The organism is Herbaspirillum sp. RV1423, from assembly GCF_000577615.1.
Classification (GTDB): domain Bacteria; phylum Pseudomonadota; class Gammaproteobacteria; order Burkholderiales; family Burkholderiaceae_D; genus Herbaspirillum.
Genome location: NZ_CBXX010000031.1, coordinates 1 through 56,388, shown reverse-complemented (window position 1 = coordinate 56,388; position 56,388 = coordinate 1). Strand labels below are relative to the sequence as shown.

Here is a 56,388-nt window from a genome sequence, read left to right as displayed (position 1 = left end):
TGCGGCGGTTGAGATAGCTGCGCCACGAGATGGAGGATTGGGTCATAGATGAAGATTGGGCAATGCAAGAAACTGAACTCCGCTCACCGGCGCGCCAGAGCGAAGGCGTCTGCGGAGTATAAGGACTTTGCCCGAACCAGTCTGCTTTTCCGACACGAGCGCCCTGTTTTTAATACTTCCTTGACTACTTCTTTTTCAACCGGAATACAGCCAGACTGCCGCGCCAGTTTGGCAGGAAAGTCACCGGCTTGCCCTCATGCAAGGCCACGCATTCCAGGACGTCCAGCCCGACGTCGTTGGCCAGCGCCTCGAAGTCCTTGATGGTCGCGCAGCGCAGATTGGGCGTGTCGTACCATTCGTACGGCAGCGACTTCGATACCGGCATCCGACCGCGCAGCAGCGCGACGCGGTGCGACCAGTAGGCGAAATTGGGAAACGACACGGTGGCTTCGCGGCCGACCCGCGCAATTTCGCGCAGGATGCCTTCCACGTCCTTCACCATTTGCAAAGCAGACAGGCACAGCACGGTATCGAAAGCATTGTCTTCGAACATGGCGAGACCGCCCTCCAGGTCCTGCTGGATCACCGACACATTGCGCGCCACACATTCGGGAATACGTGCGTCGTCGATCTCGATGCCGTAGCCGCTGCAGGCTTTGTCGGTTTGCAGGTAGTCGAGCATCACGCCGTCGCCGCAGCCGACGTCCAGTACTTGCGAACCGGCACGGATCCAATGCGCGATAAATGCCAGGTCGGGGCGCAATACGCTCAGTTCAGGGAAATTCATGCGCTCTCCTCCATGGCGATTTCCGCCCAGACGCGTTGATAGTATTCGCGCAGCAGTTTCATGTAGCGCGGATCGTCCAGCAGGAAGGCGTCATGCCCGTGCGGCGCATCGATCTCGGCATAACTGACGCGGCGCCTGTTGCTGACCAGCGCCTTCACGATCTCGCGGCTGCGCTCCGGCGAAAAGCGCCAGTCGGTCGTAAACGACGCCAGCAGGAATTGCGCCCTGGTGCAGGCCAGCGCCTTGGCCAGGTCGCCGCCGAAGTCGCGCGCCGGATCAAAGTAGTCGAGCGCCTTGGTGATCAGCAGATAGGTGTTGGCGTCGAAATAGGAGGAGAACTTGTCGCCCTGATAACGCAGATAGGATTCGATCTCGAAGTCGATGCCGTAGCCGAACTGGTATTCGCCGGTACGCAGGTCGCGGCCAAATTTTTCCGCCATGTCGTCATCCGACAGATAGGTGATATGGCCGACCATGCGCGCCACGCGCAGGCCGTTTTTCGGCACCACGCCATACGCATAGAAATCGCCGCCATGAAAATCCGGATCGGTCAGGATAGCCTGGCGGGCGACGTCGTTGAATGCGATGTTCTGCGCCGACAGCCTGGGCGTCGACGCGATCACCACGCAATGGCGCAGGCGGTCCGGGTACATCGTGCTCCACGCCAGCGCCTGCATCCCGCCCAGCGAACCGCCCATCACCGCGGCAAACTGCGCAATGCCCAACTGATCCGCCAATCGCGCCTGGGCGCTGACCCAATCTTCCACCGTCACGACCGGAAAACTCGCACCGAAAGGCTTGCCAGTGGCCGGATTGGTGTGCATCGGGCCGGTCGAACCGAAACAGGAACCGAGATTATTGATGCCGATGACGAAGAACTTGTCGGTATCCAGCGGCTTGCCAGGGCCGACCATGTTGTCCCACCAACCGACGTTGTCGGGATCGTCCTTGTAAAAACCGGCGACGTGATGCGAGGCATTGAGCGCATGGCATACCAGTACGGCGTTGGACTTGTCGGCATTGAGCGTGCCGTAGGTTTCATACATCAGCACGTAGTCGGCCAGCGCCGTCCCGTTCTTGAGCGGCAGCGGCTCGGGGAAATGCATGATTTGAGGCGATACGATTCCGATCGACATGGATTCTCTTTGTTATCTTGCAGTTAAACCATCTATGCGCAGATTTATCGCCCGAAAACAAAAAAGCCCGGAAGCTTGCGCTCGCGGGCTAAATTCTGGGCTTGTTTTGCACTGCTCCAAGCTCGCTTTAGCCGTATTTATATGGAACCTGGGTTCCGGCGCCCGCAAGCTGAGGTTTGGATAAACCATTCAAATCGGCGCAGTGGTGTAAGAATAACCAAGTCAGGGCATGGCGTCAAACCACCTTTGACGGCATGCCCGTTGAATGCATCAGCGGCGCCGCACAGCGGCCGCCTTGACCTCCTGCTCGCTGTTGATGGCGCGCAGTTGCGCCATCGCCGCCTCGATCGCCGACGGCTCGGTCGCTTTAAGCACCTTCTTGACCTGCGGCTCCAGCAACGTCAGGTCGCTGTTGAGGATTTCCTGCTTGACCGACAGCAGTTGCGAGGGATGCATGGAAAACTCCAGCAGGCCCATGCCGAGCAACAGGCGCGTCCACTTCACGTCGCCGGCCATCTCGCCGCAGACCGCGACCGGGATATCCGCCTTGCGCGCCATTGAAATCACGCTCGACAGCAGAAACAGGACCGCCGGATGCAGCGGATCGTACAGATGCGCCACTTCGTGATCGACGCGGTCGATCGCCAGCGTGTACTGGATCAGGTCGTTGGTGCCGATCGACAGGAAATCGAGGCGCTTGATAAAGATCGGCAACGCCAGCGCGGCCGCCGGGATTTCGATCATGGCGCCGATCTCGATATCCTCGTCGAATTTCTGCTTGCGCTGACGCAATTGTTCCTTGGCCTGCTCAATCAGCGCCAACGCCTGATCGACCTCGAAAGCGTGCGCCATCATCGGGATCAGCAGCTTGACCGAGCCGAAGGCTGAGGCGCGCAGAATCGCGCGCAACTGCGTCAGGAACATTTGCGGCTCGCTCAGGCAATAGCGAATCGCGCGCAGGCCCAGCGCCGGGTTCAACGCGGTCTGCTCATCTTCGTCGAGCGGCTTGTCGGCGCCGACGTCGAGCGTGCGAATGGTGACCGGGCGCCCCTTCATCGCCACCACGGCCTGACGGTAAGACTCGAGTTGTTCGTCTTCGGACGGGAATTTTTCCAGATGGCCGGCGCGGCCCATGAACAGGAATTCGGAGCGGAACAGACCGACGCCGTTAGCGCCGGCTTCCAGCGCCGGACCGCTGTCGCTCGGCAATTCGATGTTGGCCAGCAAGGTAATTTCAGTGCCATCTTGGGTGATTGCCGGCGTCTTCCTGAGCCGGCCGAGTTTCTTGCGATCACGCAGCATGCGTTCCTGACGCGCACGATATTGGGCAAGAACCAGCGGCGACGGATTGACGATGGCGACACCGGCGTCGCCGTCGATGATCAGCACGTCGTCCTGCTTGACCAACACCGAAGCGTTGTTCATGCCGACGGCAGCCGGGATGTCCAGACTGCGGGCGACGATCGCGGTATGTGAATTCTGTCCGCCGAGATCGGTGACGAAACCGCCGAAGGCACCGTCCCGGAATTGCAGCATGTCGGCCGGAGAAATATCGTGCGCCACGACAATGATGCTGGCCTGCGCGTCCTCGCCGCCATCGGCGGACGGCAAATTGATCGCGCTGCCGGTCAGCACCTTGAGCACGCGGTCGCCGACTTGCTGGATATCGGCTTTGCGTTCGCGCAAGTAGGGATCCTCGATCTCGTCGAACTGCGCCGACAAACCATCGATCTGCGTCACCAGCGCCCATTCGGCGTTGTAATAGCGGTGACGGATGATATTGAGCGGCACTTCGGCCAGCATCGGATCGGACAGGATCAGCGCATGCACGTCGATGAAGGCGCCAAGTTCAGGGGGCGCATCCTTCGGCAATTCGCTGCGGATGGTCTGCAGCTCCTGATGCACAGCGGCAATTGCGCTCTTGAGACGCTGCACTTCGGCCTCGACCTGATCGTCGGGAATCAGGTAATGCTTGACGTCCAGGGCGGCGGGAGCGAGCAGATGCGCGCGGCCTATCGCTATGCCTTTGGAAACCGGAATGCCGTGTAAGGTGAAAGATGCCATCGCGTTTGTCTCCTGCGTTTATTCTGTTATGCCGTCCTGTACTCTCATGATCGCGGTAGCACTCAAAACCTTACCGGACAATGCTGTATTTAGCAATCGTGCGGCAAGACAAGAGGAAAACAAACGAGGAAAATTCGAAGACTTACGACTTAACTGCGTTTACTGCCCTTCGCCGAAACGATCCTGGATCAGGGCCTCCAATGCATTGAAGCAATCCTGTTCGTCGTCCCCCTCGGTTTCCAGCAGCACCATGCTGCCCTTGCCTGCCGCCAGCATCATCACGCCCATGATGGATTTGGCATTGACGCGGCGCTTGTTAAACGTCATCCAGACCTCGCATTTATACTTGGAGGCCAGTTGCGTGAATTTGGCTGAGGCGCGCGCGTGCAGACCGAGCTTGTTGATGATCTCAAGTTCTTTTTGAATCATTGGAGTACTTTCTTTGTGCTTTTATTGAGACGAGACGCGAATGCGATTATCCACCCTGACGGCGCCGCTCTGGCCGCCGGCCAATGCCATTTCCATGACGACGTCAAGCGTGTCGTTGCGGTAGGTCAGTGCGCGCAGCAGCATCGGCAAACTGATGCCGGCGATGACCTCGACATTGTCGATGCCGCACAGGTAACCGGTGCAATTGGAGGGCGTGCCGCCCATGACGTCGGTGATCACCAGCACGCCGCTGCCGTCGTCGAGGCGATGCACTGCGTCCACGGCCAGCTTCTGTACTTCTGCGGGATTCTGGTCGGCAATGACGTCGATTGCTTCGATGCGTTCCGGCACACCCCGGAACACATGCGTTGCCGCCGCGATGAATGCCTGACCCAGCGGGGCATGCGTGAGAAGAAGGATACCGACCATGAATTTCTAAATATGTACGTTGCCAGACCGGGCGCAGCGCTAGCTGCCTGCGACGGCTGTTTCCAGCGCGTCAACAAACATGGCGGCTACATCGAAGCCGGTTTGCTGCGTGATTTCCTGGAAACAGGTCGGACTGGTGACATTGATTTCTGTTAAATAATTGCCAATAGCATCCAATCCTACCAGCAATAATCCCCGCTGCGCTAACACCGGTGCGAGCGCTTCGGCAATTTCCCGTTCGCGCGGCGAAATTGCCTGCGCCACGCCGAGACCGCCCGCAGCCAGGTTGCCGCGCACCTCTCCGTCTTGCGGGATACGCGCCAACACCTGTGGCACCACTTTACCGCCAATCAGCAAGATGCGCTTGTCCCCGGCCGAAATTTCCGGAATGAAGCGCTGCGCCATGATGGTGCGATTGCCATTGTCGGTCAATGTTTCGATGACCGATCCCAGATTCATGCCGTCCTGGCCAATGCGGAAAATCCCCATGCCGCCCATGCCGTCAAGCGGCTTGAGGATCATGTCCTTGTGCTCGGCGTGGAAGGCGCGCAAGCGTTTGGCATCCCGTGTGACCAGCGTCGGCGCTGTGTATTGCGGAAATTGCGCAATGGCAAACTTCTCGTTGTGGCTGCGAATCGCTTCCGGCTTGTTGAACACCCGCGCGCCCTGTTTTTCGGCCAACTCAAGCAAATAGGTCGTATAAATGTATTCCATGTCGAACGGCGGATCCTTGCGGATCACAATGGCGTCGAACTCGGACAGGAAAGTGGCGGCTGGCGCATCGGCACGATACCAGTCGTCGGCCTCGCCGGTCAGCGTGATCCTGGCGACGTTGGCGGTCACCAGGCCGCTTTCCAACACGATATCGGTCTGCTTGAAGGCATAGATGACATGGCCGCGCCGGACTGCTTCGCGCATCATGGCGAAGGTCGAGTCCTTGTAGATTTTGAAGGTGTTGAGCGGGTCGGCGAGGAAAGCAATTTTCATGAAATATCCGTCAAGTAAATTAATAGACTTCCGGATTCGGATCGGTCTTTTCCATTTCCAGCGACGCCGCCAGCAGCGCCAGACGCGCCACCACACCATACATATAAAAACGGTTCGGCGCCGCTGTGCCCGGCTTGGCCTGCAGATCGGGCAAAGCGTGTTGCTGTTGAAACGCCAGCGGCACGAAATGCGCGCCTGGCGCGTTCAGGTTTTCGTTGACGTCGCGGTCCGCATGCACACGATAGAAACCGCCGATCACGTAGCGGTCGATCATGTAGACCACCGGCTCGGCCACCGCTTCGTTGATGCGCTCGAAGGAATGCACGCCTTCCTGGATGATGACTTCGCTGACTTCCAGGCCTTCTTTGCCGATCGCCATCTTGTTGCGCTGCTTGCGGTTGAGGTCCTTCACTTCACTGGCGTCCTTGACCGTCATGATACCCATGCCGTAGGTGCCGGCGTTGGCCTTGACGATCACGAAAGGCTGTTCCTTGATGCCGTATTCCTTGTATTTCTTGCGAATCTTGGACAGCAGGCTGCTGACGTTGTCGGCCAGGCAATCCGAGCCGGCGTCCTCCTGGAAATCGATCTCGCCGCACTTGGTGAACAGCGGATTGAGCATCCAGGGATCCACATCGACCAGCTTGGAGAACTTCTTGACCACGTCGTCGTAGGCTGAAAAGTGATTGCTCTTGCGACGCACGGCCCAGCCCGCATGCAACGGCGGCAGCACGTTTTGCTCGTCGAGGTGCTCAAGCACCGACGGAATGCCGATCGACAGGTCGTTATTCAACAGCACCGTACAAGGATCGAAGTTCTTCAAACCCAGGCGGCGGCCGTTCTTGGAGCGCTCCAGCGGTTCCAGCGTGATGGTGCTGCCGTCCGGCAGGTCGATCTGCTTGGGCTTCTTGATGTCTTCCAGCGTGCCGAGACGGACATTGAGGCCGGTCTGGCGGAATATCTGCATCAGTCGCGCGACATTTTGCAGATAAAAGGTATTGCGCGTGTGATTCTCGGGGATCAGCAGCAGGTTCTTGGCGTCCGGACAATATTTCTCGATCGCGGCCATTGCCGCCTGGACGGCCAGCGGCAGCATTTCCGGCGACAGGTTGTTGAAGCCCCCCGGAAACAAGTTGGTGTCCACCGGCGCCAGCTTGAAACCGGCATTGCGCAAGTCGACCGAACAATAAAACGGCGGCGTGTGCTCCTGCCACTCCATGCGGAACCAGCGCTCAATCGCGGGAGTTGCGCCCAGAATCTTCTTTTCCAGGTCCAGAAGCGGGCCGTTGAGGGCGGTGACAAGATGCGGAACCATAAAAGACTTTCTGCGCGTGCAAGTAACGAAAAAGCGACCGGCGATCGATGACAAATCCAACAAGAACCGGCCATTTTAGCGGGATTCCTGCGATTACGTCGTTCGCCATGCGGCAATTTCTGCTGGAGAGGCCTTCTACGTGGTGGCGTTGTCGTTTTTTTAAAGGCCCATGAAAAAAGCGCCCCAACCGGGGTTGGGGCGCTTCTGAAAGGGGGCTTACGCCCCCGGGAAACAAATTACGAGTGGTAAGCCGATTCGCCGTGGCTGGAGATGTCCAGACCTTCGCGCTCTTCTTCTTCCGTCACGCGCAGACCGATCACGATGTCGACCAGCTTGTAAGCGATGAAGGACACCACGCCGGAAACGATCAGGGTGGTCAGCACGCCTTGGAACTGAATCCAGACCTGGCCGCCGATCGAGTAGTCAGGTGCAACGGCATTGGCGACATAGTCGTAAATGCCGGTGCCGCCCAGGCTAGGTGCAGCGAACACGCCGGTCAGAAGCGCACCCAGGATGCCGCCCACGCCGTGCACGCCGAACACGTCCAGCGCGTCGTCCGAACCCAGGATCTTCTTCAGGCCGGTAACACCCCACAGGCACAGCAGACCAGCGATCAAGCCCAGCACGACCGCACCGGCGATGCCGACGAAACCTGCCGCAGGCGTAATTGCCACCAGACCTGCAACCGCACCCGAAGCTGCACCCAACATCGAAGGCTTACCCTTGCCGATCCATTCGCCGAAGCTCCAGGACAACACTGCAGCGGCAGTAGCCAGGATCGTGTTGACGAAGGCCAATGCAGCGCCACCGTTGGCTTCCAGGCCGGAGCCTGCATTGAAACCGAACCAGCCGAACCACAGCAGCGAGGCGCCGACCATGGTCAACGTCAGGCTATGCGGCTTGAAAGCTTCCTTGCCGAAACCGACACGCTTGCCGATGACGAAGGAACCGACCAAGCCTGCCACCGCGGCGTTGATATGCACGACCGTGCCGCCTGCATAGTCCAGAGCGCCCTTTTGGAACAGCCAGCCGGAGATTGCAGTTGCCTTCTCTCCTGCAGCAGCGTCGGTGAATGCATCCGGACCAGGCCAGAACCAGACCATGTGGGCCATCGGCAGATACGAGAAGGTGAACCACAGGATCGAGAACACGATCACCGCGGAGAACTTCACGCGCTCAGCGAACGAACCGATGATCAGCGCCACCGTGATTGCCGCGAACGCGCCCTGGAAGGCCACGAACGACAACTCAGGAATCACGACGCCCTTGCTGAAAGTGCCGGTGGTGGAATCGCCAGTCAGACCGTGCAGGAACAAGCGATCGAAGCCGCCGAAGAATGCCCCGCCTTCGGTGAACGCAATGCTGTAGCCGTAGACGAACCACAGAACATAGATCAGCGAGAAGATCACGAAACATTGCATCAGCACCGACAGCATGTTCTTGCTGCGGACCAGGCCGCCGTAGAACAGGCCCAGGCCCGGCAATGTCATCAGGATCACGAATGCGGTACAAACCAGCATCCATGCGGTGTCGCCCTTGTTAGGAACAGGCGCCGGAGCGGCTGCCGCCGGTGCTGCTGGGGCAGCCGGAGCGGCCGCGGCTGCGGCCGGTGCCGCAGCGGGTGCCTCTGCTTTCGGCGCATCAGCCTTCGGCGCTTCCGCCGCAGGTGCTGCCGCTGCCGCCGCTTCCGGCTTGGGCGCATCCTGCGCCTGCGCCGGAGCGGCAAAACCTACCGCCAACAACAAAGTGCCGATTGCCAGCGCACTTGACAACATTTTTTTGATACTCATTACTATTCCCCCTTAGAGAGCGTCTTTGCCGGTTTCACCGGTACGGATGCGGATGACGTCCAGCAGATCTTGCACGAAGATCTTGCCGTCGCCGATTTTGCCTGTACGTGCGGCAGCCTCGATGGCTTCCAGCGCGCGTTCGACGATCGAGTCGTCAACTGCGGCTTCGATCTTGGTCTTCGGCAGGAAGTCCACGACATATTCCGCACCGCGATACAGCTCGGTGTGACCTTTTTGACGACCGAAACCCTTGACTTCGGTTACGGTGATGCCTTGTACGCCAATCGCCGACAGAGCTTCACGAACCTCGTCGAGTTTGAACGGTTTGATGATCGCTGTAATCAGTTTCATACCGACCTCAATTAGAAAGTTTTGCTAAGGGAAACCACGAAACCACTCTTACCGACATTTTTGAGCCCATCCGATGCCGGTGTAGTTTGTACGCCATCCTTCAAGTTGGTGCCCAGATAAGCGACGCCAAACGTAATACCTGCCAGATCGTCGAAAGTCTTGCTCAGACCCACTTTCCAGTCGGTATAGCTATATTGGTCGTTGGAAACGCCGGCATTGCTGCCCTTGACGTTCTGACGGCCGACATGCAAACCCAGCATCACACCGTAAAAAGTTTCGACGTTGGCGCCAAGATCGAAGTACTGGCTGTACTTGCTGTCGACGTTGCCAAACAGGTTGGTCAGCGATTGCGAATACTTGAAGTACGCAGGACCGTAACCAACCTGACCATAGAGTTCAAAGGTATTGGCGTTCTTGACGCCGCTGTTTGCCAGGGTATTGCCTGGGTAATAATAATACAGGCCGCCGACGTCATAAGTGAAGCCGCCGCCGATGTCGCCGCGCTTGCCGCCGTAGATATCCCATTCGACGTTACCCTTGGTGTCGGTATTGGTAAGCTTGCCTGCATCCTTGATCCATTTGATGTTGGTCAGCCATGTGCCAGCGTACAGGCCTGTCGGATTGTGCGTGTAGTCGGCTCCGACTTGCAAAGCGGGATCAAAGCGTGTTTGTGTCAGGCCGCGATAACGATAATCGCTGACTACGGCAGCGTTGAAGGTGACTTCGTTATCTGGCTTGGGTGCGTCTTCCGCGTGGGCAAAGCTGGCTACAAACGATGCTGCGACTGCTGTTGCAAGAATCAATTTTTTCATGGCGTCCCTCTAGGTTTCTGTTTAACAACAAATTGTTCATTTCTGCATAGCTTGTATAGCAGGAGCCATGCCAACCCTTTTCTAGGGCCTTACATTCATTTTTTTAGTGCAAATCAACATTCCAATTAGGCATTTTTTCTTTTTTTCACAAAAAAAGTGCATTCAAATGAATCCTCACCGTTATCGAACCATAATGGTGCAAAACAATTTATGAATGACATTTTCCCTGTGGAAACAGCATGTTCCTTATGGTGCATGAGGCGCATGACTGGGCGAGAATTTCCCCCCTGTTCAGCATTGAACAAAAATGTCACATAAGCAACACGATGCCGGATAAGGAAATTGTCGTTGCTCAGGCGCCATTTCCGCAAGACAACAAACCGGCTGAACGTTTCCTCACAACGCCATTCAGATAGGGAGCGGCTACAACCAACCCTTTTCTGCAGTTTTTTGTTTTCCTTCCGGGCAATGAAAGCGCTACACTTGCCAGATAGTCATCACCAATAAAGGATTCATCATGGACAAGCCACAATTCTTCGAAGATATTCAATCCAGAATCAATAAGGCCATTGAAAACTCGCCCGCCAAGGACATCGAGAAGAACGTCAAGGCCATGCTGAGCCAGGGGTTTTCCAAACTCGACTTGGTTACCCGCGAAGAGTTCGACATCCAGGCCCAGGTACTGGCCAAGACCCGCGCCAAATTGGAAGAGCTGGAAGCCCGCGTGGCCGAATTGGAAGCGCGTCAGAAAGCTTCCTGACGCTGTCGCCGATGAGTCTGGCCGTATTGAAAAGTCGCGCACTGGCGGGCATGCAGGCGCCGCAGGTGACGGTGGAAGTCCATCTCGCCAACGGCCTGCCTTCTTTCACCATCGTCGGCCTGCCGGAGACCGAGGTCAAGGAATCCAAGGACCGTGTACGCGCCGCGCTGCAAAATGCGCGCTTCGAATTTCCCGCCAAGAGAATCACCGTCAATTTAGCCCCCGCCGATTTGCCCAAGGAATCCGGCCGCTTCGATTTGCCGATTGCGCTCGGCATCCTGGCGGCTTCTGGACAAATGCCCGGCGACGGACTGGACGATTACGAATTCGCCGGCGAGCTCTCGCTGTCCGGCGACCTGCGCCCCATCCGCGGCGCGCTGGCGATGACTTACGCCATGCACAAGTCGAATCACAGCGACGGTCGCCGCCGCACCTTCATCCTGCCGCGCGAGAACGCCGATGAAGCGGCCTTGGTAAGCGACGCCACGATCTTCCCCGCCGAATCGTTGCTGCAGGTATGCGCCCATTTCGCGACGCACGATGCCGATGCAAAACTGTCGCGGCACCGGCCTTCCCCGCAATCCCGCCGGCCCGCCTACCTCGATTTTTCCGACGTCAAAGGTCAGTTGCAAGCCAAACGCGCGCTGGAAGTGGCAGCAGCCGGCGGCCATAGCGTGCTGCTGGTCGGTCCGCCCGGCACCGGCAAGTCGATGCTGGCGGCGCGATTTCCCGGCATATTGCCGCCCATGACCGATGACGAAGCGCTGGAATCGGCCGCCGTGCAATCGCTGACCGGCGGGTTTACCGCGGCACGCTGGAAGACGCGTCCATATCGCTCTCCGCACCATACCGCATCCGGCGTGGCGCTGGTCGGCGGCGGCGGCACGCCGCGTCCCGGTGAAATTTCGCTGGCGCATCGCGGCGTGCTGTTCCTCGACGAATTGCCGGAGTTCGACAGGAAAGTCCTGGAAGTCTTGCGTGAGCCGTTGGAGTCCGGCCACATCACGATTTCGCGCGCGGCGCGGCAGGCGGATTTTCCGGCGCGTTTCCAACTGATTGCCGGATTGAATCCATGTCCATGCGGCTTCCTCGGCGCTGCATATCGCGAGTGCCGTTGCACGCCGGATCAGGTGGCCCGTTATCAGGGCAAGATTTCCGGTCCGCTGCTGGACCGTATCGACATGCAGATCCAGGTCGGCGCGATTGCCCACGACGATCTGATGCAGCAGGCGGCCGGAGAGTCTTCCGCACAGATCGCGGCACGCGTGGCGCAGAGCTTCAGCTTGCAGCAGCAACGCCAGCAAAAAAGCAACCATCTGCTGTCGCCCGCCGAAATCGATATGCATTGCAAACCCGATGCCGCCGGCGAGGACCTGCTGCGTACCGCGATGACACGGCTTAACTGGTCGGCGCGCGCCTATCACCGCGTGTTGAAGGTCGCGCGCACGGTCGCCGATCTGGCGCAAGTCAAGGTTGTCGGCAAGGCGCACATCGCCGAAGCGATCCAGTACCGCCGCGCCTTGCGCGAGCAATAGCCCCGGGTCGTCAGGCGCTTTCAACAGCCTGCGCACAAACCAGACAATTACCGCGCGAAGACGATCAAGGCCGGCCATTGCGCGATCGGCGCAAGACCGGAGGAACAATTCCAGCACGAATGCCTGGAAACGGCGACACTGTCGGCCTGCCTCGCCAGATTCAGCGGCGAGACCTGTTTACTTTTACCGGTTTGATTCATGTTCATCGGAATTCTTTGCGCCCTGTGCGCCGGCCTGATGTGGGGCCTGGTCTTCGTCACCCCGCTGCTGCTGAACGATTATCCCGGCGTAGTGCTGTCGCTGGGACGTTATGTCGCCTTCGGACTGATCGCACTGGTGCCGGCCTGGTTCGACCGCCGACGCATCGGACTGCTGAGCCGGCAAGACTGGAAAACCGCCTTCAAGCTGGCGCTGGTCGGCAACCTGCTCTATTACGCCATGTTAGCCACCGCGATCCAGTTGGCCGACGCACCGCTGCCGACCATGCTGATCGGCACGCTTCCCATCGTGATTTCGGTATGCGCCAACTGGCGTCCCGGCCATGCGTCGGAGTCGGTGGCATGGCGCCGTTTGGCGCCGTCGCTGGTGATCCTGTGCATGGGCCTGATGCTGGTCAACAGCAGCGAACTCGAACATCTCAGGAACGGCATCGGCAGCCTTGGCAACACCCGCCGCACCACCGCCGATTACATCCTCGGCTGCATCATTGCGGTGTTCGCCATCGCCGGCTGGACCTGGTATCCGATCGTCAATTCGCGCTATCTACGCACGCACAGGGATATCAACTCGGTCACGTGGGCAACCGCGCAGGGACTTGCCACGCTGCCGATGGCGCTGGCCGGTTTCGCGCTCTACGGCATCTACGGCTATGCCGCCGGCGACAACTTTGCGTTTCCGCTGGGGCCGCGTCCGGGCATCTTCGTCGCCATGATGCTGACGATCGGTCTGTCGGCATCATGGATGGGCACGCTGCTGTGGAACAAGGCCAGCCAGTTGCTGCCCACTGCGCTGGTGGCGCAACTGATCGTATTCGAAACGCTGGCGGCCTTGCTGTATGCTTTCCTGCTGCGCGGCACGGCGCCCGACATGAAGGTGCTGGCCGGCATCGCACTGTTGTGCGTCGGCGTCGTGTATGGCGTGCAGACGTTTTCGCGGCAAACTTCGATTTCCCATTCTCCCTGAACCTATCATGCGCCAGGTATTCCGATCATTCTTCGTCGCCGCATTCGCCCTCATGCTGGCGGCCTGTTCGCCCAAATACAACTGGCGCGAAACGCATGGCGACAAGCTCCCGTTCACCGTTCTGCTGCCGGCCAAGCCGTCCTCATTCACGCGTCAGATCGACCTGAACGGCATGCCGGTGTCGATGACCATGACCGCCGCCGAAATCGACGGCGTCACCTTTGCCGTCGGCGTCGCCGAACTGGCCGATGCCGCGCAGACGTCCAAGGCACTCGCATCGATGCGCACGGCGCTGCTCAACAACATCGGCGGCTCGCCTTCGCAAACCGCGATCCCGGGCCGGGTTACCGACAGCAACCAGATCATCGACGTTGCCGCCACCGGCGTGGCGCGCGGCCAGACCATGCTGCTGATGGCGCGGCTCACGGCGAAGGACAAGCGGATTTACCAGGTGTTGATCGTCGGCCCCGAAAAAGCGATTTCCACGGAAAATGCCGAGACCTTTTTCACTTCGTTCAAACCCGGTTGAAGTGCATCGGAATGTGACAAAGATGACAAGCGCAGGGCGTCCGAGGTATTCTATAAAGACGCTGTCAGCGTAGTAGGCAACGCCTTATCCGCAACAAAGCAGGCGGATAGGCTCTCATCAACATCGATATCCTGAGGAAATATGCTGGTAACGTTCAAATCAAAAGCGGCTGCAGATGTTGTCATGTATGAATCGCATGCCAAGCCCATCCTCGACATGCTGCACAAAGACCTCAAGCGCGGCGTCATCACCGCTGCCGAGAGCACCGAAGCGATCGCCTTGCTGGAAAAGCAGATCGTCAACAGCAAGGCGCATGAAGCCGCCGAAACTCTGGAACGCGATGTGCTCGCACATCATAATTCCGACGGCGACGACAACGGCCATGAAAAGATCGAACCGGTCACCTTCTCGGCGCGCGCTTACCCGCTGCTGGACATGTTGCGTGAAGCGAAGAAGGGCAATCACGACATCCTGTGGGGCGTCTGAGCCCGGCAGCGCCAGTCCATTACCAATGCAGGAGCCGACGGCTCCTGCATTTACATGGGCGAATTGAATCCGGTGCAGTGCTTTGTCAGCCGCGCTTATTTCGCCTTCCGGCCGAATTCGGTGAGTAGCGCAACAACGCCGGCACTGGAAACGCAGATCCCAGCCGCCATCGCACCGCGCCATCCCCCCTGCGCGTAAATCCCCCAATGCCGAATCCGGCGCGCCGCCGCCCAAAATGGTGGCCATGAACAGGCCGATGTAAATTTTCCCTCATATCGCCGCACTGACTCCATAATGACGCCGGGTTGCACGGCTGGTACACTGGCGCTCCGCGTCGGCCTCGGCGTCAAACCGACCTTTGGCAAGCATCAATGTGACTTATCTTTCCCTGAAAACCGATTCCCTGGCCCATGGCTTGCACGGCGCGGCGCAAGCCATCGCCGAAGTGCGCGCAGGCACTGCCTTGCCGCAGGCGCTGTCGCGCATTTTTGCTGATGCCGACATGACGCCGCAAGCCCGCGGCGCGATCCAGGATTTGTCCTACCTCTCAATGCGCAAGCTGGGCCTGGCCGACGGACTGCTGGCGTTGCTCGCCGACAAACCGCCGCAACCGGCCGTCCTGCATGGCTTGCTGACCTGTGCCCTGAGCCTGCTGCTGGACGAAGACGATCCGGCCTATGACGCATTTACCGTGGTCAACCAGGCGGTCGAGGCCGCTGCGGCCGATGCCGATATGCGCCATGCCAAGGGTGTGGTCAACGCCATCTTGCGGCGCTTCCTGCGCGAACGCGCGACGCTGCTGCCGCAGGTCGAAAAGACCCCACCCGGCGCCTGGAATTACCCGACCTGGTGGATCGACCGCCTCAAGGCTGCATATCCCGCACAATGGCAAGCCATCCTCCAAGCCGGCAACGCCCCGCCGCCCCTGACGCTGCGCGTGAACCGCCGCAAGTCGACGGTGCCGGACTATCTGCATCTGCTGGCCGCGCACGGCATCGGCGCGCGCCAGATCGGTCCCGACGCCGTGCGGCTGGACCAGCCGGCGCCGGTCGCCCAGATACCCGGCTTTGCCGACGGCCTGGTCTCGGTGCAGGACGCCGCCGCGCAACTGGCAGCCCCTCTGCTGGATGTGCGGGACGGCATGCATGTGCTTGACGCCTGCGCCGCGCCGGGCGGCAAGACCGGGCACCTGCTCGAATGCGCCGACCTTGATCTGGTGGCGCTGGACCACGATCCCCGACGGCTGCGCCGCATCGACGACAACCTGCAGCGCCTGCAACTCTCGGCGCAACTGAAAGCCGGCGACGCCCGCAACGGCAAAGATTGGTGGGACGGCAAACCCTTCGACCGTATCCTCGCCGATGTACCATGCACGGCCTCGGGAATTGTGCGCCGCCACCCCGATATTCGCTGGTTGCGCCGCAAAACCGACACGGTGCAACTCGCAACACTTTCCGCTCAAATACTCGACAATCTTTGGCAGATGCTAAAGCCGGGTGGTAAATTGCTACTGGTAACATGCTCGTTGTGGCCGCAGGAATCGGAAGATCAGGCGGCCGCATTCGCCCAACGCAACCACGCCGTCCGGCTATCCGCTCCAGGTCAATTGCTGCCGACCGCCAGCGTAGAATCCGATCATGACGGCCTGTTTTACGCGCTGTTTCAAAAAACTGGACCATGAATTGACGCAATCGGCCCTTATTTCCACTCATCTGCCGTCATTTCGCCCCCGCATGCCGGCGGCGTCGACGCTTCCGCTCTGGTGGCTGCGTCGCGTCGTGTTGGCCTTCTTCCTGCTGTTCTGCCAGACCACGCTCCAAGCCGCTGAAATCGATATCACCCAGGCCACGCTGGAAGCCACCGACGACGGCTACCGGCTGTCCGCGTCGTATTCGTTCGAACTCAACCGCAGCCTGGAAGACGCGCTGGTGCGCGGCGTGCCGCTGTATTTCACCACTGACGTCCAGCTCACGCGGCGGCGCTGGTACTGGTTCGACGAAGTGACCGTCTCGGTATCGCGCACGGTGCGCATTTCCTATAACGTGCTGACCCGGCAATACCATGCCGCCACCACCGGCCAGTTGCAGCAAAGCTTTTCCTCGCTGGAAGATGCCATGTCGCTGATCCGCCGTCCGCCGCGCTGGGTCATCGCCGACAAGAACACGCTCAAGCCGGGCGACGTCTATAACGTCGGATTGCGCATGCGCCTGGATGTAGCGCAATTGCCGAAACCGTTCCAGATCAATGCGCTCAACAACAGCGACTGGCGGCTTTCCTCTGACTGGAAAGAATTCACCTTCAAAGTCGAATGACCCGTACCCTGCGTTATTTGCTGGTAGTCGGTGGCAGCGTCATCAGCATTTTGCTGTTCCTGCTGGCCTCCGCCTCCGAAAACTCCGCCCTGTTCGACCAGCACTATCCCTGGCTGCTTGGCATGAACGCGCTGGCAGCGGTCGCCCTGTTGTGCCTGGTGGTGCTGCTGCTGACGCGGCTGTACAAGCGCTACCGGCGCGGCAAGTTCGGCTCCAAACTGCTGGCGCGGCTGGTGCTGCTGTTTGCGCTGATCGGCATCCTGCCCGGCGCCGTGATCTATCTGGTGTCGGTGCAATTCGTTTCGCGCTCGATCGAGTCGTGGTTCGATGTGCGCATGGAAGCAGCGCTGGAATCCGGCCTCAACCTCGGACGCAATGCGCTCGACTCGTCGTTGACCGACCTGACTGCGCGCGCGCGCTCGATGGCGCAGGAACTGTCCGACATGTCGGAATCGGAACAAGTCACCTATCTGTCACGGCAACGCGATCAGAGCATGGAAATCACCGTGCTCAACGCCAACGGCCAAGTGCTGGCGACCGTTGGCGGCCGCATCGGGGTGCTGACGCCGATCTTGCCGACGACGACGATGCTGCGCCAGGCCAAGCTCACGCGCGGCTTCTCGGTGGTGGAAAGCGACGACTCCCGCCCGCTCAACGGCGAGTCGGATTCGGACGGCAACCTGCGCCTGCACGTGGTCATCTCGATACCGACTTCATCCCGGGCCATGGGTCTGCAAAGCGACAACCGCTTCCTGCAAATCCTCCAGCCGGTGCCGGACTATCTCGCCAGCAATGCGGAAACCTTGCGCCTGGCTTACAGTGAATACCAGCAACGCTCGGTGGCGCGGTCCGGCTTGCGCAAGATTTACATCGTGACGCTGACCCTGACCCTGCTGCTGGCCATCTTCGGCGCTATCGCCAGCGCCTTCCTGATCGCCAGCGACCTGGCAAAACCATTGCTGCTGCTGGCCGAGGGCACCAAGGCGGTGGCCGAAGGCGATTTATCGCCGCGGCCCATCGTCAGCACCTCGGATGAGCTCGGTACGCTGACCCAGTCCTTCAACACCATGACGCGCCAACTGCTGGAAGCGCGGACCTCGGTGGAAAAGAACCGCGCCGAGCTGGAAAATGCCAAAGCCTACCTCGAATCGGTGCTGGCCAACATGTCGGCCGGCGTGATGGTGCTCGACAGTGAATTCCGCATCGTCAGCGTCAACGAGTCGGTGCGCCGCATCCTCGGCTACGACTTCACCGGCAGCATCGGCACGCCGCTGCATACCATCGAAGGACAGCGCCTGTTTGCCGAAGCGATCATCAAGGCCTTCTCTGAGCAGCGCGCCCAGTTGGCCGACGTCGCCGAAGACAGTCTGCACTGGCAACAGCAGATCGAGCTGCCTCACCGCAGCGGCAACGGCGACCATGAAAGCGATGCCGCCAAAAACAGCAAGGACGGCAGCAAAACCACGCTGCTGGCGCGCGGCTCGCATCTGCCGGTGGAAAGCGGCGTCGGCTACGTCGTCGTGTTCGACGACATCAGTAAAGTGATCTCGGCCCAGCGCTCCATCGCCTGGGGCGAAGTGGCGCGGCGCCTGGCGCATGAAATCAAGAATCCGCTGACGCCGATCCAACTGTCGGCCGAGCGCCTGCAGATGCGCCTGGCCGACAAGCTGCTGCCGCAGGACGCCGCCATCCTGAGCAAAAGCACGGCCACCATCGTCAACCAGGTCAGCGCCATGAAGCGCATGGTCGACGACTTCCGCGAATACGCCAAGACGCCGCCGGCCAAACCCTCGGCGCTGGACCTCAACGCCCTGACCGAGGAAATCCTGCATCTCTATCTGGCCGGCGACGACCGTGACATCATCCATGCCCGGCTGGCGCCCAATCTGCCCAAGGTGATGGGTGACGCCACCCAGTTGCGCCAGGTCATCCACAACCTGCTGCAGAACGCCCAGGACGCCGTCGCGGAGAACGGCGGCATCGTCCCGCGCATCGATGTCGTCACCGAACTGGTCAAATACCCCGGTTCGGACGGCGCAGCCCGTAGCGCTGTCCGGCTCTCGATTACCGACAATGGCCCCGGCTTCGAATCGAAAATTTTAGCTAATGCATTCGAACCTTACGTGACATCAAAGCCAAAAGGTACTGGACTTGGCTTGGCAATGGTCAAGAAAATAGTCGACGAACATGGAGGTCGCATTGATATCCAAAATCGCAGCGATGCAAGAGGCGCAAAAATACTGATTTTGCTGTTAAAGTTAGCACCCGATGCATAAGGATTAAGATTTTCCTCATTGCTGCCGTTGATACATAGGTCTATAACAAGTAAGGTTGCGGAATTTTCCTGGCGTTGTTGTGTGTCTGCGTGCCGTACCCAGCGTACCGTCCCCGTTCACACGCCCTGCCAGACTGATTTTGCGGCAGCGCTTGCTGTAAAGAACTCAGCGATTGCATGGGAAATCTCAAAAATATCTAGTGAGGAAAGCAGGCACATGGCTAACATCCTGGTCGTCGATGACGAAATGGGTATCCGCGAGTTGCTCTCGGAAATTTTGGGCGATGAGGGACATGTCGTAGCAACCGCTGAAAACGCTCAGCAAGCGCGTGAGTTGCGATTGGGCAGCGTTCCCGATCTGGTGTTGCTCGACATCTGGATGCCCGACACCGATGGCGTGACGCTGCTCAAGGAATGGCAGCGCGACGGCTTGCTGACCATGCCGGTGATCATGATGTCCGGCCATGCCACCATCGACACCGCCGTCGAGGCTACCCGCATCGGCGCACTCAATTTCCTGGAAAAGCCGATCGCCCTGCAAAAACTGCTTAAGGCGGTCCAGCAGGGCCTGTCGCACAGCCGCGAACCGGCGCGTCCGGTGTCGTATATCCGACCGACCGTGACGGCCGGCGTCGACAGCGCCGATCACCATCCCAGCCCGCCGTCTTCCTACACACCGCCGAGCGTCGCCGATGCCTTGCATCATGGTCACGGCATGGCTGCGGCGCCGGCCTATCCGCCGATCGCCGACAACGCCTCGAACATCTCTTTCGATCTGCCTCTGCGCGAAGCGCGCGACGCCTTTGAACGCGCCTATTTCGAATACCACCTGGTGCGCGAAAACGGCAGCATGACGCGTGTAGCCGAACGCACCGGCCTCGAACGCACCCATTTGTACCGTAAGCTGAAACAACTCGGCGTCGAACCGGGCAAGCTGGCCAAGAAAGGCGGTTGACGAGCGCATGCCGCCCGTTCATGCCGCCTTTCATTTCCTCCTCATTTTCCGCACCATGCTGTAGTTTTACTGCCGACTTGCCGGCTCACGATTGATTTCCGGCAAGCCATGACGGTTTGCGTGCGGAACCTTCTCGCTTTCCCTTCCTCCATTCTTCAGGCCTGGCCGCTAATAAATTCAGCCGGTCCGGTTGTTTTCTCGTGTCATCCCGTCATTCGCACAAAAGTTATCGCTGATTGCGCCGTAAATCACTTAGGGAGCAACAAGAACAGGTTCTAAAGGGCAACACGGCCCCCACCCTTGAAATTCCCTGAGATGACGCCATTTCCTTCACAAAGCTTAGGCATTTGCATAAGGAGCCACTATGAACCTGATCTACAACAGTGAGCAATACAGCGTCGTTGAATTCGGTGCCGACCATGACCACGAAGCCCTGCGCTTCGGCGGTTACGAAATCATGGACAAGTCTGGCCAACGCGAAATCTACATCGGCGGCCCTGCGGCCGAGCTGTTCCGCAAGGACGTACAGGATCTGATCGCGACGGAACCATCGATGGAAGACATCGATAACTTCCTCAGCAAATACGATCTGATGATGCGTCATCCGATGACCCTCCACTGAGCAGACCGTGATGCGGTCCTGCCGGTTCATCCGGCGGGGCCGCGTTGCACCGCCACGCATCCCCTTTCGATTCTCCTCCCGTTATAATTCCAGGCCTGTCGCGACATCCGTCGCTCCTTTTCACTCGGCCTGAATGAACTCCTCGCCCATCGCCAGCAGCCAGACCGGCATCCACGAGCATTTGGCGACACTGGTCGCAAAGCATGCCGCCACGCCGTTCCGCAAACCTGTCGCCGATTACAACCGTCGCGCCTTTGAGCAAAGCGTTGCCGCTTGGTGCAAGGCCGGCTCGGCACCGTTGATCCTGGACACCGGCTGCGGCGTCGGCCTATCGACACTGAATCTGGCGGCGCAGCATCCCGACCATTTCGTCATCGGCATCGACCAGTCCGAAGACCGCCTCACGCGCAACACGCAATGGAACGGACCGGAACCGGACAATCTCTGTTTCATCCGCGCCGACCTCGTCGATTACTGGCGGCTGTTGCTGGACGCGGGAATCTTTCCTGCGCGCCAATATCTGCTGTATCCCAACCCTTGGCCCAAGACTGCCCACCTCGCACGGCGCTGGCATGGCCATGCGGTATTCCCGGCCATCGTCGCGCTCGGCGGCGCCATCGAATGCCGCAGCAACTGGCGCATCTACATCGAAGAATTCGCCAGCGCGCTGACCCAACTGAGCGGACAGCAAACATCCTGCGAGGCCTACGCCACCGATGCACCGATCACGCCGTTCGAACGCAAATACCTCGCCTCCGGACACGCGTTGTGGCGCTGCCGCGTCGCGCTTCTCGCACAACGCGCTTTCGCCGGCTGACGGCGAGTTGACGGCATGCGCAATTGAGGCGGCGTATCATAGGGGGCTTTGCCCCCTATGATTTCGCCTCTTTTTTCATGACTCATCATACCGGATTGCCCGCATGAGCCTCGCCATCGTCGCCCTGGTGCTCTGCGCCGCCCTGTTGCACGCTTCCTGGAATGCCTTATTGAAAAGCAGCGGCGACCGCCTCGCCTCGCTGACCGTCATGACCATCGGCGCCGGCATCGGCGCGATTCCGCTGGTGCTGCTACGGCCGCTGCCGCAAGCCGCCGCCTGGCCCTACATCATTCTGTCGGCGATCCTGCACACCGGCTACAACCTGTTCCTGATCCGCGCCTACCGCATCGGCGACTTCGGCCAGTCCTACCCGATCGCGCGCGGCTCGTCGCCGATGCTGGTCTCGATCGGCGCCGCCATCTTCGTCGGCGAACAAATGAGTACGTATACGTGGCTGGGCGTGGCGCTGGTTTCGATAGGCATCATCAGTCTGGCGCACATCAAGGACCGCCACAACCTCTCCGGCCCGATCGCGGCCTTTACCACCGGCGCCTTCATCGCCGCCTACACCGTGACCGATGGCATCGGCGCGCGCGCCGCCGGCGATGCGCTGGCGTATTCGGGCTGGCTGTTCGTGCTGGACAGTTTTCCGCTGGCGCTGATTTTCATGTGGATGCACCGCCGCTTGCCGATGGCCGGCACACGCAAGGAAAACTGGTTCGGCCTTGCCGGCGGCATGATGTCCTTGCTGGCTTACGGGATTGTGATCTGGGCCGTGATGCTGGCGCCCATGGGAACGGTCTCCGCGCTACGCGAGACCTCGGTGCTGTTCGCCGCCTTGATCGGCGCGATCTTCCTGGGTGAAAAATTGACGATGCGGCGCACCTCCGCCTGCATCGTCATCACGCTCGGCGCCATCGTACTGGGCATGCACCGATAACGCGGACGCGTTTTAATTTAGATTTCCACCTTGGTGCCCAATTCCACTACCCGGTTGGCCGGGATGTGGAAGAAGTCCGACGGCTTGGCGCCGTTCTGGTACATCCATGCAAACAGTTGCTCACGCCACAGCGACATGCCCAGCAACTTGCTCGGCACCACCGTATCGCGCGCCAGGAAGAAAGACGTGTCCATCAGATCGAATTCCATGCCGAATTGCGTCGCGGCCAGGTCCAGCACCTTGTTCACTTCCGGTGCTTCCTTGAAACCGAACGCCGCGCGCAGCAGATAGACGTTGCCGCCCAGCTCCTTGAGCGTCAGACGCTCCTTGTCGGCGACGAACGGCACGTCCCAGATGCTGATCTTCAGGAAGAACACGCGTTCATGCAGGATGCGGTTGTGCTTGAGGTTATGCAGCAGCGCCACCGGCACCGTGTTGATGTTGCCGGTCATGAACACCGCCGTGCCGCCGACGCGATGCGGCGGATGCGCCAGCAGGCCTTCGATGAAAGGTTCAAGCGGAATGCCGTCATCCTTGATGCGCGTGCGCAGCAACATGCGGCCCGAATACCAGGTCATCAGCAGGAAAAAGGCAACACCGCCCAGCAACAGCGGGAACCAGCCGCCATCGGCGATCTTCAGCAAGTTGGCGGCAAAGAACGCCAGGTCTACCGTGAAGAAGGCGCTGATCACCAGCGTCACCAGCACCGGATGCCACTTCCATTCAATGCGCATGACCACCGCCGCCAACATGGTGGTAATCACCATCGTGGTCGTCACGGCCACGCCGTAGGCCGCCGCCAGGTTGTCGGACTTCTTGAACGCCAGCACCACCGCCACCACCAGCACCAGCAGCATCCAGTTGATCAGCGGGATATAGATCTGGCCGCGCTCGTCTTCCGAGGTATGCAGGATGCGCATGCGCGGCACGAAGCCCAGCAGGATGGCCTGGCTGGTCAGTGAGAACGCGCCCGAAATCACCGCCTGCGACGCAATCACCGTGGCGCACGTCGCCAGCACCACCATCGGCACCAGCAGCACCTCCGGCACCATCAGGTAAAACGGATTCTTGATCGCCTCGGGATGGCTCAGCAGGTTTGCGCCCTGGCCGAAGTAATTGATCAGCAGGCAAGGCATCACTGTGTACAGCCACGCAAAGCGGATCGGACGAATGCCGAAGTGCCCCATGTCGGCATACAACGCCTCCGCACCGGTCAGCACCAGCACCACCGAACCGAGCACGATGAAAGCCTGCAGCGCGTGCTCCATCATGAAATGCACCGCGTAATAAGGATTGACCGCCACCAGGATACCAGGCGCCTTGAGGATATGGAGCAAGCCCAGCGCACCCAGAGAGACAAACCACAGGAACATGATCGGCCCAAACAGCTTGCCGACCAGATTGGTGCCGTGGCGCTGGATCAGGAACAGGCCGATCAGGATCGCCAGCGTCAGCGGGATCACGTAACGCGAGGTCCCCGGCGCGGCGATGTCCATCCCTTCCACCGCCGACAACACCGAGATTGCCGGCGTGATCACCACGTCGCCATAGAACATGCAGGCGCCGAACACGCCCAGCATCATCAGCAGCTTGGCGCGCGGCGAACCGCTCACCGCCGTGCGCAGCGACAGCGCCATCAGCGCCAGTACGCCACCCTCGCCGTTGTTGTCGGCACGCATGACGAACAGCACGTACTTGAACGACACCACGATCGTGATCGACCAGAACAGCATGGAAATGATGCCCAGCACGGCATCGGGAGTAAACGCGATACCGTGTTCCGGACTGAAGCATTCCTTGAGCGCATACAGCGGGCTGGTGCCGATGTCGCCGAACACGACGCCCAATGCTGCCAGAGTGATGATGTGGAGTTTTTGCGACCGGAAGGAATAATCTGGCCTGATCTGAGCTGAACTCATTGTTTTCCCGTATTTGATTTGATGCTTGTCATTCGATTGCGTACAGGCATCTGTCGCAATCTGGCATTTCAGCGCCGACTAGCGCGTACTTTATCTCACTATCTCCCCGGCGGGATACTGCGTTGCGCAAAGGCATCTGCACTGCCCGCCACGCTTGACATTGCGGCAACCGCAAGTATTGCCGCCTGATGGCCGGCGACAAATTCCTCGCGCCGGTTCGCCCCAAAACGCAACTCGCAGCAACCACCGCCAAAATGCAGCAAAAACCGCATAAAGATATGCAATAAACGCGTTTTTCATTCTGCGAGCGGCTTTATATACTCCAATCTCATAAAGAACAACGGCTTTCGATGAAGTTTGTTCTTAAGCCCTCATTGCACGAGGTTTGCCGCATCCATACGGAGTATCCATGTTCGCCAAACGTTTTCTCTCAGCCACGCTGAGCTTTAGTCTCTTTAGCGTCGCCCTTGGCCTTGCGGCGCCGTCATTGGCCCGCGCCGAAGGCCAGTTGCGCATCGCCGAACAATTCGGCATCGTCTATCTGCTGCTCAACGTCGCCCAGGATCAGAAACTGATCGAAAAGCACGGCAAGAGCGAAGGCGTCGACATCAAGGTCGAATGGATCAAGCTGTCCGGCGGCTCGGCCGTCAACGACGCGCTGCTGTCGGGCGCGATCGACATCGCCGGCGCCGGCGTCGGTCCGTTGCTGACCATCTGGGACCGCACCCGCGGCCGCCAGAACGTGCGCGGCGTCGCTTCGCTCGGCAACCTGCCCTACTATCTCGTCAGCAACAATCCCAACGTCAGGACCATCGCCGACCTCAGCGACAAGGACCGCATCGCCCTGCCCGCTGTCGGCGTCTCGGTGCAATCGCGCGTGCTGCAACTGGCGTCGGCCAAGCAATGGGGCGACGCCCAGTACAACAGGCTCGACAAGATCAGCGTCGCCGTACCGCACCCTGACGCAGCCGCCGCCATCATCAACGGCGGCACCGAAATCAGCGCCCACTTCGGCAACCCGCCGTTCCAGGAACAGGAACTGGCCGGCAATCCCAAGGCCCACATCGTGCTGAATTCCTACCAGGTGCTGGGCGGGCCGTCGTCGGCCACCGTGCTGTACGCCACCGAGAAATTCCGCAAGGACAATCCCAAGACCTACAAGGCCTTCGTCGGCGCGCTGGATGAAGCCGCCAAATTCGTCGCCGCCAATCCGGAAAAAGCGGCCGATACGTATATCCGCACCAGCAACGCCAAGATCGATCGCGACCTCTTGCTGAAAATCATCAAGAATCCCGAAGTGCAGTTCAAGATCACGCCGCAAAACACTTACCCGCTCGCCGAATTCATGTATCGCGTCGGCGCCATCAAGAACAAGCCGACCTCGGTGAAGGATTACTTCTTCGACGACGCCCACATCGCCGGAGGCAGCTAAGATGCGCCTCACTTCACTCATCGCCGCCACCGCGATCACCGCCGCGCTGGGATTTAGCGCCGACGCCCGCGCCGAAGGCCAGATCCGCATCGCCCAGCAATTCGGCATCGGCTACCTGATCCTCGATGTCGTGCAAGACCAGAAACTGATCGAAAAACACGGCAAGCAGCAAGGCCTCGACATCAAGGTCGAGTGGAACAGCATCTCCGGCGCCACCGCCATGAACGAAGCGCTGCTGGCCGGTGCGCTCGATGTCGTCTCGGCCGGCGTGCCGCCGATGCTGACGCTGTGGGACCGCACGCGCGGCCGCCAGAACGTCAAGGCGATCGCTTCGCTCGGCTCCATGCCCAACTATTTGCTGAGCAACAATCCGAAAGTGAAGACGCTGCAAGACCTCAGCGACAAGGACCGCATCGCCGTGCCCGCCGCCGGCGTCGGCTTCCAGTCGCGCACGCTGCAGATCGAAACCGCGCGCCTGTTCGGCAAGAACGACTACAAACGCTTCGATGCCATTTCGGTGAGCCTGCCGCATCCTGACGCCACCGTCGCGCTGATTGCCGGCGGCTCCGAGATCGATACGCACTTCTCCAGTCCGCCGTTCCAGTATCAGGCGCTGGAGAACAAGAACGTGCACAAGATCATCAGTTCCTACGACATCCTCGGCGGCCCGGCGACGTTTAACGTGCTCTACACCACGCAGAAATTCCACGACGACAATCCGAAGACCTACAAGGCCTTCTACAGCGCGCTGGTTGAAGCCGCGCAATTCATCCGCGCCAACAAGGCCAAGGCCGCCGACACCTTCATCCGCGTGCAGAAGTCGAAACTGGCACCCGAGTTCGTGCGCAAGATCGTCGAAGACCCGGAAATCGACTTCACCGTCTCGCCGCAGCGCAGCTATGTGTATGCCGACAAGCTGCATGACATCGGCGTACTCAAAAACCGCGCAGCGTCGTGGAAGGATTATTTTTTTGAAGAAGCTTATGCCCAGCCCGGTAGTTGATCATGATGCGCCGGTCCTGCGCGCGGTCGGCGAGCACACGCCCTTGCTGCACGTCGACCGCGTCGGCCTGCAGTACCGCAGCGCCACCGCCGTGGTGCAAGCCACGCACGATGTCAGTTTCGACGTCTATCCGGCCGACCGCTTCGTACTGCTCGGCCCTTCCGGCTGCGGCAAGTCGAGCTTGCTCAAAGCCGTGGCAGGCTTTCTTAAACCGGCTACCGGAGAAATCCGCCTCGACGGCGTCGCGATTCATCAGCCGGGACCGGACCGCATCGTCGTGTTCCAGGAATTCGACCAGTTGCCGCCGTGGAAAACCGTGCAGCAGAACGTGATGTTTCCGCTGCTGGCCTCGCGCACGCTGGGCCGGGGCGAAGCGGCCGAACGCGCGCTGCACTACCTCGACAAGGTCGGCCTCGGCAAATTCGCCGATGCCTATCCGCACACGCTCTCAGGCGGCATGAAAGCGCGCGTCGCCATCGCCCGCGCGCTGGCCATGCAACCGAAAATCCTGTTGATGGACGAACCCTTCGCCGCGCTCGATGCGCTGACCCGGCGCAAGATGCAGGAAGAATTGCTGATGTTGTGGGAAGAGGTGCGTTTCACCTTGTTGTTCGTCACCCACTCGATCGAAGAAGCACTGGTGGTCGGCAATCGCATCCTGCTGCTGTCGCCGCACCCGGGCCGCGTGCGCGCCGAAATCAACAGCCATCAATACGACTTGCAAAGCCTGGGCGGCGTCGGCTTCCAGGAAACCGCGCGGCGCATCCATCGCCTGCTGTTCGACGAAGGTCATGCCGAGCCGGCCGCGCAAGTCAACTTCAAGGATGTGCGCTTCTCATATTGAGAGCCGCGCATCTTCACCTTCCTATCGACCCGCCTGCCATGCGCATCTCTATCTCTCCCCCCATCCGCGACGAATATGAAATCGCCCTGACGCCGCTGGACGACGTCCCGCTCGAACGCAGCCTGTCGCTGCGGCAACGCGTCTGGCGGCAAGGTTGGGTGCGCAAGACCGTCATCCTGCTGGTGCTGGCCGCGATCTGGGAAATCGTTGCGCGCATTCAGAACAACGACCTGCTGTTGCCGGGTTTCATACAGACCGCACATGCTTTCGTCGACGGCGTCGTCACCGGCGAACTGATCGGCAAGGTGTGGATTTCGCTCAAGGTGCTGGTCAAAGGCTACCTGATCGGCATCGCGCTGGCATTCGCGCTGACCACGCTGGCGGTATCGACGCAACTGGGACGCGATCTGCTCAGCACGCTGACGTCGATGTTCAACCCACTGCCGGCGATTGCGATGTTGCCGCTGGCCTTACTGTGGTTCGGGCTGGGCGAAAACAGCCTGATTTTTGTGCTCGTGCATTCGGTATTGTGGGCGCTGGCCCTGAACACATATGCCGGCTTTCTGGGCGTGTCGGACACCTTGCGCATGGCAGGGCGCAATTATGGATTGCGCGGCTTGCGGTTTGTGCTCTTCATGCTGGTGCCGGCGGCCTTGCCGTCCATCCTGGCCGGCTTGCGCATCGGCTGGGCGTTTGCGTGGCGCACGCTGATTGCTGCGGAGCTGGTGTTCGGGGCCTCCAGCGGCAAGGGCGGGCTGGGTTGGTATATCTTTCAGAATCGCAATGAGCTGTATACCGACAAGGTGTTTGCGGGGTTGGCGATGGTGATCCTGATCGGCTTGCTGGTGGAGAATCTGGGATTCAATGCGATTGAGCGGTTGACGGTGAAGAAGTGGGGGATGCAGCGCTAGCCTTCCATTTTTATAACTGAGCCTTCGTCCTCTTTCTCTGCCCTCTTTCTGCGCACTTGTCATTCGCCTAGGTCTCGGCCCAAAGCCGCAGGAGATTGTGATAGTGCCCGGCCAGCACCACGGTCTCCTCGCTATCGCCATGCCGCTGACGCAGGGCATGGATGGCTCGGTCGAGGTCGAACAGCATGCCGCGCCGGTGGTCGTCGCGGATCATGCTCTGGGTCCAGAAAAAGGCGCTCACCCGGCTGCCCTGCGTGACCGGCGTGACCTCGTGGCGACTGGTGGAGGGATACAGGATGAGATCGCCCGCCGGTAGCTTGACCTCGTGCGCGCCGTAGGTGTCGTGCACCACCAGCTCACCGCCTTGGTAATCGCCGGGGTCGCTCAGGAACAGCGTCGTCGGCACCAGCGTGCCGACGGGCAAACCCGGATTGCTGGCAGCGGTCGAGACGGCGATGCCGTTGAAGTCGGTCGTGTAGCGATCCAGCCTTATGCCGGCGTTCAATTGGAAAGACGGACTGAGTTCAAGCGTGTCGAACAGATATGCGCCGATGGTGTTGGTCGTGCCTTCGTTGCGGCCGCCGCTCGGACGCACCTGAACGCTCGCGGGCGCATAGGGATCCGGCGCATACAGGTTGGCGGCGGCCAGTGTCGGGCCGGCATAAAGCACCGTCGTCTGCTTTTCGCGAATGAACTCCAGTCCCGTCGTCATGGAGTGCTTGACGGGCCCCGTACGGAATCTGATGATTGCGTTGGTCTGGTTGGTGAAGATCTCGTTTTCCTGATCTCTGGTTTGCAAAAGCCGGCTCACCGTCCAGTTGGCGGGATTGGCATCACTACCATTGATGGTGTACGGACTGCCGATCAGATAGTTCTGCCTGGTCTTGCCGTAGCGCGTGACGTTGCGGATTGTCACGTCGGCGCTGAGATCATGTTCAAAGGTCGCAGTGAACATGTCGCTGGTGCTTTTGTCGTAATCGCCGGCCATGCCGTAATAGTTGCTGCGCGCCACCAGGCGGGCATTCTTGCCGACCGTGGTGGCATTGAAGAAACCCGGCGCGCCGATGGTCGGGATGCCGGCATCCGGCACATTGTCGCGCTCCAGATGCAGATAATTGAACAACACCCGCGTCGGCGTGCCGAGGCCGAACGCCAACGACGGCGCGATGCCCCAGCGGTTATTTTCCACGCGGTCGCGGCCCGGTACGCCGCTGTCCTGCTTGAGCAGGTTGAGACGGAACGCCGCACCGTTGAGACTGTCGATCTGCCGGTTCAGGTCGGCGGTAACGCGCTTCTGGTTACCGGTGCCGTAAGCGACGGTGCCGGAGTAGGCGTTTTCGAGCATCGGCTGCTTGGTGACCATATTGATGTAGCCGGTCGGCGCGCCACGGCCGTTATCGGCGCCGGCCGGTCCCTTGACGACTTCGACCTGCTCGATGTTGAACAGATCGCGCGATACGCCGCCGAGGTCGCGGATATTGTCGACGAAGATACTGTTGGCGGTGCTGAAGCCGCGCATGAAGATGGAATCGCCGGTTGCGGTGCTGCCGTTTTCGCCGGTGTTGAAGGTGCCGACCCCGGCGCTATTCTGCAGCGCTTCAGTCAGCGTCGTCGCAGCAGTTCCTTCTTGATGACGTTGATGGTCTGCGTGCTGTCGACCAGCGGCTGGGTGAATTTGGGCGAGCTGATGCGCTCGGCCTTGTAGGATTCATTGCGCTCCTTGACCTCGACCGACGGCAGATTGCCTTCGCCTTGTTGTGCCGAAGCATTGAGCGGCGCGGCCAGCGCCAGCGTGGAAATGGCGATGGAAGCCTGCAAGTTGAGTAGACGGCCGACAGCGCCGTGTTTCCTGCTCTTGATGTATATAGTCATGAAGTATCCCAGTGATGAGTGACGGTCAGTGCCGATCGCCGAAGGCGCCGAGACTTCGGCGCGCGTTACTGCCCAGGAGGCGGATAACGCAATTCGGCAAGACTGACTGGCTGGGAAACGAGCGGGCTGCTGGATCGAACGGGAATCTTGTTGCTGCGGTCGCATGGCGTTCTGCTACGCGGCCACTTTGGCGATCGGCGCTGGTGAATATAGTTTTGGCGGCGGCTGAATGCAACGCGTTCCGGCGTCATGACGCAGATATCCCGGTTTCCTTGATATCCGCCAGTTCGCTCCTCAAAACTCATCGACTGCGGCAACGATTTGTCTCGGCATTTTTATCGTTCGCTAAAACTTCGGCGGCGTTAGGTTCCGCACCGTGCCGATAGCTTCACGCCGCACTTTTGGCGAGCGTGAAGGCGGGCGTACAATAGAAAAATGAGCGATACCACTATTTCCCTGACGGAACTGGAAGAAGCAATCAACTACTGGCGCATCCAGCGCCCCGCCACCGGCGAGGAATGCGCGCTATCGCCTGAAGTCAACGCGTTGGCCGACGTCTATGCCATGATGATCATCGAACACCTGCACAACGTCGCTGCGGATGCCATCGGCAAGGAACCGCGTCAGTTGTTCGACGCCTGGCGCAAGGCGCGGGCCGGCCAAAGCGCCTGAAGATTTGCCGACAGGCGCCAGCCGCTTATCTCTCATATTGCGCGTCATAATTCTGGCGTATGATTTTGTGTTGCGAGCCGTGGAACGTTCTTCCATGTGCGCAGTCTGCCTGTACTCTCACCGCAAGGATCAAGATGCGACGCAAACCCGCTGCCAGCCCTTCCCCCACACCTTCCCGACCCCGCATCGCCCTGGTGCTGCAAGGCGGCGGCGCACTCGGCGCCTACCAAGCCGGCGTCTACCAGGCCATGCATGAAAACAATCTGACGCCCGACTGGGTGGTCGGCACCTCGATCGGCGCGATCAACGCCGCCATTATTGCCGGCAACCAACGCGACGACCGCATTCCGCGCCTGCGCGAATTCTGGGAAGGCGTCTCCCATCCCGATGCGGTCGACCTGCGGCAGGTTCCCGACGCAACGCGGCAATTGGCGACCTGGATGACCACGCTGGATACTTTCGCGCGCGGCGTGCCAGGCTTTTTCGCGCCGCGCGCCTTCAACCCCTTCGCCATCGGCCTGCCGGTGCCGCCGGAGGAAGCCAGCTTCTATAGCACAGAAGAATTGCGTGCGACACTCGGCAAATTCGTCAATTTCGATTATCTCAACAACAAGGAAGACGGCATTCGCCTGACCGTCAGCGCCGTCAAGGTCACCTGCGGCACACTGGTCACATTCGACTCAGACCAGCAGGATCTCAGCGTCGACCATGTCATGGCCAGCGGCGCCCTGCCGCCCGGCTTTGCGCCGGTGCGTATCGACGGTGACCTGTATTGGGATGGCGGCCTGTATTCCAACACGCCGATGGAAGCCGTACTCAACGACGAACCGCACCAGGACACCCTGTGCATGATGGTCGACCTGTGGCATGCGGACGGTCCCGAACCGCGCACTTACGAAGAAGTGCAGACGCGCCAGAAAGACGTCACCTTCGCCTCACGCTCGCAGCGCCACATCGACGCCTACCTGAAACAGTATCAATTGCGCAAGATGGCGCGCGAGCTGTACGAACGCCTGCCGCCGGATTTGCGCAAGCCCTCCGACCGCAAGCAACTGGCGGAGCTGGGCGCCGACAGCACCATCCATGTCGTGCGCCTGCCCTATGCCGGACGCGATTGGAACATGGCCTCCAAAGACGTCAACTTCTCGCGCGGTTCGATCCAATGGCGTTGGGAACAGGGTTATCAGGATGCATTGCGCGGCATTGAAGTGAGCCATGGCTGCCCATTCCAGGTTTCCGACACGGGCGTGGTGGTGCATGAACTACCGCCGCTGATGGAAGTCGCGACCGGCTGACGGCATTGGAAATTGGTGCTGTGCAATAACCAATTATGTTGTTAAAATTGCAATTCCGATCATTTTTGTGCAACGCACAAAAAGTTCTTGACCTCACCAAACAAGTGCGTAAAATAGTAATTGTTGCGGCGCACAAAAATAGTTTTTCGAGATCGAAGCCGCTAGTCCTCAACTGTTTTTGAAACCAAAGGAGAAGTCCATGTTTTCGTACCAAGATCAATTTTCCGCTGCAACCAAAACCCACTTCCAGGCTCAACTGGACCTGATCAATGCGCTGACCACCAAGACTTTCGAAGGCGTGGAAAAGATCATCGAACTGAACCTGAACGCCGCCAAGGCATCGCTGGAAGAGTCCTCGGCCGCCGCCAAGCAATTCGCCGCCATCAAGGATCCGCAAGAACTGCTGGCCCTGGCGCAATCGCAAGCCCAGCCTACTGCCGAAAAAGCAGCCGCTTACGGCCGTCACCTGGCCAGCATCCTGTCGGCGATGCAAGCAGAACTGACCAAGACTGCTGAAACCCAAGTCGCAGAAACCAGCCGCAAGGTCAGCGCCCTGGTTGACGAAATCGCCAAAAACGCGCCCGCCGGTTCGGAAAACGCCGTTGCCCTGCTGAAGTCGGCCATCGGCAACGCCAACGCCAGCTACGAACAACTGTCCAAGAACACCAAGCAAGCCGTGGAAGCGCTGGAAGGCCACCTGAGCAACGCCGCCAAGCAATTCACGCAAGCTGCCGAAAAGACTACTGCGCGCGCCAAGAAGTAATCCGCGCCAGCTTCGTCCGGTTGAAACGGGCCGCCCAGCACTGCTGGCGGCCCGTTTTTTTACTCTATCAGACGTACACGGTAGACGCGACGCCCCAGGCGATCAAATACCTCGGATAAATTGCCGCGATCGTTTAGGCTGAATACTTTCATATTGGGATTTCTCCCAATTTCCGGATCTTGCGTCGGCGTACAACGCGCGATTGCCTGACGGGTAATGTTGCCCGTTCCAACTCCCCCCGTCCAATAGGAATTAGCCAATCCCTTATCGCCATTGAACAAGGCGGTGACCTCAATACCCCGCTGACGAATACGGTCGCACAAAAGGCCAAGAAGGCCGAGTTCCGCTACGGGAGTGGCCGTCATGCCGCTGGTAAGCAGTAGCACGATTTTTTTGTCGACATCGGGTCCATAGTCATGCGGTACCGCGCCACGCTCCCATATTGAACGCCATTTTGGGGACAAGGCCCGCAAGGCCCAAGCTAAGCCTTGATCCGGTGCGCCGTACGCGATCGTTTGGTACATCGTCAGGCGTTCTGCGAGTTGCTCGGCATTGGTGGATGCCACGAGCATCGGCATCATTGCGCATTGACCGGCTGCGACCGCGCGTTTGAGATTCGTGTCGGCAGCGGGTTTTTGCAATCCAAACGCCTCGGCGGATATGCCGAGATAGCCCCCCGCAAAGCCTGCCCAGCGCGCCAATTCGTTTTCATACTTTCTCCCGTTGAGAATGACCTCCCTCGTTCCATACTGCAAATCAACATGAAAGCCGCTATCTGCCGAAACGGGAGCAGTCTCGATGTCTTGCAATTGTCCGGTATAAGGAAGGCGCTGCGCGCAGACCGCGCGGCGCCTTCCTGCGACGCCGTTGATGGAAAGCATATCTTGATCCTGCCACCAGTTAAATTCGCGCGCCACCGTCTCCAAAACGGGCGGAATACGCCGCGATATCGGCGTAATGAGTTTGTCTTTGTAATCCCAGCCAATATTGACCAGCTCACCATACGACACCAAACTGATCCACGCATCGCGTGCCTGAATCTGATCACGGAACATTTGCCTGACGTAGTTGCTAACCCCCCGTCTCGCTTCTTTGACGAACGTGCTGCCAAAAGCGGCGCCGCCCATCGCGCCCGCTCCCAGTACAACCACGGTTTCCGTCTTGCGGAAAAATCGTTCGGCGCGCACCTGAGACGAGACGCTCAAAAGTTTCTTGCCGGTGTCGTCCGTGTGATTGAACCATGGCGTCATTGGATACCGCACCGTCATTTGCTCGTGATCGGCGTCAACGGATACCAGCGTCGCGTCGCTTATGTTCCCGGTCTTGTCCAATGCGTCCAGATTGACGCGCAAATAGGCCTGCGCCAACGCTTGTAATGCCGCCTCATTGTTATTTTTTCCACCACGGCCCTCTTTCGCCACTGCCAGCACGGCTTGCTGTTGCGCCTGGTGCAACTGTGTCTGCACACCCTCATAGCGCGCCAACGCTGCTATGGAAGTAAACGCGCCCAGCAGCGCTACGATGAGGGCCAGCATAGGTAATGCAATGCCGCCGGTTTGCTTGTATATGGTGCTCATTGAATTCTCCATCCCTGATAATCACGACCACTGGCGACGCAGCGCGACGAAGCGGCTTGTCAATTGTCGCGGCAATAGCCATTGAGGCAGGCTTGGGTGCGGGGATAAAGGCCAGCAGCTTTCCACCAGTATCAATTCGCTGCGCGCAACATTGAGCGGCGTGGCCAGTCCATCCCTGGCCAACTGCGCCAGAGAGGGTTTGTCGGCGGGCGGACAAACCGTACCGCTGGCGTGGCGCTGCACGGCAGGTCCGTTTCTGTCGCTCAATGTCGTGCTGTCCAGATATGTCACGACCAGTCCAGGGGAGAGTTCCCCGGAGTGAAGCGGATCACCATCGCGCAACATGTCGGTAAACAACGGCAGCCAGATGTGCTGTTCGGAAGCCAGTCGTTGTAATAAACGTTGCCCCTGGGGGATCGGCTGATTGGCCAATGTATCGGCCAGCGCGGCAGTGGTGCGATTGAGCCGGGTTTGTTGTTGCATGACGATGAGGATGTTATTGCTCAACCACAATATCAACAACAAGAGGGGCAACATCAGTACAGCCTCGACGGCCACCACGCCGCGCTGTCGACGCAGATGCAATTCTGGGATCATCTTTAGTAATCCGATTCATTCACGCTCAGTAGCGTGAGGGTGAGCTGATGTTCGAGGCGTTCTGTGAAGAGTGCGCCAAACAGACCGAGCTTCGCATGCAAGGTCAGCTTGACGACATCGCCCGGGCGTCCTGCGCCCTTGGCCCCTTGCGCGGGCAGCAGGCCGACCGACGAGGCGCTGGTGGCTTGCACAGTGACATCCGCAGGATTAAAGACATGAAAATTGCCGGCGGCCAAGACACGTCGCGCAATCGCAGGAAAATCCCGGCCGCGCGCAATGCGGGTTTGATAGGAGATGTCATATAGTGCGCGTTCCAGCAAAATTGACGCAACCTGGATGCGCATCGATTCCACGATCAACACCAACACCAGCAAAATGATGGGAATCACCACAGCGAACTCCACCGCAATGCTTCCCGCGTGGCGACGATGCAAGCGGCTGTAATGGCAAACGATCATGGTCGTTGCGCCTGTGCCAGCCATTGCGTGATCGAGGTATCCGGCAACCAATTTTTCAGCAATTCACGCGCACGCGCTGGATCGCCGCTACGTACCAGCGCGGTTGCCATCATCGCATAGAGAGCAGATTGCGCAGTCTGCATGCTGCGCTGGACGAGCGGCTGCAAGACATCGACGGCAGCAGCCGGTTGCCCGCTGGTCAGCAGAGAGCGTCCCAGGTTGTAACGAGCGTCATCGTCGTCGCCTGTTTTCAGCACCATCCGATAGCGGGTCTGTGCGGCGCTCGATTCATCCAGCATGTCCAAGGCAACACCCAACATATTCCCTGCCTCCGGCAGTTGCGGCGTGGCATCGAGCGCCTCTTCCAGCCAGCGCCTGGCCGATGCCGCCTGTCTGTGCGCGAGCGCAATGCGGGCGCGTTCGCGCAACACCGTTGGGCGATGATCATCGCCCAACGGGGCCAGGACATGTGCAGCTTCGTCATGGCGTCCGGCACGCGACCACAGGCGCGCGAGTGTCACGCGTATCTGCCAGCGCTCGGGATGGGAACCGAGCTGTTGTTCCGCAAGTCGGATCGCCAGCCCCCCATTGCCGCTGCGCTCGGCGGCGCGCAATACAGCCTGATCCACGCCAAACGTGTCCGATGTCGCGCCATCATAGTGCTCGGGCAACGCAGCGGAAGCACCGGAAGGCGAAACTGGCAACAAAGTCGTGCAGGCCGATAGCGAGATTATCGTCAGCAGACCGGTCACGTGAAATAACGGCGCCCTTACGTGTTTCATGATGCAGCCTTCGACAAAGTGCGCATTAAATTGACCACCGGCGGCGCAGTCATCAGCACCACCAGCGGAAACAGCACCAGCACGATCAAAGGCACGCCCATGCCGGCGGCCAGCTTGCCGGCTTTTTCTTCCAGCGCGCTGATTTGCCGTACACGGCCATCCGCGGCAATCGAACGCATTGCGTCGGCCAGCGGCGTGCCGAAGCGGGTCGATTGAATCAACACGCTGGACAGATGTTCCAATTCCTGCACATCGGTACGTTCGTCTAAGCGACGCAAGGCATCCACGCGATCCGGCATCACCAGCAATTCAGACGCGGTCTGACGCAACTCCATGGACACCTCCGGCGCACTCGACGCAATCTCTTTCGCCACCCGTCCGAAGGCATCCTCCATGCTCAACCCTGCTTCCGCGCACACCGTGAGCAGATCGATCGCCTGCGGCACGCCGGCACGAATGCGCAGGCGGCGCGTGCTGGCCCGGTCGGTGAGCCACCAATCCGGTAAGCGTACCGAGACATATAGCAGCACCAACAACTTGAAGAGCGCAAACGGGTGTGCCAGCGGATGCGCGATATTGATGTCCAGCCACAGCCAACCCAATAGCAGCGCCAGCATGAAAACCCCCAGCTTTGCCAGTAAGAACAGATCCAGGGCCTGCTTGCCTGACCAACCGGCATTGATCAGCCGTTTCGTCAATCGCTGCCGTTCTTTTGCTCCAGCCAGCGGCGCCGCCAACGCGACAATCCAATCGGCATGCAATGGTCTGTTGCCATGCACGCCCAGCCTGTGCATGCGCGATGTCAGTTGCTGTCGGCGACGCCACAATACGTAGCCATATCCCAATGAAAACAGGGCGACGGGTAAAAAAATCAGACTCTCTTGCCAGGTCACGGTATCTCCTTGTGTCGTTTACAAATGCGTGGCGATTTGTCGATGGATGCTGCTCTCAGGCCAGCGTCGTATTGAATGGATATATCCGACTAAGCGACAAACCGGCTTGCCGCTCGCGTTACAGCCGCGCCATGCGCCAGATCACGGCAAGTCCTGTCACGATGCTGGTCGCGGCGTAAATCAGGATCAGATGGCCAATGGGATCGTTCAGCAAAAAATAAAATTGACGCGGGTTAAGCCAGGCTTGCAATAGCAAGATGATGATCGGCAACGCGCCGAGAATGCGGGCAGCGGCGCGTGATTCGGCTGTGAGGGCGCGCAGGCGACTGGCGGTGGCACGGCGTTCACGCAGGGTTTTGCCGAGCGTCGCGAGAATATGGGCGAGCGGGCCGCCGCTTTCGCGATTGAGGGCCAGCGCGGCACAAAAGAAAGTGACATCGGGAATGTCCAATTCGGCAGATAAATGGTTCAACGCATCGCGGAACGGCACGCCGAGTTCCAGTTCCTGACCGAAGCGGCGAAAACGCCGTCCCAGTTCGGCGTCGAAAGTTTCCCCCAGCGCGGCCAGCGAACGTTCGATGGGAATGCCCGCTTGGATGGCGCGCGTCAGATGATTAACCGCGTCGGGAAAATTCTGGATGAATTGGGAACGCGCTTGTCGCAATCGATGTCGTCTGAACAAGTCATGCGCCATCCAAGCGCCGAAGAGCGCCGCAAGCGGCACGCTCCACCATGGCAGTCCAAACCAGGCGCCAAACAACACGGCACCAAAGCCAACCAGTCCGATCGCATTCGCATCGGGTCCCAGCAAGCGCAACCACCGGCGCCAATGCAGGTCGGGCGCGGTGTGCATGGGTGCGGCGTGGCGATGGCGCAAGGCGTAGATGCGCGCGCGCACGTTTTGCTCCTGGCGACGCTGACGCCACCACACCGAGAAGCTGCCGACTGTCAACATCAGCAGAGGCAAGCTCCATTCAAACCAGTTCATGTTGCAAGGCCTTGTCAAATGGCGCCGCGATGGTATCGGCGGACTCGGGCGCAGCGGGTGTATTGAGCGCGGCATGACAGGCATCATGCAGTCCTGCGACCAGCAATTTTTCCTGGCAGACGAGTTCGCGCCGGACGCAACGATAATGTCCTTGTCCGCTCTGATCGCGTTGGTAAATGAACAGGCTGCGACAAGTCACATCATCCACGCCGGCGATAATCTCGCTGATATTGGTAATGCGTCGCACGCCATCGGCGCAGCGCTCGATCTGCACCAGCAAATCGAGCGCGCTGGCGATCTGGCGTCGAATCAGCGAAGACGACATGCTGACTGCGCCGATGTTCAACATGTTCTCCAGTCGCAGCAGCGCATCGTCAGGACTATTGGCGTGCAAGGTGGACAGCGAACCGTCGTGCCCCGTATTCATGGCCTGCAGCATGTCAAAGGCTTCGATGCCGCGCACCTCGCCGAGCAAGATCCGGTCGGGCCGCATGCGCAAGGCATTCTTCAGCAGCTCGCGCTGTGTCACCTCGCCGCGTCCCTCCAGACTGGGCGGGCGTGTTTCCAGGCGGATGACATGCGGTTGTTGCAGCCGCAATTCAGCGGCATCTTCGATCGTCACGATGCGTTCGTCCGGGCTGATATGGTGCGACAAGGCGTTGAGCAGCGTGGTTTTGCCGGCGCCGGTGCCGCCCGAGATCAACATGTTGAGCCGCGCACGCGCCGCCACTTTCAGAAACGCCACCATTGCGGCAGACAGACTGCCATAGTCAGCCAATCCGTCCAGATCCGGTGCCTGTCGTGCGAACTTGCGAATGGAGATGCAGGCGCCGTCCAGGGCCAGCGGCGGAGCGATGATGTTGACGCGGCTGCCATCCGGCAGTCGCGCATCCACCATCGGCGAGGCTTCGTCTATGCGGCGGCCGACTGCGCTGGCGATGCGTTGCGCCAGATTCATCAAATGCTCGGCATCGCGAAAGTGATGATCGGTGCGCTCCAGTTTGCCGCGTCGTTCGACATAGATACAATTGGGGCCGTTGACCATAATGTCGTTCACGCTGGGATCGTCCATGAGCGGTTGCAACGGTCCCAGTCGCACCATGTCGTCAACGATTTCCCGCGTGAGCGCACGTTGTTCAGTCCGGTTGAGATAGAGTCGCTGTTCGCGCACGCCTTGTTCGACCACTTGACCGACGCTGACTTCCAACGTCGGCAAGTCCATGCCAAGCGCGGATTCTGCATCGATATGGGACAGGATTTGCGTGCGCAATGCCAGATAGGCATGGGCGCGGGCACTGGTGGTGAGGATCATCGTGCGGCTCCTTGTCTAGAAAACCTGGTTCTTGCTGGCATCTTCGATCGCCAACATGGCTTGTGCTGCCGCAGGCAATATGCCCGTCACGTCGCTGCTTGCCGCATACGAATATGTCAGGCCGCTATTCGGAGCAGCCGTTTCATAGCGGTGTAGATGGAGCTTGAGCGCAACGTCCGATATCGAACGCATCCTCCGGATATGAGTACGTTCCGCTTCGATTACGATGTCTGTTTGCGTGGAATCTGCGAATGGCATTTTCTCTTGCGGCAGCGTATCGCCTGACACGAAATCAGATTGAAGACGACTATTGCGCTTGATGAAGTCGGTCACCACTTGATCAATTCTGATGAAATCCTTGTTATTGGCGAGGGCGATGGGTTTTTGAGTGTAATAGCGAAACTGCAGATCACCCTCTACGCGACGGTCAAACGTGTTAATGGGACTGCGGTCGTCGTCCTCGCCCCTGACCAGTTCTCCATCGGCGGCACGGAACACATAGCTGATTTCTCCCGGCCTTCTGCGATAGACCTGATAGGGACCTTTCTGACCGGCGAGATAACACAAACCCGGCTTGTTTGGATCGAAGCGATGGCGATCTTTCGCCGTCTCCACAAAATACTCGGGCGTGCTTTGTCCATCATTCAATCTCATTACAATCCCGATCTGATCGTCCCGAGGTACTTCTTCATCGCGAATGGTTTGCATCCCTGGATACAGCACATCGAAAATGATATAGAGGTGCTCTTTGCTAAAAGACCCGATGTAGTAACCCAGCGGCATGACAAACACCTTGTCGACATTGCTGACTTTAAACGGCATTTCGATTCCGCATCTCATGTACATGAACTGATCCACTGGGATATTCAATGTCGCGGCTTGCTTCTCTGACGTTCATTCCATCCCCCCTTGCCACCAGCGTCGCGTCGATACCGGGGGCAGCTTGAGTAAATCCACGGCCAGTTGCGCCAATGCGCGATGAAGCACATGACTGGGCCGGTTGAATGGCAGGTTGTCGATCGCTTGTTCGCCAAGACGTCGCTGATAGGCAAAACGATGCGGGATGGACTGCCCGATGCTGTGGGCAAACTGATCTGCGCTCAACGGCATATGCGGTCGAGTCTGATTGAATACGAGCGTGGTGTTCAACAGCGGCCGGCATTGTCTGATCCAAGGCAATAAGGCGAGTGCGGCCCGCAGCGATGGAAAACTGCCGTCGGCAACCAGTACGCACAGGTCTGCGTCGAGCAGAACGGTGCGCGCGGCGGGACCGGGCGGCGTGCGCCATACCTGGCAGGAATGACGCTCCGCCAACAGTTGACTCAGGCCGCGAAGGGCCGTGCTGTTCGGCACGGTGTTGCCCTCACCGTCGTCCTCATGGTCAAGGTTCCCGTCATAGACATTCAACTGTGGAAACGGTGATTGCACAATCTGGTCGAGCAAAGCCTGATCAAGGCGCTGCACATCCTGTAGCAAGGCATTGAGGCGCCCCGGTTGATCGCAACCCAGCCAACTGCCGACGGCTGGCGAGGAGAAATTCAGATCCACCGCCGCGCAGTTGCGGCCATGCTGTTGCGAGATAACGGTAACCAGCCCCGCGGTAATCAGACTGGCGCCCACACCGCCGCGCAGACCGTGTACGGCAATCAGCCGTCCGTTGCGCGTGGTGTTGGCGCTGTCGAGCTGTAGCAGACGACGTGCAGTCAGGATCAGTTCATTGGGTTCAATCGGATGCGCGAAATATTCGCTGGCCCCCAGTTGACGCAACTGTCTGGCGTAGGCAAGGTCGTTGAGTTCACCCAACACCAGCACGGGCACGTTGGGCGCAGTGAATTCGCGCAGCTCGCGCAGGCTGGCAGTGGGCGCCGGGTCGCCCGCCAGATCGATGACGATCAGACCGGCCTCACGCAAGTGTGTCGCGTGCTCAGCCACACTCTGGATGACATTCTGGGTGACGAGATTGACGGTGACGCCGCCGGACTCGAACCGGTTGCGCCAGGTGGCGCTGGTTTGTTGATCGCGCATGAGCAGCGCCGTTGGGGGTGCATCTTGACGGGTCCTTGTCTGGAAATGCATGCGGGTCTCCTGCGTTATTTTTTCTGGCCGCCGCCGGGCACCAAAACCTGGTCCTTCAACGGTGCCGCTTCCCCGCGCTGATAAGCTTCCACGGCGCCAATCGTGGTGACCGGATTGGGAGCCGCCAATCGTTCAGGCTGTACGAGGTCCCTGGGGTTGACGATTTGCGCGGCCAGATTGGCATTGACACTGCAGCCGAATGTGCGGGTATGCGTTTGCCCGGTGAACCAACGCCCATCGCTCCAGGTTGATGACGCGGGACAGCCTTGCGCGACGGCCCCTGTCTGGCGGAATTCCGCTTCAAATTGATGCTCGCCCCCAATGCGCCAGCGAATGGCTTCGTCGGCAATGCCGAGCTCCCGCAGTTGCTGCACCAACTCTGTCCGCTGCGCTCTTGTCACACCGGGACCGGCATAGAGATCAACTTGCAGATTGGTGTTGCCGAGACGGTTTACTGCGGCGGCGAGCGCCCTGTTTCTGCCGATCGGGTCCCCCCCTTCCAACGATACGGCTTCTTTGCGTTCGGCCAGGATGACAGGGTGCGGCAGGTTGCTGTGTTCCGGGCCGGAGGAAATCGGTGAAGTACAGGCACACAGCAGCAACGACAACATCAGGCATGCATGCGCAATGAGCAGTTGCGTGCCAGACGGTCGGTTGTTGCGGCAAGGAAGAGAGGCATCGCTCATCGGCATGGCTCCTGGTTAATTGTGGAAATCAATAGCGAAAATCGAGCGACGGCATGTCCGTGGCAGGCGCAGACGGTGCAACCGTGACGTCGTCAGGCCGCGGGTTGGGACGACTATCCAGCAACAGGCGTTCCAAGGCATTTCCCAGTCCCGCCTGGGCATTGGGGATTGCCAGGGGACTATCGCTGGGCTGGACGATGTAGGCGGTGGCGATGATGACCAGCTCCGTTTCGCCGCGTTCGAATTCCTTGGAGCGCGCCAATGCGCCGAACAGCGGGATGTCGCCTAAGCCGGGCAGCTTGGAGACCGTGTCCACTACTTCGCTTTTCAGTAAACCGGCTAAAGCGAAACTTTGCCCGGATGCGAGTTCCACTGTGGTTTCGGCACGTCGCACGGCCAGGCCGGGTAGACGCTGCCCATTGATGGTAATGCCGATGTTGTGATCAGGTTGACTGACTTCAGGGCGCACCTTCAGACTGATTCGCTGCGCAGACAAGATGGTGGGAGTGATTCCCAGCAATACGCCAAAATCGCGGAATTCAATTCCTACGTTTTTGTCCTGCAAGACCGGAAACGGAATTTGTCCGCCGGACAAGAAGCTGGCGGTTTCACCGGATACCACGGATAAATTCGGTTCCGCCAGGATGGAGATAAGCTTTTCTTCCGCCAAGGCATCCAGTAGACCGGCGACATCTCCTCCAAAGCTGGACGCCAACTGGGTATGTGTGCCGACGTTGTTGGCAAAACTGACGGGGCTTTCGGTCAGGCCCAGGCGTCCGCCCCGGGCCTGCCATTTGAAACCGAGCTTGTCGCGCAACTTACGATTGACTTCCGCGACCCTCACGCGAATGTTGACTTGGTTGGGCATGTCGATGGTGAGACGGTTGATGACATGGCCCTGACGCGCGCCGGTGGTGCCTTTACCGCGACCAGCACCTTTCTCCTTGCTGCTGCTATCGCTGCTACTGCCGCCCTCGGACGATGCAGATTGCGCCGCGTCGGCCGGGTCGGTACGGATAAACCCATCGAGCAGTGCAATGACTTGGGTGCCTATTTGCGCATTGGGTACTTTGCCGCTCACCGAGACCCCGTCCAATGTCGGAGTCAGCGCGAGGGCGAGCTCGGGAAAATCTTTTTTGAGCGCCTCCTCCATTGCCTGGGTGTCGAGCTCGACTTTGATTTCGGCACTGTAGATCACATCGCCCGCTGCATTCATCGCATACAGACTGGTGGCGCCCGCCTTGCGACCGAATATCAGCAGGCGGTTGATGTTAGGAACCTGATAGCTGGCGATATCGGGTTGCGCCACGAATACGGTGCGAGCGGCTTGCCCCAGATTGACCATGATGCCTTTGCCCACATGAAGGGGAAGTACTTGTCGCGGACTGTCGACGTTGGCATTGACGTTCACGCGTGCGGAAAGCGCCGGCACGGATAAAATCGTCAGGCAAAACGCTGATATGCAGAGAGGCATTCTGCGCATGGACTATCACTCCCTTTGTTTATCAAGATAACGTGCGGACCGTCTTGTGACGCAAGCAGCAACACGCTGCCCGAGCGACTATAGCGACGGTGAAGACTGGTACGCCGGACTATTGCCGCCGCCATTGTTAGTGCTGGGACGTCGTTCGGTGCCGAGCATCTGCACCACCTCGCTCATATCGTTTCGTGGCGGCGCAGGTACGCTTTCCGGCCCAAATCCGGAGACGATGTCGCGGGCTGATATTTGAGCGTTTTGCGTATCGCCTGCGTTGTCGGTGTCGTCGGACAACAGACTGCGCAGACTGAGCGACAAGTCTCCTACGCCGCGGGCCAGCGCCAGTAGTTCTGCTTGCTTGGGCGTGACTTCGAGCGTGGCGGTACCGCGATCGGGATTGTCGTTGACATAGAAATCTTTTCCGTGAGTACTTGTGCTGCCAACGTCAGGCCGTATCGTGGCGAGATTTTCGACATGTTGATCGATCGCGATGACACGGACGTTGGTCAACAAGGTCCGCGCCATGCCGTCTTTTTTACGGCTGCCTTCATCCAGCAGACGGCCGGAGAGAATCACGTCAACCCGATTACCCGGTCGGATGAGGCCGGCGCTCCCGCTGATTCTGTCCAAAGGAATCGACACTGCGCGTTTGCCCGGCTTGAGTACCGCGGCCAGAAAAGCAGCTTCCCCTAAACGTACCGACGACGTGACGTCGATGAAGTCGCCTTGCTTGAGCGGCACGCGCAATACGGATCCGACCAAATCCTCCGGCTTGGCGATGCCTTTGACGAAATAGCGCGACAGCACCGACTCATCCGCCTGACCAGGCCAGGTAAGCCAGACCAGATCGCGCGCCTCGATGAACGCCCCTACGTCCAGATTGTTAGCCAATGCCAAAAACATGGGCTTGCTGCGCTCAGGAACTTTCGCAACAGCGGGGCGTGTGGCCTGAATCCACCATCCAGACAACAAGGTGAGAACCAACACGACACCTAGATAGAGGTAGAACTTTATTTTCATAATCTTCCTGATTTCAAGACGCGAAAATTTCAACCAATGCTGCTGCCACAATCGCGACCCCGTATGGCAGATTCGGATCGCTACGCTTTTTGCAGACAGCCAAGGCGCTATAGACCAGCGCCAGACATCCCCCTGACAAAGCAGCGCCAAGCAACAGGTCAAGCCCTTTTCCCGGAAAGAAAAGGGACGTCGCCGCCAACAACTTGACGTCTCCCGCTCCACACACCTTCAACGCAAACAACAACGAACCCGCGCCGAGTATTGCCAACGCAACTGGCCAGCCGGGCGCCACTCCCGAAAGGCAGCCGTTCGTGACCGCCAACAGCGCCAACAACCCGACCAAAGCGTTGGGAATGTGTCGCCGGGACCAGTCGCACCAGGCAATCCAGCCAAGCAGCGTGATGCTGGCCACGGTGACCACGGTGACCATTGCGACGGCCGATGCCATGAACGGCTTTATTTGGCGTTGCCTTGCGGCAGATTGCTGACAATGTTTTTGAATATCTCCGTAATCGCCTTGGAGAACGCACCGTCGGTCGACACCAGCGTGCCAATCACCACGGCGAGGCCCGCTGCCAAGATGCCGTATTCGATGGCGGTCACGCCACGTTGATCGCACAGAAACCGGCGCAAGAAGAGAATGAGCTGCATGGACCACTCCTTAAAAATTACCCACCAAGAAATGCAAGCACAAGAAATGTGAGGGCTTGAACCACATGTTCATTCCGTTGCGCCTTGGCATTTTATTATAGAAATGATAATTATTATCATTACTGCAACTATGGGTAAATGTATTGCCCGATTCCTGACGCACGAAATGTCTTTCGCCAGTGAAGTTGCCAGTCTGGTCGTTTTCATGGCAGGTGGCCTGCTCGCCACTCCGGCGCACGCAGCCGGCGAGATTGACCAAATCATGAAGCGCGACGAACTACGCATCGGCTAAGCGAGCGCACCGCCAGACAGAAGAAACAGAGGGCCTTGATCATGCCGACTTTGTCTGGCGCTCCATGCAGAGATTGATCGCGTAGGCAAGATTCCCGGCAGAGTGCCCGTGGATGATGGGCCGGTTCCGCATTGACTCGTTTATACTCAAATTCCCGAATTACGAGAATTTGATTTCCAAATATGAGAAAAATGAGGAATCATCCCCCCATGAACTCGCCGTCCCCTTCACACTTCGCGCAGGAACCCGCCGTCGCCACCAGCGAACGCTCGCTGCTGGTGTTGTCGGTGATCGCCCGGCACGGCAAGCCGATTGCCGTGCGCAAGCTGAAGGAACTGACCGGCTTGCCGCAGAGCACCTTGTATCGTCATCTGCAGCCGCTGAAGAAATGGGGCCTGGTGCAGGAACAGGACAACTTTTACGCGCCTGGTCCGCTGAGCGTGCAACTGGCCTGGGGCTTCGACCATACCTCTTACCTGGTCAGCAATGCCCAGCCCGAGATGCTGCAACTGGCCAAGAAATGCGGCGAGAGCGTCGGCCTGATGGTGGCGGTCAACGATCAGGTGACCTGCCTGGACATGGTCGACAGCGAGCAATCGCTACGCTGCTCGTTCTCCAAGGGCCGCTCGCATCCGTTGTTGCGCGGCGCCTCGGCCAAGGCGGTGCTGGCGCATCTGCCGCCGGCCATGGCCGACAACATCGTGCAACGCCAGTTACAGGGCCGGGATGAAGAAATCGCCCGCCTGCAACAGGAACTCGCCGCCATCCGCACGCAAGGCTATGCGGTCAGCGAAGGCGAAGTCGACTGGGGCGTGTGGGGCGTCAGCGCCCCGGTGTTTTACAAACCCGGCCAGGCGGCCGGCGCGATTACCTTGATGGCGCCCGCGATCCGGGCCGAAGAGCGGCAGCGCGAGCTGATTGCCGCCACGGTCCAGGCCGCCGCCGCCATCAGCGAACGTCTTGCGTTGTTTTAATCAGTCCAACTTCAGGGAGAAACCATGATTCACCGCCGCCGCTTCATCAGCATGCTCGCTGCCGTCAGTTTCATCGCCGGTCTTGCCGTTGTTCCGACACTGTCTTCGGCGCAGACCGTCGACGTCATCCGCGTCGCCACCGACGCCACCTTCCCGCCGTTCGAATTCTTCAAGGACGGCAAGCGCACCGGTTTCGACATCGAACTCATCGAGTTGCTGGCCAAGACCATGGGCAAGAAAGTCGAATGGACCGACATCGACTTCAAGGGTCTGATTCCCGGCCTGGTGTCGCGTCGCTTCGACGTCGCGTCCTCGGCCATCTACATCACCGAAGAGCGCCGCCGCGTTGTCAACTTCACCGATCCTTACTATCCGGGTGGCCTGGTGGTCCTGACCAAGGCCAGCAACACCTCGATCAAGCAACCCTCCGATCTGGCCGGCAAGAAGGTCTCGGTGCAGGTCGGCACCAAGTCGGCCAATTACCTCAAGGAGTATTACCCGCAAGCCGAGCGCATCGAAGTCGAAAAGAACCAGGAAATGTTCAACCTGGTTGAAATCGGCCGCGCCGACGCCGCCGTCACCGGCAAGCCGGCCGCCATCGAATACGCCAAGACCCGTCCCGGCATGAAGGTGCTGGACAAGCAGGTCAGCGTCGAGCTGTACGGCTACGCGGTGCGCAAGGACCTGCCGCAACTGACCGAGGAAATGAACGTCGCGTTGAAGAAGGTCAAACTCGACGGCAGCTACGACAAGCTGGTGCAGAAGTGGTTGTCGTCGTCAGCCAAGTAACCCGGCAAGCGACATTGATCGAACAGAGGACGTAAGGAGAACAGATGAGCCTAGATTTTTTGCCGGTGCTTGAAGGCTGGCCGGACCTGTTGCACGGTGCGATCGTGACGGTGGAAATCACCGCCACTTCGCTGGTGCTGGGATGCATCCTCGGCCTGCTGGTCGGCCTGGGACGGCTCGACCGCAGCAAGCGCCTGCGCTACGGCATCTGCACTGTTTACGTCACCTTCATCCGCGGCACGCCGCTGCTGGTGCAACTGTTCCTGCTGTTTTTCGGTTTGCCGCAATTCGACATCCTGCTGCCGGCTTTCCTGTGCGGCGTGCTCGGCCTCGGCATCTATTCCGGCGCCTACGTGTCGGAAATCGTGCGCGGCGCCATCCAGTCGATCGACAAGGGCCAAATGGAAGCGGCGCGTTCGCTCGGCATGTCGGCGGGCAAGGCGATGCGCACCATCATCCTGCCGCAGGCGGTCGTGCGCATGATTCCGCCGCTGGGCAACGAATTCATCGCGCTGATCAAGAATTCGGCGCTGGTGTCGCTGCTGACCATCGCCGACCTGATGCACGAAGGCCAGAAGATCATCAGCGTGTCTTATCGTTCGCTGGAAGTCTACCTGGCGGTGGCGCTGGTCTATCTGGTGCTGACCAGCCTCACCAGCATGGCCTTGCAAAAAGTTGAAAAACGCCTGCGCGCAGGAGGTGCCGCTTGATGTCTACCCCCGTGTCCACGCCCATGATCAATATCACGAAACTCGGCAAATCGTTCTCCGGCCACCGCATCCTGCACGGCATCGACCTTGAGGTCGACGCCTCGCAAGTGATCGTCATCATCGGCCCCAGCGGTTCCGGCAAAAGCACGCTGCTGCGCTGCTGCAACGGCCTCGAAGTCGCCGAAGAAGGCAGCATCACCATCTGCGGCCAGGACCTGCTGGTCGACGGCAAGATGATCGCCGACCATGCGCTGAACGATTTGCGCACGCAAGTCGGCATGGTGTTCCAGTCGTTCAACCTGTTCCCGCATCTGTCGGTGCTGGAAAACGTCACGGTCGGTCCGCGCAAGATTCGCGGCACGCCGAAAGACGAGGCCGAGGCGCTGGCGCGCAACCTGCTCGCCAAAGTCGGACTGGCCGCCAAGGCCGACGCCATGCCCGCCACCTTGTCCGGCGGCCAGAAACAGCGCGTGGCGATCGCCCGCGCGCTGGCCATGCAGCCCAAGGTCATGCTGTTCGACGAGCCGACCTCGGCGCTCGATCCGGAACTGGTCGGAGAAGTCCTGCAAGTGATGAAAGCGCTCGCCAACGAAGGCATGACCATGATCGTCGTCACGCATGAAATGGGCTTCGCGCGCGAAGTCGCCGATGTCGTGGTGGTGATGGACCAGGGCCGCATCGTCGAGGCCGGCAAACCCGACCAGATCTTCGTCAACCCGACCCAGGAGCGCACGCGCAGTTTCTTGCAGGCGGTGCTGACGCGCAACAACACAGAAGCACCGCAAACGGCATAGGAATACCTCAGCATGGATCACTCACTCTGGAACGGCCGGCTCGACCACGACAGCGCCGGCGATACGCGCCGCCTGCATCAGTTGGTCAAGCCGTTCGACTGCAGCATCAAGGGCGGCGGCGCGCTGATCGGCTTCGCCTGCGACGAAGGCGTGCGGCGCAACCACGGCCGCGTCGGCGCCGCGCAAGGCCCAGACGCGATCCGGCGCATGCTGGCCAACCTGCCGGCGCATCGCATCGAACAGCTCGCCGATGCCGGCAACATCGATTGTCACGACGGCGAGCTGGAACAAGCGCAGCAGCGCCTGGCCGCCAAGATCGCCGACGTCAAGGCGCAAGGCGTGTTTCCGCTGGTGCTGGGCGGCGGCCATGAAGTGGCCTACGGCAGCTTCCTCGGCATCATGCGGCACATCGGCAGAGCCATGCCGCAACGCAAGCTGCTGATCGTCAACTTCGACGCGCACTTCGATCTGCGCGAAGCCGAGCGTTCGACCTCGGGCACGCCGTTCAGGCAAATGGCCGAATGGTGCGAATGGGCCGACCTGGAATTCCATTACCTGTGCTACGGCATCAGCCAGCTCGGCAATACGCCGGCGCTGTTCAAGCGCGCGCAGCAACTGAACGTGGAATATGTGATGGACACCGACGTCGCCTACCGCAACCTGGCCGAGCTCGATGTCCAACTGCGCAGGCGGCTGCAAGACGTCACCGATGTCTATCTGACCATCGACCTCGACGTGCTGCCCGGCGAAAAAGCGCCCGGCGTATCGGCGCCGGCCGCGTTCGGCATGGCGCTGGAGAAGGTCGAAAAGCTGGTCGCGACCATCAAGGCCAGCGGCAAGCTGATCGCCGCCGACATCGCCGAATGCAATCCAGTCTACGACCGCGACGGCCTGACCGCCAAAGTGGCGGCGCGTCTGGCGCACCTGATCCTGCAGCCGGACTGATCCTTTCCTGCCCGCACGATGCCGCTGCTCATCCCGCAATCCCGACAACGCCTGATGCGCTGGAAAAACGGCGGTGGCATGACTTGCGAGATCATGCGCTTTCCGCAAGACAGTTCGCTCGAATCCTTCGACTGGCGCGTGAGCGTCGCCACCGTGCAGCAAGGCGGCGCGTTTTCTTTGTTCCCGGGAATCGATCGATCGCTGGCGATCCTTGAAGGCAAGGGCATTGCGCTGGACATCGGCGGCGCCTTGCAACAACTCACGCCGCGCGATCCGGTGCTGCGTTTCGACGGCGCCGCCGATGTCCATTCGACGCTGGTCGACGGCGACATCGTCGACTTCAATGTGATGACGCGACGTACGGCGTACACGCATACGCTGGAACGCCTGGCCGTCACCGGGCAGACTGCGCTGCCGTGCGACGCCCTGACGCTGCTTTATGTCATCAATGGAAGTTGCAGCCTGTCCGGCGCGGACAAACTGCGGGCGGGCGACGCCGTGCTGTTCGATGAAGCCGACTCACCACGCGTGCTGCATTCAAACGCGGCGAAAGTGATGCTGGTGCGGTTGCGCCGCCAGGATCAGGAGCCGACAATCGCCAACGCCACCGCTTCGGCCACCCGGATGCCGTCGATCGACGCCGACATGATGCCGCCGGCATAACCGGCGCCCTCGCCGGCCGGATACAAACCTTTGGTATTGAGACTTTGCAGCGTGTCGTCGTTGCGGCGGATGCGCACCGGCGACGACGTGCGCGTCTCGACGCCGGTCAGCACGGCGTCGTGCATCGTATAGCCGCGGATCTGCTTGTCGAAGAACGGCAATGCTTCGCGGATGGCGTCGATGGCGTAGTCCGGCAAGGAAGTGCTGAGGTCGCCCAGCAGCACGCCCGGCTTGTACGAGGGAATCACGCTGCCAAGCTGGGTCGAAGGACGCTTGGCCAGGAAATCGCCGACCAGTTGGCCCGGCGCATCGTAGTTGCGGCCGCCGAGTTCATAGGCGCGCGATTCCCACTGGCGCTGGAAGGCGATGCCGGCCAATGGATGGCCCGGATAATCGGCCGGCGAAATGCCGACCACGATGCCGCTGTTGGCGTTGCGCTCGTTGCGCGAATACTGGCTCATGCCGTTGGTGACCACGCGTTCCGGCTCCGAGGTCGCCGCCACCACCGTGCCGCCCGGGCACATGCAGAAGCTGTAGACCGAGCGGCCGTTGGCGCAGTGATGCACCAGCTTGTAATCGGCGGCGCCGAGGATGGGATGGCCGGCGCTGGGGCCGAAGCGGCACTGATCAATCAGCGATTGCGGGTGTTCGGCGCGAAAGCCGATCGAGAACGGCTTGGCTTCCATGTAGACGCCGCGGTCGTACAGCATCTGGAAGGTATCGCGCGCGCTGTGGCCGATGGCCAGCACCACATGGTCGGCGGCGATGTGTTCGCCGCTGGCCAGCGTGACGCCGCGCACCTGGCCGTCCTCGATGAGGATGTCGTCGACCTTTTGCTCGAAGCGGAATTCACCGCCCAGCGAGACGATCTTTTCGCGCATCAGTTGCACCATCTTCACCAGGCGGAAGGTGCCGATGTGCGGCTTGCTGACGTACAGGATTTCTGCCGGCGCGTCGGCGGCGACGAATTCGGTCAGCACCTTGCGGCCGTAATGCTTGGGGTCCTTGACCTGGCTGTAAAGCTTGCCGTCCGAGAACGTGCCGGCGCCGCCTTCGCCGTATTGCACGTTGGACTCCGGCTTCAGTTCGCGCTGGCGCCACAGGCCCCAGGTGTCCTTGGTGCGTTCGCGCACGGTCTTGCCGCGTTCGAGGATGATCGGGTTGAATCCCATCTCGGCCAGGATCAGGCCGGCAAAGATGCCGCACGGCCCGGTGCCGATGACGACCGGGCGCTTGCTCAGGCCGACCGGCGCCTTGGCGACGAAGTGGTAATTGGTGTCGGGCGTCGGGCCGATGTGCGGTTTGCCCGCATGCCGCTTCAGCACGGCAGCCTCGTCGCGCACCTCGACGTCGACGGTATAGGTCAGGACGACCGCGGATTTCTTGCGTGCATCATAGCTGCGGCGAAACAGGCTCACGCTCAGCAGGTCGGCATCGGCAACGCCCAGGCGCGCCAGGATGGCGGTACGCAGGTCGGCTTCGGGATGGTCGAGGGGGAGGTGTATTTCAGTCAGTCGCAGCATTGCACAATGGTCCGTTGATCAAGCCGCGTCGGGTCTGCAAGCTTGTCTACAGATTTCCGGCGGCAGCCGGCATTTTACTCCAGGCTTGCCGCTGGCGGGCTGGCGGCAAGCCCCGTGCCGCCGTCATCGCCCTCTCCGTTGTCACCACTGGGAGGCATGTTCGTCCTGATACCCCAGCGCCGCCTTGCGCCGCGAGCAACTTTCCCACGCAGCGGTCACGATCAGGATCGCGGTCGTCAGCCCGCCCACCATCAGCAGATCGGTGATCTGTGCAAATACCGAGAGAACAAGCAGCAGCGCCAGACCGACGAGATGCGACAGCGGAAAGCGGCGGTAAACCACCTTCTTGTAGACCGCATTGCCGAACAGATACAGCATCGGCCCGGCGATCAGCGCCAGCAATGAGGTCGGCGCAATGCGCTGATCCGGATGGGCGATCATCAGTTCGGTGCCGACCGCCGACACGATGACGCCGGCGACGATGATCACGTGCACGTAGTGGAAGTAGGCGCCGATACGGCCCGGATCGTCGGAATGCACGATGGCTTCGCTGCCGTCCTTGCTGCTGGTGTCGAAGTACACCCACCACATCGCCAGCGTACCGACGAAAGCGACAGCCAAAGCGACCAGCACCGGCGCTTCCCATTGCGCCGCGTGGGCGACGGTGGCGCCGGTGATCAGCAGCGCTTCGCCGAGCGCGACGATGACGAACAACTGGCAGCGCTCGGCCAAATGGCCGCCTTCGATGGTCCATTCATCGGTGCGGGAACGGCCCAGGCCGGGCAAGGCGAAGCCGGTCATCGGCGAAAAATAGTCGCAGGCGACGGCCACGATCCAGAACGCCAGGCGATGTTCGTGCGACAAACCGCCGGCGATCCAGAACACCGCCGAAATGCACAGCCAGCCCAGCATGCGGCGGAAGTTCGGCGTCAGGGCATGGCGGCCGCCGAGACAGCACAGCACGAACAGGGTGCGTCCCACCTGGATCGTGGCATACGCGGCGGCGAACACCAGCCCGCGCGCGGCAAAGGCGTCCGGGATGGCCGCCGCCATCAGCAGGCCGACCAGCATGATGGCGAACAGCATGATGCGAATCTGCAAAGTTTCGGGATCGAACCAGTTGGTGACCCAGGAAGTGTATTGCCATGCCAGCCAGACGGCGAACCACAGCACCAGGGTTTCGACCGCGCCATTGACGCTGAGGTCGTCGAGCAGGCGATGGGAGAGCTGAGTGACCGCGAACACGTAAATCAGGTCGAAGAACAATTCCACGAACGAGACGCGCGCTTCGTGGCCGTCGCGAACGCGCAGCAGGCCGGTGCGCACATTTTTTGCTGATAACGTCTTCATGTTCCCCTCCCGTGTGACATAGGCGTATCCTCGCACACGCGCTCCATGAAGGACAAGGCAAGACACGTGCAGGTGAAGGCAACAGTTGCTTATTTCTGACAGACCATCGACAGCGAATTTGTTTCCAGCCGTTTCCATTTGCCGCAATCCTGGCGCTTCGGGAAACACAAAATTACAGTTGCCGCGGCCGGGCTGATCTACATTCAAGCTATCGCGACACGTTGTGATTTTCGTCGCTTGACAACGGAGCAAGTACATCATGAATTACAAGAATATCGTCCTCGCCGTCGCGCTTGCCGCCGGTGCAGCTTCATCCGCATTGATGGCGCCCGCCGCGCAGGCCCAGATGCGTACCGATGTGGATATCCGCATCGGCACGCCACCGCCGCCGCCGCGTTATGAACGCATGCCGCCGCCGCGCCGCGGCTATGTCTGGGCGCCCGGCTACTGGGCCTGGAACGGCCATCGCCACGTCTGGGTCGGCGGTCATTGGGAACGCGTACGCCGCGGCTACCGTTACGCGCCGCCGGGCTGGCGCCAGGATCCGGACGGCTGGCGCTTCAACCGCGGCGGCTGGGGGCGCTGATGACACGAGGCCTTCCTGCAACGATTGCCGGCGAGGCCTCATTTCCCGCATAGCGGATCAAGTGCGATGAAACTTGTCGTTTCTCGCCATTCAATCATTGATGGAGTCCCGCATGACATCGCCTGCTTCAAGAAAAATGCTCCGGCTGACCGTGACGCTGGTCGTCATCGGCGTCGTATGCTTTATATCGTCCGGATTGGCAGGAACTGAAATCGACGTGCAAGGCGTACTGCATGAACCCTTCTTTTTCCTGATTCCATTGGGATGGCTTTGCATTTTTTCGGGAGTCGTTTCAGGCGTGATTGCCTATTGCCTGCATCGCATGCAATCCTTCCGAAAGCACGCACCCGAGCCCGAACGCCTTTGAGCGCCTAACCGGCCGGTTTCTCTCTGCGACGCGCCTTCAGGGCGAACCGCGCCGGATCGAGCAAGGCCAGCAAATCCCTGCCCAGCGGCGCCGGTTCGCCTTCCAGTTGGCAAGCCAGTATCTCCGCCGCCAGGGGTGCCCAGATCAGCCCGCGCGAGGCATACGCCAACGCTGCGAACAACTGCGGCCAGCGCGGCAGCTCGCGCAGTTGGACTTCACCCGCGGCCGACAAGGCGGCCGCATCGGGCAAGGCGCCCACCAGCGGCAGGCGGTCCGCCGATACGCAGCGAAAGCCGACGCGTCCGGCCAGCGCGGCCGGATCGATATCCGCGCCCAACTCCGGCAACAGTTGCCGCAGCTTGTCGAGATTGCCGATGTGGCTCTCCAGACGCGGCGCGGCATCGCTGTCCCGGTCGTAACTCGCTCCCATGCTGACCTTGCCGTCGACCGCGCCGGTCAGGTAGCCGTCGCCGCATAACGCAAACGGCAAGTCCGGCAGCAACGCGGCGGGAAGATGGCTGACCTGGCCGCGTATCGCCTGCAGCGGCAAGGATGCCGCCTGCGCGAAACCGACCGACTGCATGCCGTTGGCCAGGATGGCGACCGGCGCTTGCGCAATGACGCCGCCGTCGGCGCCGAGGGCCTGCCATTGGCCGTCGACGCGACGCAAGGCGATCGCCTCGCGCTGAAAGCGCCGCTGCAAACGTTCGCCGCAAGCCTGCAGCATAGCCTCGCACACCGCACCCGGCCGCAGCCAGCCGCCGCGCGGGAAAAACCAGCCGCTGCCGGTCGCCATGCCGAGCCGTGCGCCGGCTTGCTGCGCCGACCACCATTGCGCGTAGTCCTGCGGATAGCGCCAATGGCGCGCCGCCTGCTCGAAGGCCGCGGCTTGCTCGGCGTCGCGCGCAACCTGCAGCACGCCGCAAGCCTTGCCGATATGCCTGTCGCTGTCGAAGACGCCGACGCGCGCCCACACCTGTTGCGCGAACAGGAAGGCGGCGCGGGTGAGGCGCGCGGTCGGATTGTCGTCGCGCGCAATCGCCGGCATGTAGACTCCCGCGAGGTTGCCCGAAGCCTCTTGCGCCGCCTGCGCATGCCGCTCGATCAGCGTCACCTGCCAACCGCGCGCCGTCAGGCTTTCGCAGGCGGCGCTGCCGGCCAGTCCGGCACCGATGACGATGGCGCGGCGGTCGCGCTGACCGGCGGCAGCCTCGACTTTCCAGCGCGGCGCGAAGCGCGCCGACGGCCCGCCGTTTTCTTCGGCGACGAATCCCGCCTGCGCCAGCGCGGACGGCGACAGCCGCCACGCCCCTTGCGTCAGCAGTTGCGCCTCCGGCGCGGCCAGATGACCGAGACGCTTGAGCAACGGCGCGCTCCACCTGGCGCCGTCCTGCTCATCCTGCAGCAGGAAAAAATCGATACGCGCTTCGAGTTGCGCCAGACTCGCGGCAAGCTCGCCGACGATCAGCGTCAACACCACGCGCCCCTGTTGCAGCAAAAGACGGTGATATCCCGGGACCAGCGGCGGCCAGGCGCGGCATAGCTGGTCCGCCAACTGCGGCCAGCGCGACTGCATGCGCCGCAGCCGTTCGCGCGTCGGCGGATGCGGTTCGATCGCCAGATAGTGCAGGCGCTGCGGCGCGCCGGGGTCGTG

General features: G+C 60.2%; 59 protein-coding genes (1 of these 59 only partly in view). 28 read left to right on the top strand and 31 right to left on the bottom strand.

Annotated elements, in window-relative coordinates; translation table 11 throughout:
* The 11 genes from RV1423_RS21500 to RV1423_RS21450 all read right to left on the bottom strand — a co-directional run.
* Positions 1-46, bottom strand: partial view of an AmpG family muropeptide MFS transporter gene (locus RV1423_RS21500; RefSeq protein ID WP_034301182.1) — the 5' portion only. It extends 1,232 nt beyond the left edge of the window; the window shows 46 of its 1,278 coding nt (coding positions 1-46); it begins with the start codon at positions 44-46; its stop codon lies off the left edge, out of view.
* 138 nt (positions 47-184) lie between these two features.
* Positions 185-787 (bottom strand): methionine biosynthesis protein MetW, encoded by a 603-nt coding sequence (gene metW, locus RV1423_RS21495; protein WP_034301180.1) that lies wholly within the window; start codon positions 785-787, stop codon positions 185-187.
* Positions 784-1,923: a homoserine O-acetyltransferase gene (locus tag RV1423_RS21490; protein WP_034301177.1), complete on the bottom strand. Its 1,140-nt coding sequence runs from the start codon at positions 1,921-1,923 to the stop codon at positions 784-786. Before RV1423_RS21490 ends, metW begins: the two co-directional genes overlap by 4 nt.
* A 270-nt stretch (positions 1,924-2,193) precedes the next feature.
* Entirely contained in the window at positions 2,194-3,987 is a 1,794-nt protein-coding gene (gene ptsP, locus RV1423_RS21485) for a phosphoenolpyruvate--protein phosphotransferase (protein WP_034301174.1), read from the bottom strand.
* Between the two features lie 159 nt (positions 3,988-4,146).
* Entirely contained in the window at positions 4,147-4,416 is a 270-nt protein-coding gene (locus tag RV1423_RS21480; RefSeq protein WP_034301171.1) for an HPr family phosphocarrier protein, read from the bottom strand.
* Positions 4,417-4,437: 21 nt separating this feature from the next.
* Positions 4,438-4,845: a PTS sugar transporter subunit IIA gene (locus RV1423_RS21475; protein WP_034301169.1), complete on the bottom strand. Its 408-nt coding sequence runs from the start codon at positions 4,843-4,845 to the stop codon at positions 4,438-4,440.
* A gap of 39 nt (positions 4,846-4,884) precedes the next feature.
* The gene (gshB, locus tag RV1423_RS21470; RefSeq protein WP_034301166.1) at positions 4,885-5,832 is read right to left on the bottom strand and encodes a glutathione synthase; all 948 of its coding nucleotides are present in this window, start codon (positions 5,830-5,832) and stop codon (positions 4,885-4,887) included.
* Between the two features lie 19 nt (positions 5,833-5,851).
* Positions 5,852-7,147: a glutamate--cysteine ligase gene (gene gshA, locus RV1423_RS21465; RefSeq protein WP_034301164.1), complete on the bottom strand. Its 1,296-nt coding sequence runs from the start codon at positions 7,145-7,147 to the stop codon at positions 5,852-5,854.
* A gap of 236 nt (positions 7,148-7,383) precedes the next feature.
* Complete coding sequence (gene amt, locus RV1423_RS21460) at positions 7,384-8,937, bottom strand: ammonium transporter (RefSeq protein WP_034301162.1); 1,554 nt, start codon at positions 8,935-8,937, stop codon at positions 7,384-7,386.
* 12 nt (positions 8,938-8,949) lie between these two features.
* Positions 8,950-9,288 (bottom strand): P-II family nitrogen regulator, encoded by a 339-nt coding sequence (locus RV1423_RS21455; protein WP_007884397.1) that lies wholly within the window; start codon positions 9,286-9,288, stop codon positions 8,950-8,952.
* Between the two features lie 11 nt (positions 9,289-9,299).
* Positions 9,300-10,100 (bottom strand): TorF family putative porin, encoded by an 801-nt coding sequence (locus tag RV1423_RS21450; RefSeq protein ID WP_034301159.1) that lies wholly within the window; start codon positions 10,098-10,100, stop codon positions 9,300-9,302.
* Positions 10,101-10,617: 517 nt separating this feature from the next.
* Here RV1423_RS21450 and RV1423_RS21445 point away from each other — a divergent pair.
* From RV1423_RS21445 to RV1423_RS21390, 12 genes are all read left to right on the top strand, one after another.
* Positions 10,618-10,860 (top strand): accessory factor UbiK family protein, encoded by a 243-nt coding sequence (locus RV1423_RS21445; RefSeq protein ID WP_034301156.1) that lies wholly within the window; start codon positions 10,618-10,620, stop codon positions 10,858-10,860.
* Positions 10,861-10,871: 11 nt separating this feature from the next.
* Positions 10,872-12,395, top strand: coding sequence for a YifB family Mg chelatase-like AAA ATPase (locus RV1423_RS21440; RefSeq protein WP_034301153.1), 1,524 nt, complete (start codon positions 10,872-10,874; stop codon positions 12,393-12,395).
* A 198-nt stretch (positions 12,396-12,593) separates the two neighbouring features.
* Entirely contained in the window at positions 12,594-13,577 is a 984-nt protein-coding gene (locus tag RV1423_RS21435) for a DMT family transporter (protein ID WP_034301151.1), read from the top strand.
* 7 nt (positions 13,578-13,584) lie between these two features.
* Positions 13,585-14,106: a hypothetical protein gene (locus RV1423_RS21430; protein ID WP_034301148.1), complete on the top strand. Its 522-nt coding sequence runs from the start codon at positions 13,585-13,587 to the stop codon at positions 14,104-14,106.
* Between the two features lie 141 nt (positions 14,107-14,247).
* Positions 14,248-14,592 carry a DUF1840 domain-containing protein gene (locus RV1423_RS21425; RefSeq protein WP_034301146.1) on the top strand — a complete coding sequence of 115 codons (345 nt, stop codon included), beginning with the start codon at positions 14,248-14,250 and terminating at the stop codon, positions 14,590-14,592.
* Positions 14,593-14,965: 373 nt separating this feature from the next.
* Complete coding sequence (rsmB, locus tag RV1423_RS21420) at positions 14,966-16,273, top strand: 16S rRNA (cytosine(967)-C(5))-methyltransferase RsmB (RefSeq protein ID WP_197034982.1); 1,308 nt, start codon at positions 14,966-14,968, stop codon at positions 16,271-16,273.
* Positions 16,230-16,904: a DUF4390 domain-containing protein gene (locus RV1423_RS21415; RefSeq protein WP_081768938.1), complete on the top strand. Its 675-nt coding sequence runs from the start codon at positions 16,230-16,232 to the stop codon at positions 16,902-16,904. Before rsmB ends, RV1423_RS21415 begins: the two co-directional genes overlap by 44 nt.
* Positions 16,901-19,180, top strand: a complete 2,280-nt coding sequence (locus RV1423_RS21410; protein WP_034301140.1) for an ATP-binding protein — start codon at positions 16,901-16,903, stop codon at positions 19,178-19,180. Before RV1423_RS21415 ends, RV1423_RS21410 begins: the two co-directional genes overlap by 4 nt.
* Before the next feature lie 216 nt (positions 19,181-19,396).
* Complete coding sequence (locus tag RV1423_RS21405; RefSeq protein WP_034301137.1) at positions 19,397-20,134, top strand: response regulator; 738 nt, start codon at positions 19,397-19,399, stop codon at positions 20,132-20,134.
* A 364-nt stretch (positions 20,135-20,498) separates the two neighbouring features.
* Positions 20,499-20,756: a DUF3567 domain-containing protein gene (locus RV1423_RS21400; RefSeq protein WP_034301136.1), complete on the top strand. Its 258-nt coding sequence runs from the start codon at positions 20,499-20,501 to the stop codon at positions 20,754-20,756.
* 133 nt (positions 20,757-20,889) lie between these two features.
* Entirely contained in the window at positions 20,890-21,573 is a 684-nt protein-coding gene (locus RV1423_RS21395; RefSeq protein WP_034301135.1) for a tRNA (guanosine(46)-N(7))-methyltransferase TrmB, read from the top strand.
* Between the two features lie 103 nt (positions 21,574-21,676).
* The gene (locus RV1423_RS21390; RefSeq protein WP_034301133.1) at positions 21,677-22,513 is read left to right on the top strand and encodes a DMT family transporter; all 837 of its coding nucleotides are present in this window, start codon (positions 21,677-21,679) and stop codon (positions 22,511-22,513) included.
* 17 nt (positions 22,514-22,530) lie between these two features.
* Here the strand turns inward: RV1423_RS21390 and RV1423_RS21385 are convergent, their stop codons facing one another.
* Positions 22,531-24,432: a potassium transporter Kup gene (locus tag RV1423_RS21385; RefSeq protein WP_034301131.1), complete on the bottom strand. Its 1,902-nt coding sequence runs from the start codon at positions 24,430-24,432 to the stop codon at positions 22,531-22,533.
* Between the two features lie 409 nt (positions 24,433-24,841).
* On the opposite strand from RV1423_RS21385, the gene RV1423_RS21380 reads away from it, so the two are divergent.
* From RV1423_RS21380 to RV1423_RS21365, 4 genes are read left to right on the top strand one after another with little or no spacing between them, the layout of a single operon-like run.
* Complete coding sequence (locus tag RV1423_RS21380) at positions 24,842-25,864, top strand: ABC transporter substrate-binding protein (RefSeq protein ID WP_034301129.1); 1,023 nt, start codon at positions 24,842-24,844, stop codon at positions 25,862-25,864.
* 1 nt (position 25,865) lies between these two features.
* Positions 25,866-26,867: an ABC transporter substrate-binding protein gene (locus RV1423_RS21375; RefSeq protein WP_051516842.1), complete on the top strand. Its 1,002-nt coding sequence runs from the start codon at positions 25,866-25,868 to the stop codon at positions 26,865-26,867.
* Positions 26,848-27,711: an ABC transporter ATP-binding protein gene (locus RV1423_RS21370; protein ID WP_034301127.1), complete on the top strand. Its 864-nt coding sequence runs from the start codon at positions 26,848-26,850 to the stop codon at positions 27,709-27,711. Before RV1423_RS21375 ends, RV1423_RS21370 begins: the two co-directional genes overlap by 20 nt.
* Before the next feature lie 44 nt (positions 27,712-27,755).
* Complete coding sequence (locus RV1423_RS21365) at positions 27,756-28,622, top strand: ABC transporter permease (RefSeq protein ID WP_197034983.1); 867 nt, start codon at positions 27,756-27,758, stop codon at positions 28,620-28,622.
* A gap of 67 nt (positions 28,623-28,689) precedes the next feature.
* Here RV1423_RS21365 and RV1423_RS21360 read toward each other — a convergent pair whose 3' ends face one another.
* Together RV1423_RS21360 and RV1423_RS28670 are read right to left on the bottom strand one after the other, a co-directional pair.
* On the bottom strand, positions 28,690-30,216 hold the full coding sequence (locus RV1423_RS21360; RefSeq protein ID WP_231502460.1) for a TonB-dependent receptor domain-containing protein: 1,527 nt from the start codon (positions 30,214-30,216) through the stop codon (positions 28,690-28,692).
* A gap of 8 nt (positions 30,217-30,224) precedes the next feature.
* Positions 30,225-30,494 (bottom strand): hypothetical protein, encoded by a 270-nt coding sequence (locus RV1423_RS28670; RefSeq protein WP_155835206.1) that lies wholly within the window; start codon positions 30,492-30,494, stop codon positions 30,225-30,227.
* Between the two features lie 435 nt (positions 30,495-30,929).
* Here RV1423_RS28670 and RV1423_RS21355 point away from each other — a divergent pair, with 435 nt between their 5' ends.
* The 3 genes from RV1423_RS21355 (at position 30,930) to phaP (ending at position 33,224) form a co-directional block, all read left to right on the top strand.
* Positions 30,930-31,166 (top strand): DUF3717 domain-containing protein, encoded by a 237-nt coding sequence (locus RV1423_RS21355; protein WP_034301123.1) that lies wholly within the window; start codon positions 30,930-30,932, stop codon positions 31,164-31,166.
* Between the two features lie 134 nt (positions 31,167-31,300).
* Complete coding sequence (locus RV1423_RS21350; protein ID WP_034301121.1) at positions 31,301-32,461, top strand: patatin-like phospholipase family protein; 1,161 nt, start codon at positions 31,301-31,303, stop codon at positions 32,459-32,461.
* 199 nt (positions 32,462-32,660) lie between these two features.
* Entirely contained in the window at positions 32,661-33,224 is a 564-nt protein-coding gene (gene phaP, locus RV1423_RS21345; RefSeq protein WP_034301119.1) for a TIGR01841 family phasin, read from the top strand.
* Between the two features lie 59 nt (positions 33,225-33,283).
* Here the strand turns inward: phaP and RV1423_RS21340 are convergent, their stop codons facing one another.
* The 14 genes from RV1423_RS21340 to RV1423_RS21275 all read right to left on the bottom strand — a co-directional run bounded on the left by RV1423_RS21340 (position 33,284) and on the right by RV1423_RS21275 (position 45,741).
* Positions 33,284-34,801 carry a hypothetical protein gene (locus tag RV1423_RS21340; RefSeq protein ID WP_034301117.1) on the bottom strand — a complete coding sequence of 506 codons (1,518 nt, stop codon included), beginning with the start codon at positions 34,799-34,801 and terminating at the stop codon, positions 33,284-33,286.
* Positions 34,802-34,822: 21 nt separating this feature from the next.
* Positions 34,823-35,398, bottom strand: coding sequence for a hypothetical protein (locus tag RV1423_RS21335; RefSeq protein WP_034301114.1), 576 nt, complete (start codon positions 35,396-35,398; stop codon positions 34,823-34,825).
* 2 nt (positions 35,399-35,400) lie between these two features.
* Complete coding sequence (locus tag RV1423_RS21330; protein WP_034301112.1) at positions 35,401-35,856, bottom strand: TadE/TadG family type IV pilus assembly protein; 456 nt, start codon at positions 35,854-35,856, stop codon at positions 35,401-35,403.
* A complete protein-coding gene (locus tag RV1423_RS21325) occupies positions 35,853-36,638 on the bottom strand; it encodes a lipopolysaccharide assembly protein LapB (protein ID WP_155835205.1) in 786 nt (261 codons plus the stop codon). The genes RV1423_RS21330 and RV1423_RS21325 overlap by 4 nt, the downstream gene beginning before the upstream one ends.
* Positions 36,635-37,531 (bottom strand): type II secretion system F family protein, encoded by an 897-nt coding sequence (locus RV1423_RS21320; RefSeq protein WP_051516839.1) that lies wholly within the window; start codon positions 37,529-37,531, stop codon positions 36,635-36,637. Before RV1423_RS21320 ends, RV1423_RS21325 begins: the two co-directional genes overlap by 4 nt.
* Before the next feature lie 118 nt (positions 37,532-37,649).
* Entirely contained in the window at positions 37,650-38,429 is a 780-nt protein-coding gene (locus RV1423_RS21315) for a type II secretion system F family protein (RefSeq protein ID WP_197034981.1), read from the bottom strand.
* Positions 38,430-38,505: 76 nt separating this feature from the next.
* On the bottom strand, positions 38,506-39,831 hold the full coding sequence (locus RV1423_RS21310; RefSeq protein ID WP_081768934.1) for a CpaF family protein: 1,326 nt from the start codon (positions 39,829-39,831) through the stop codon (positions 38,506-38,508).
* A 15-nt stretch (positions 39,832-39,846) separates the two neighbouring features.
* On the bottom strand, positions 39,847-40,653 hold the full coding sequence (locus RV1423_RS21305; protein WP_155835204.1) for a hypothetical protein: 807 nt from the start codon (positions 40,651-40,653) through the stop codon (positions 39,847-39,849).
* 72 nt (positions 40,654-40,725) lie between these two features.
* Positions 40,726-41,856 (bottom strand): MinD/ParA family protein, encoded by a 1,131-nt coding sequence (locus tag RV1423_RS21300; protein WP_034301104.1) that lies wholly within the window; start codon positions 41,854-41,856, stop codon positions 40,726-40,728.
* A gap of 65 nt (positions 41,857-41,921) precedes the next feature.
* Positions 41,922-42,593, bottom strand: coding sequence for a CpaD family pilus assembly lipoprotein (locus tag RV1423_RS21295; protein ID WP_034301102.1), 672 nt, complete (start codon positions 42,591-42,593; stop codon positions 41,922-41,924).
* A gap of 28 nt (positions 42,594-42,621) precedes the next feature.
* Positions 42,622-44,076: a type II and III secretion system protein family protein gene (locus RV1423_RS21290; RefSeq protein WP_155835203.1), complete on the bottom strand. Its 1,455-nt coding sequence runs from the start codon at positions 44,074-44,076 to the stop codon at positions 42,622-42,624.
* 78 nt (positions 44,077-44,154) lie between these two features.
* Complete coding sequence (cpaB, locus tag RV1423_RS21285; protein WP_081768931.1) at positions 44,155-45,090, bottom strand: Flp pilus assembly protein CpaB; 936 nt, start codon at positions 45,088-45,090, stop codon at positions 44,155-44,157.
* Positions 45,091-45,103: 13 nt separating this feature from the next.
* Positions 45,104-45,538 carry a prepilin peptidase gene (locus tag RV1423_RS21280; RefSeq protein WP_034301098.1) on the bottom strand — a complete coding sequence of 145 codons (435 nt, stop codon included), beginning with the start codon at positions 45,536-45,538 and terminating at the stop codon, positions 45,104-45,106.
* Positions 45,539-45,546: 8 nt separating this feature from the next.
* Complete coding sequence (locus RV1423_RS21275) at positions 45,547-45,741, bottom strand: Flp family type IVb pilin (RefSeq protein ID WP_034301096.1); 195 nt, start codon at positions 45,739-45,741, stop codon at positions 45,547-45,549.
* Between the two features lie 166 nt (positions 45,742-45,907).
* Here RV1423_RS21275 and RV1423_RS30850 point away from each other — a divergent pair, with 166 nt between their 5' ends.
* The 7 genes from RV1423_RS30850 (at position 45,908) to RV1423_RS21240 (ending at position 50,908) form a co-directional block, all read left to right on the top strand.
* Entirely contained in the window at positions 45,908-46,033 is a 126-nt protein-coding gene (locus tag RV1423_RS30850; protein WP_255344230.1) for a hypothetical protein, read from the top strand.
* 209 nt (positions 46,034-46,242) lie between these two features.
* Positions 46,243-47,007 carry an IclR family transcriptional regulator gene (locus RV1423_RS21265; RefSeq protein WP_034301092.1) on the top strand — a complete coding sequence of 255 codons (765 nt, stop codon included), beginning with the start codon at positions 46,243-46,245 and terminating at the stop codon, positions 47,005-47,007.
* 24 nt (positions 47,008-47,031) lie between these two features.
* Positions 47,032-47,796, top strand: a complete 765-nt coding sequence (locus tag RV1423_RS21260) for a transporter substrate-binding domain-containing protein (protein WP_034301089.1) — start codon at positions 47,032-47,034, stop codon at positions 47,794-47,796.
* 44 nt (positions 47,797-47,840) lie between these two features.
* Positions 47,841-48,506 carry an amino acid ABC transporter permease gene (locus tag RV1423_RS21255; protein ID WP_034301087.1) on the top strand — a complete coding sequence of 222 codons (666 nt, stop codon included), beginning with the start codon at positions 47,841-47,843 and terminating at the stop codon, positions 48,504-48,506.
* Entirely contained in the window at positions 48,506-49,300 is a 795-nt protein-coding gene (locus RV1423_RS21250) for an amino acid ABC transporter ATP-binding protein (RefSeq protein WP_034301085.1), read from the top strand. The genes RV1423_RS21255 and RV1423_RS21250 overlap by 1 nt, the downstream gene beginning before the upstream one ends.
* A gap of 12 nt (positions 49,301-49,312) precedes the next feature.
* Entirely contained in the window at positions 49,313-50,245 is a 933-nt protein-coding gene (gene hutG, locus RV1423_RS21245) for a formimidoylglutamase (RefSeq protein ID WP_034301082.1), read from the top strand.
* Between the two features lie 18 nt (positions 50,246-50,263).
* Complete coding sequence (locus tag RV1423_RS21240) at positions 50,264-50,908, top strand: HutD family protein (protein WP_081768930.1); 645 nt, start codon at positions 50,264-50,266, stop codon at positions 50,906-50,908.
* Here the strand turns inward: RV1423_RS21240 and RV1423_RS21235 are convergent.
* Positions 50,827-52,431, bottom strand: coding sequence for an NAD(P)/FAD-dependent oxidoreductase (locus RV1423_RS21235; RefSeq protein ID WP_034301079.1), 1,605 nt, complete (start codon positions 52,429-52,431; stop codon positions 50,827-50,829). The two genes, RV1423_RS21240 and RV1423_RS21235, sit on opposite strands and share 82 nt — an antisense overlap.
* Before the next feature lie 141 nt (positions 52,432-52,572).
* Positions 52,573-53,781, bottom strand: coding sequence for a low temperature requirement protein A (locus RV1423_RS21230; protein WP_034301076.1), 1,209 nt, complete (start codon positions 53,779-53,781; stop codon positions 52,573-52,575).
* 259 nt (positions 53,782-54,040) lie between these two features.
* On the opposite strand from RV1423_RS21230, the gene RV1423_RS21225 reads away from it, so the two are divergent.
* Positions 54,041-54,367, top strand: coding sequence for a YXWGXW repeat-containing protein (locus RV1423_RS21225; RefSeq protein ID WP_034301075.1), 327 nt, complete (start codon positions 54,041-54,043; stop codon positions 54,365-54,367).
* Positions 54,368-54,479: 112 nt separating this feature from the next.
* Positions 54,480-54,734: a DUF3955 domain-containing protein gene (locus RV1423_RS21220; RefSeq protein WP_197034980.1), complete on the top strand. Its 255-nt coding sequence runs from the start codon at positions 54,480-54,482 to the stop codon at positions 54,732-54,734.
* Positions 54,735-54,738: 4 nt separating this feature from the next.
* Here RV1423_RS21220 and mnmC read toward each other — a convergent pair.
* The coding region (gene mnmC / locus RV1423_RS21215) for an FAD-dependent 5-carboxymethylaminomethyl-2-thiouridine(34) oxidoreductase MnmC (RefSeq protein WP_034301071.1) at positions 54,739-56,388 on the bottom strand (1,650 nt) is incomplete at its 5' end.

Excerpts from the sequence above, each read along its gene's own strand:
- metW (WP_034301180.1), bottom strand. The coding sequence starts at position 787 with ATGAATTTCCCTGAACTGAGCGTATTGCGCCCCGACCTGGCATTTATC.
- RV1423_RS21490 (WP_034301177.1), bottom strand. The coding sequence starts at position 1,923 with ATGTCGATCGGAATCGTATCGCCTCAAATCATGCATTTCCCCGAGCCG.
- ptsP (WP_034301174.1), bottom strand. The coding sequence starts at position 3,987 with ATGGCATCTTTCACCTTACACGGCATTCCGGTTTCCAAAGGCATAGCG.
- RV1423_RS21480 (WP_034301171.1), bottom strand. The coding sequence starts at position 4,416 with ATGATTCAAAAAGAACTTGAGATCATCAACAAGCTCGGTCTGCACGCG.
- RV1423_RS21475 (WP_034301169.1), bottom strand. The coding sequence starts at position 4,845 with ATGGTCGGTATCCTTCTTCTCACGCATGCCCCGCTGGGTCAGGCATTC.
- gshB (WP_034301166.1), bottom strand. The coding sequence starts at position 5,832 with ATGAAAATTGCTTTCCTCGCCGACCCGCTCAACACCTTCAAAATCTAC.
- gshA (WP_034301164.1), bottom strand. The coding sequence starts at position 7,147 with ATGGTTCCGCATCTTGTCACCGCCCTCAACGGCCCGCTTCTGGACCTG.
- amt (WP_034301162.1), bottom strand. The coding sequence starts at position 8,937 with ATGAGTATCAAAAAAATGTTGTCAAGTGCGCTGGCAATCGGCACTTTG.
- RV1423_RS21455 (WP_007884397.1), bottom strand. The coding sequence starts at position 9,288 with ATGAAACTGATTACAGCGATCATCAAACCGTTCAAACTCGACGAGGTT.
- RV1423_RS21450 (WP_034301159.1), bottom strand. The coding sequence starts at position 10,100 with ATGAAAAAATTGATTCTTGCAACAGCAGTCGCAGCATCGTTTGTAGCC.
- RV1423_RS21445 (WP_034301156.1), top strand. The coding sequence starts at position 10,618 with ATGGACAAGCCACAATTCTTCGAAGATATTCAATCCAGAATCAATAAG.
- RV1423_RS21440 (WP_034301153.1), top strand. The coding sequence starts at position 10,872 with ATGAGTCTGGCCGTATTGAAAAGTCGCGCACTGGCGGGCATGCAGGCG.
- RV1423_RS21435 (WP_034301151.1), top strand. The coding sequence starts at position 12,594 with ATGTTCATCGGAATTCTTTGCGCCCTGTGCGCCGGCCTGATGTGGGGC.
- RV1423_RS21430 (WP_034301148.1), top strand. The coding sequence starts at position 13,585 with ATGCGCCAGGTATTCCGATCATTCTTCGTCGCCGCATTCGCCCTCATG.
- RV1423_RS21425 (WP_034301146.1), top strand. The coding sequence starts at position 14,248 with ATGCTGGTAACGTTCAAATCAAAAGCGGCTGCAGATGTTGTCATGTAT.
- RV1423_RS21415 (WP_081768938.1), top strand. The coding sequence starts at position 16,230 with ATGACGGCCTGTTTTACGCGCTGTTTCAAAAAACTGGACCATGAATTG.
- RV1423_RS21410 (WP_034301140.1), top strand. The coding sequence starts at position 16,901 with ATGACCCGTACCCTGCGTTATTTGCTGGTAGTCGGTGGCAGCGTCATC.
- RV1423_RS21405 (WP_034301137.1), top strand. The coding sequence starts at position 19,397 with ATGGCTAACATCCTGGTCGTCGATGACGAAATGGGTATCCGCGAGTTG.
- RV1423_RS21400 (WP_034301136.1), top strand. The coding sequence starts at position 20,499 with ATGAACCTGATCTACAACAGTGAGCAATACAGCGTCGTTGAATTCGGT.
- RV1423_RS21395 (WP_034301135.1), top strand. The coding sequence starts at position 20,890 with ATGAACTCCTCGCCCATCGCCAGCAGCCAGACCGGCATCCACGAGCAT.
- RV1423_RS21390 (WP_034301133.1), top strand. The coding sequence starts at position 21,677 with ATGAGCCTCGCCATCGTCGCCCTGGTGCTCTGCGCCGCCCTGTTGCAC.
- RV1423_RS21385 (WP_034301131.1), bottom strand. The coding sequence starts at position 24,432 with ATGAGTTCAGCTCAGATCAGGCCAGATTATTCCTTCCGGTCGCAAAAA.
- RV1423_RS21380 (WP_034301129.1), top strand. The coding sequence starts at position 24,842 with ATGTTCGCCAAACGTTTTCTCTCAGCCACGCTGAGCTTTAGTCTCTTT.
- RV1423_RS21375 (WP_051516842.1), top strand. The coding sequence starts at position 25,866 with ATGCGCCTCACTTCACTCATCGCCGCCACCGCGATCACCGCCGCGCTG.
- RV1423_RS21370 (WP_034301127.1), top strand. The coding sequence starts at position 26,848 with ATGCCCAGCCCGGTAGTTGATCATGATGCGCCGGTCCTGCGCGCGGTC.
- RV1423_RS28670 (WP_155835206.1), bottom strand. The coding sequence starts at position 30,494 with ATGACTATATACATCAAGAGCAGGAAACACGGCGCTGTCGGCCGTCTA.
- RV1423_RS21355 (WP_034301123.1), top strand. The coding sequence starts at position 30,930 with ATGAGCGATACCACTATTTCCCTGACGGAACTGGAAGAAGCAATCAAC.
- RV1423_RS21350 (WP_034301121.1), top strand. The coding sequence starts at position 31,301 with ATGCGACGCAAACCCGCTGCCAGCCCTTCCCCCACACCTTCCCGACCC.
- phaP (WP_034301119.1), top strand. The coding sequence starts at position 32,661 with ATGTTTTCGTACCAAGATCAATTTTCCGCTGCAACCAAAACCCACTTC.
- RV1423_RS21340 (WP_034301117.1), bottom strand. The coding sequence starts at position 34,801 with ATGAGCACCATATACAAGCAAACCGGCGGCATTGCATTACCTATGCTG.
- RV1423_RS21335 (WP_034301114.1), bottom strand. The coding sequence starts at position 35,398 with ATGATCCCAGAATTGCATCTGCGTCGACAGCGCGGCGTGGTGGCCGTC.
- RV1423_RS21330 (WP_034301112.1), bottom strand. The coding sequence starts at position 35,856 with ATGATCGTTTGCCATTACAGCCGCTTGCATCGTCGCCACGCGGGAAGC.
- RV1423_RS21325 (WP_155835205.1), bottom strand. The coding sequence starts at position 36,638 with ATGAAACACGTAAGGGCGCCGTTATTTCACGTGACCGGTCTGCTGACG.
- RV1423_RS21310 (WP_081768934.1), bottom strand. The coding sequence starts at position 39,831 with ATGATCCTCACCACCAGTGCCCGCGCCCATGCCTATCTGGCATTGCGC.
- RV1423_RS21305 (WP_155835204.1), bottom strand. The coding sequence starts at position 40,653 with ATGCCGTTTAAAGTCAGCAATGTCGACAAGGTGTTTGTCATGCCGCTG.
- RV1423_RS21300 (WP_034301104.1), bottom strand. The coding sequence starts at position 41,856 with ATGCGCGATCAACAAACCAGCGCCACCTGGCGCAACCGGTTCGAGTCC.
- RV1423_RS21295 (WP_034301102.1), bottom strand. The coding sequence starts at position 42,593 with ATGAGCGATGCCTCTCTTCCTTGCCGCAACAACCGACCGTCTGGCACG.
- RV1423_RS21290 (WP_155835203.1), bottom strand. The coding sequence starts at position 44,076 with ATGCGCAGAATGCCTCTCTGCATATCAGCGTTTTGCCTGACGATTTTA.
- cpaB (WP_081768931.1), bottom strand. The coding sequence starts at position 45,090 with ATGAAAATAAAGTTCTACCTCTATCTAGGTGTCGTGTTGGTTCTCACC.
- RV1423_RS21280 (WP_034301098.1), bottom strand. The coding sequence starts at position 45,538 with ATGGCATCGGCCGTCGCAATGGTCACCGTGGTCACCGTGGCCAGCATC.
- RV1423_RS21275 (WP_034301096.1), bottom strand. The coding sequence starts at position 45,741 with ATGCAGCTCATTCTCTTCTTGCGCCGGTTTCTGTGCGATCAACGTGGC.
- RV1423_RS30850 (WP_255344230.1), top strand. The coding sequence starts at position 45,908 with ATGTCTTTCGCCAGTGAAGTTGCCAGTCTGGTCGTTTTCATGGCAGGT.
- RV1423_RS21265 (WP_034301092.1), top strand. The coding sequence starts at position 46,243 with ATGAACTCGCCGTCCCCTTCACACTTCGCGCAGGAACCCGCCGTCGCC.
- RV1423_RS21260 (WP_034301089.1), top strand. The coding sequence starts at position 47,032 with ATGATTCACCGCCGCCGCTTCATCAGCATGCTCGCTGCCGTCAGTTTC.
- RV1423_RS21255 (WP_034301087.1), top strand. The coding sequence starts at position 47,841 with ATGAGCCTAGATTTTTTGCCGGTGCTTGAAGGCTGGCCGGACCTGTTG.
- RV1423_RS21250 (WP_034301085.1), top strand. The coding sequence starts at position 48,506 with ATGTCTACCCCCGTGTCCACGCCCATGATCAATATCACGAAACTCGGC.
- hutG (WP_034301082.1), top strand. The coding sequence starts at position 49,313 with ATGGATCACTCACTCTGGAACGGCCGGCTCGACCACGACAGCGCCGGC.
- RV1423_RS21240 (WP_081768930.1), top strand. The coding sequence starts at position 50,264 with ATGCCGCTGCTCATCCCGCAATCCCGACAACGCCTGATGCGCTGGAAA.
- RV1423_RS21235 (WP_034301079.1), bottom strand. The coding sequence starts at position 52,431 with ATGCTGCGACTGACTGAAATACACCTCCCCCTCGACCATCCCGAAGCC.
- RV1423_RS21230 (WP_034301076.1), bottom strand. The coding sequence starts at position 53,781 with ATGAAGACGTTATCAGCAAAAAATGTGCGCACCGGCCTGCTGCGCGTT.
- RV1423_RS21225 (WP_034301075.1), top strand. The coding sequence starts at position 54,041 with ATGAATTACAAGAATATCGTCCTCGCCGTCGCGCTTGCCGCCGGTGCA.
- RV1423_RS21220 (WP_197034980.1), top strand. The coding sequence starts at position 54,480 with ATGACATCGCCTGCTTCAAGAAAAATGCTCCGGCTGACCGTGACGCTG.